The organism is Pedococcus sp. P2_A3, from assembly GCF_056405035.1.
Map to the genome: position 1 here is coordinate 1 of NZ_JBFUCW010000031.1, position 40550 is coordinate 40550.

The 40550-nt window shown below is 72.1% G+C and carries 35 protein-coding genes, 2 tRNA genes and 1 riboswitch; of the genes, 16 read left to right on the forward strand and 21 right to left on the reverse strand.

From position 1 onward, the window contains the following. Positions 1–157: 157 nt before the first annotated feature. Positions 158–228: transfer RNA gene (locus AC1DX8_RS19190), tRNA-Gly, on the reverse strand. Positions 229–313: 85 nt separating this feature from the next. Here AC1DX8_RS19190 and AC1DX8_RS19195 point away from each other — a divergent pair. Continuing rightward, a tRNA-Pro gene (locus AC1DX8_RS19195) sits at positions 314–387 on the forward strand. 187 nt (positions 388–574) lie between these two features. Here the strand turns inward: AC1DX8_RS19195 and AC1DX8_RS19200 are convergent. Beyond that, complete coding sequence (locus tag AC1DX8_RS19200) at positions 575–2023, reverse strand: dihydrolipoyl dehydrogenase family protein (protein ID WP_477631584.1); 1449 nt, start codon at positions 2021–2023, stop codon at positions 575–577. A gap of 288 nt (positions 2024–2311) precedes the next feature. On the opposite strand from AC1DX8_RS19200, the gene tig reads away from it, so the two are divergent. Together tig and AC1DX8_RS19210 are read left to right on the forward strand one after the other, a co-directional pair. Next, a complete protein-coding gene (tig, locus tag AC1DX8_RS19205; RefSeq protein ID WP_477631585.1) occupies positions 2312–3685 on the forward strand; it encodes a trigger factor in 1374 nt (457 codons plus the stop codon). Between the two features lie 121 nt (positions 3686–3806). Continuing rightward, on the forward strand, positions 3807–4307 hold the full coding sequence (locus AC1DX8_RS19210) for a hypothetical protein (RefSeq protein ID WP_477631553.1): 501 nt from the start codon (positions 3807–3809) through the stop codon (positions 4305–4307). On the opposite strand, the gene AC1DX8_RS19215 is transcribed toward AC1DX8_RS19210, so the two are convergent. Then, a complete protein-coding gene (locus AC1DX8_RS19215; protein WP_477631554.1) occupies positions 4288–5412 on the reverse strand; it encodes a LacI family DNA-binding transcriptional regulator in 1125 nt (374 codons plus the stop codon). The two genes, AC1DX8_RS19210 and AC1DX8_RS19215, sit on opposite strands and share 20 nt — an antisense overlap. Positions 5413–5497: 85 nt before the next feature. Here AC1DX8_RS19215 and AC1DX8_RS19220 point away from each other — a divergent pair, with 85 nt between their 5' ends. The 3 genes from AC1DX8_RS19220 (at position 5498) to AC1DX8_RS19230 (ending at position 8187) form a co-directional block, all read left to right on the forward strand. Next, positions 5498–6724: an MFS transporter gene (locus AC1DX8_RS19220; RefSeq protein ID WP_477631555.1), complete on the forward strand. Its 1227-nt coding sequence runs from the start codon at positions 5498–5500 to the stop codon at positions 6722–6724. Positions 6725–6862: 138 nt separating this feature from the next. Then, complete coding sequence (locus tag AC1DX8_RS19225) at positions 6863–7498, forward strand: ATP-dependent Clp protease proteolytic subunit (protein ID WP_477631556.1); 636 nt, start codon at positions 6863–6865, stop codon at positions 7496–7498. An 11-nt stretch (positions 7499–7509) separates the two neighbouring features. Beyond that, entirely contained in the window at positions 7510–8187 is a 678-nt protein-coding gene (locus AC1DX8_RS19230) for an ATP-dependent Clp protease proteolytic subunit (protein WP_056923603.1), read from the forward strand. Between the two features lie 116 nt (positions 8188–8303). On the opposite strand, the gene AC1DX8_RS19235 is transcribed toward AC1DX8_RS19230, so the two are convergent. Next, positions 8304–9419, reverse strand: coding sequence for a serine hydrolase domain-containing protein (locus AC1DX8_RS19235; protein WP_477631557.1), 1116 nt, complete (start codon positions 9417–9419; stop codon positions 8304–8306). 394 nt (positions 9420–9813) lie between these two features. Between AC1DX8_RS19235 and clpX the strand changes: the two genes are divergently transcribed. Then, the gene (gene clpX, locus AC1DX8_RS19240) at positions 9814–11088 is read left to right on the forward strand and encodes an ATP-dependent Clp protease ATP-binding subunit ClpX (RefSeq protein WP_477631558.1); all 1275 of its coding nucleotides are present in this window, start codon (positions 9814–9816) and stop codon (positions 11086–11088) included. 33 nt (positions 11089–11121) lie between these two features. On the opposite strand, the gene AC1DX8_RS19245 is transcribed toward clpX, so the two are convergent. From AC1DX8_RS19245 to AC1DX8_RS19265, 5 genes are read right to left on the reverse strand one after another with little or no spacing between them, the layout of a single operon-like run. Further along, the gene (locus AC1DX8_RS19245; RefSeq protein WP_477631559.1) at positions 11122–11643 is read right to left on the reverse strand and encodes a hypothetical protein; all 522 of its coding nucleotides are present in this window, start codon (positions 11641–11643) and stop codon (positions 11122–11124) included. Next, positions 11643–13022 (reverse strand): DUF58 domain-containing protein, encoded by a 1380-nt coding sequence (locus tag AC1DX8_RS19250; RefSeq protein WP_477631560.1) that lies wholly within the window; start codon positions 13020–13022, stop codon positions 11643–11645. Before AC1DX8_RS19250 ends, AC1DX8_RS19245 begins: the two co-directional genes overlap by 1 nt. Next, positions 13019–14002, reverse strand: a complete 984-nt coding sequence (locus AC1DX8_RS19255) for an AAA family ATPase (protein ID WP_477631586.1) — start codon at positions 14000–14002, stop codon at positions 13019–13021. Before AC1DX8_RS19255 ends, AC1DX8_RS19250 begins: the two co-directional genes overlap by 4 nt. A gap of 2 nt (positions 14003–14004) precedes the next feature. Beyond that, positions 14005–14544, reverse strand: coding sequence for a hypothetical protein (locus AC1DX8_RS19260; RefSeq protein ID WP_477631561.1), 540 nt, complete (start codon positions 14542–14544; stop codon positions 14005–14007). Next, on the reverse strand, positions 14541–15254 hold the full coding sequence (locus tag AC1DX8_RS19265) for a DUF4129 domain-containing protein (protein WP_477631562.1): 714 nt from the start codon (positions 15252–15254) through the stop codon (positions 14541–14543). Before AC1DX8_RS19265 ends, AC1DX8_RS19260 begins: the two co-directional genes overlap by 4 nt. Before the next feature lie 166 nt (positions 15255–15420). Here AC1DX8_RS19265 and AC1DX8_RS19270 point away from each other — a divergent pair, with 166 nt between their 5' ends. From AC1DX8_RS19270 to AC1DX8_RS19280, 3 genes are read left to right on the forward strand one after another with little or no spacing between them, the layout of a single operon-like run. Next, positions 15421–16446, forward strand: coding sequence for a sigma-70 family RNA polymerase sigma factor (locus AC1DX8_RS19270; protein WP_477631563.1), 1026 nt, complete (start codon positions 15421–15423; stop codon positions 16444–16446). Continuing rightward, on the forward strand, positions 16443–17051 hold the full coding sequence (locus tag AC1DX8_RS19275; protein WP_477631564.1) for a TIGR03086 family metal-binding protein: 609 nt from the start codon (positions 16443–16445) through the stop codon (positions 17049–17051). Before AC1DX8_RS19270 ends, AC1DX8_RS19275 begins: the two co-directional genes overlap by 4 nt. A gap of 51 nt (positions 17052–17102) precedes the next feature. Further along, positions 17103–17804, forward strand: a complete 702-nt coding sequence (locus AC1DX8_RS19280) for a hypothetical protein (RefSeq protein WP_477631565.1) — start codon at positions 17103–17105, stop codon at positions 17802–17804. Here the strand turns inward: AC1DX8_RS19280 and valS are convergent. Beyond that, positions 17735–20356: a valine--tRNA ligase gene (valS, locus tag AC1DX8_RS19285; RefSeq protein ID WP_477631566.1), complete on the reverse strand. Its 2622-nt coding sequence runs from the start codon at positions 20354–20356 to the stop codon at positions 17735–17737. The two genes, AC1DX8_RS19280 and valS, sit on opposite strands and share 70 nt — an antisense overlap. A gap of 93 nt (positions 20357–20449) precedes the next feature. Between valS and AC1DX8_RS19290 the strand changes: the two genes are divergently transcribed. Continuing rightward, complete coding sequence (locus tag AC1DX8_RS19290; protein WP_477631567.1) at positions 20450–21193, forward strand: lysophospholipid acyltransferase family protein; 744 nt, start codon at positions 20450–20452, stop codon at positions 21191–21193. A gap of 105 nt (positions 21194–21298) precedes the next feature. Here AC1DX8_RS19290 and AC1DX8_RS19295 read toward each other — a convergent pair whose 3' ends face one another. The 8 genes from AC1DX8_RS19295 to AC1DX8_RS19330 form a co-directional block, all read right to left on the reverse strand. Continuing rightward, positions 21299–22936, reverse strand: a complete 1638-nt coding sequence (locus AC1DX8_RS19295; protein WP_477631568.1) for an RNA polymerase sigma factor — start codon at positions 22934–22936, stop codon at positions 21299–21301. A gap of 125 nt (positions 22937–23061) precedes the next feature. Beyond that, positions 23062–23598, reverse strand: coding sequence for an NUDIX hydrolase family protein (locus AC1DX8_RS19300; protein WP_477631569.1), 537 nt, complete (start codon positions 23596–23598; stop codon positions 23062–23064). 130 nt (positions 23599–23728) lie between these two features. Next, positions 23729–25084, reverse strand: coding sequence for an FAD-binding oxidoreductase (locus AC1DX8_RS19305; RefSeq protein WP_477631570.1), 1356 nt, complete (start codon positions 25082–25084; stop codon positions 23729–23731). Further along, the gene (locus AC1DX8_RS19310) at positions 25081–25908 is read right to left on the reverse strand and encodes an ECF transporter S component (protein ID WP_477631571.1); all 828 of its coding nucleotides are present in this window, start codon (positions 25906–25908) and stop codon (positions 25081–25083) included. The genes AC1DX8_RS19305 and AC1DX8_RS19310 overlap by 4 nt, the downstream gene beginning before the upstream one ends. Next, positions 25908–27587: an ABC transporter ATP-binding protein gene (locus AC1DX8_RS19315; protein ID WP_477631572.1), complete on the reverse strand. Its 1680-nt coding sequence runs from the start codon at positions 27585–27587 to the stop codon at positions 25908–25910. The genes AC1DX8_RS19310 and AC1DX8_RS19315 overlap by 1 nt, the downstream gene beginning before the upstream one ends. Further along, complete coding sequence (locus AC1DX8_RS19320; protein WP_477631573.1) at positions 27584–28675, reverse strand: energy-coupling factor transporter transmembrane component T; 1092 nt, start codon at positions 28673–28675, stop codon at positions 27584–27586. Before AC1DX8_RS19320 ends, AC1DX8_RS19315 begins: the two co-directional genes overlap by 4 nt. A 9-nt stretch (positions 28676–28684) precedes the next feature. Then, a complete protein-coding gene (locus AC1DX8_RS19325; protein ID WP_477631574.1) occupies positions 28685–29551 on the reverse strand; it encodes a hypothetical protein in 867 nt (288 codons plus the stop codon). Further along, a complete protein-coding gene (locus tag AC1DX8_RS19330) occupies positions 29551–31224 on the reverse strand; it encodes a prenyltransferase/squalene oxidase repeat-containing protein (protein ID WP_477631575.1) in 1674 nt (557 codons plus the stop codon). The genes AC1DX8_RS19325 and AC1DX8_RS19330 overlap by 1 nt, the downstream gene beginning before the upstream one ends. 104 nt (positions 31225–31328) lie before the next feature. Beyond that, positions 31329–31454, reverse strand: a riboswitch (cobalamin riboswitch). A gap of 365 nt (positions 31455–31819) precedes the next feature. Here AC1DX8_RS19330 and ileS point away from each other — a divergent pair. Continuing rightward, complete coding sequence (ileS, locus tag AC1DX8_RS19335; protein ID WP_477631576.1) at positions 31820–35158, forward strand: isoleucine--tRNA ligase; 3339 nt, start codon at positions 31820–31822, stop codon at positions 35156–35158. A 127-nt stretch (positions 35159–35285) separates the two neighbouring features. Beyond that, entirely contained in the window at positions 35286–36671 is a 1386-nt protein-coding gene (locus tag AC1DX8_RS19340; protein ID WP_477631577.1) for a bifunctional folylpolyglutamate synthase/dihydrofolate synthase, read from the forward strand. A 113-nt stretch (positions 36672–36784) separates the two neighbouring features. Here the strand turns inward: AC1DX8_RS19340 and AC1DX8_RS19345 are convergent, their stop codons facing one another. Then, positions 36785–36916 carry a hypothetical protein gene (locus tag AC1DX8_RS19345; RefSeq protein WP_477631578.1) on the reverse strand — a complete coding sequence of 44 codons (132 nt, stop codon included), beginning with the start codon at positions 36914–36916 and terminating at the stop codon, positions 36785–36787. A 194-nt stretch (positions 36917–37110) separates the two neighbouring features. On the opposite strand from AC1DX8_RS19345, the gene AC1DX8_RS19350 reads away from it, so the two are divergent. Further along, a complete protein-coding gene (locus tag AC1DX8_RS19350; RefSeq protein WP_477631579.1) occupies positions 37111–37524 on the forward strand; it encodes a DUF4233 domain-containing protein in 414 nt (137 codons plus the stop codon). On the opposite strand, the gene AC1DX8_RS19355 is transcribed toward AC1DX8_RS19350, so the two are convergent. Beyond that, positions 37493–38116 carry a DUF998 domain-containing protein gene (locus tag AC1DX8_RS19355; protein ID WP_477631580.1) on the reverse strand — a complete coding sequence of 208 codons (624 nt, stop codon included), beginning with the start codon at positions 38114–38116 and terminating at the stop codon, positions 37493–37495. The two genes, AC1DX8_RS19350 and AC1DX8_RS19355, sit on opposite strands and share 32 nt — an antisense overlap. Positions 38117–38158: 42 nt before the next feature. Here AC1DX8_RS19355 and ndk point away from each other — a divergent pair, with 42 nt between their 5' ends. Further along, complete coding sequence (gene ndk / locus AC1DX8_RS19360) at positions 38159–38587, forward strand: nucleoside-diphosphate kinase (protein ID WP_477631581.1); 429 nt, start codon at positions 38159–38161, stop codon at positions 38585–38587. Positions 38588–38605: 18 nt separating this feature from the next. On the opposite strand, the gene AC1DX8_RS19365 is transcribed toward ndk, so the two are convergent. Next, positions 38606–39127 (reverse strand): MarR family winged helix-turn-helix transcriptional regulator, encoded by a 522-nt coding sequence (locus AC1DX8_RS19365; RefSeq protein WP_477631582.1) that lies wholly within the window; start codon positions 39125–39127, stop codon positions 38606–38608. 68 nt (positions 39128–39195) lie between these two features. On the opposite strand from AC1DX8_RS19365, the gene AC1DX8_RS19370 reads away from it, so the two are divergent. After that, complete coding sequence (locus tag AC1DX8_RS19370; RefSeq protein ID WP_477631583.1) at positions 39196–40455, forward strand: MFS transporter; 1260 nt, start codon at positions 39196–39198, stop codon at positions 40453–40455. Positions 40456–40550: the final 95 nt, after the last annotated feature.

The window sequence follows — 40550 nt, forward strand, 5'->3', positions numbered from 1 at the left end:
GTCTCTGAGGTGGCCCGCTGCCCGAGCCGGAACCGCACACGCCAGGACCGCGCGCCGTCGGTGGCGACGTACTCCTTGGGCGTTGGCATGTGCTCAGCGTAGCGCGGTTGTGTACGTGTTGTGTATATGCCTCTCGGGAAGCGTGCGATTCGTGCGGAGCGGGTGACGAGAATCGAACTCGCGTAGCTAGTTTGGAAGACTAGGGCTCTACCATTGAGCTACACCCGCGGAGACCGGCCGCCGTGAGGGCGTCAGGTCCGAGGCGTTAGCCTAATGCCCGCGATCGCGTGGCCAGAAATCGGCTCGCCTTCGACGGGGTATGGCGCAGGTTGGTAGCGCGTCCGCTTTGGGAGCGGAAGGTCGCCGGTTCAAATCCGGCTACCCCGACAGAGAGCCGAGCTTGCGAGGCTCGTGGCGGGGACGACGGATGCCGGGAGCCGGAGCGTGCGCGCCGAGGAACGAGGCGGGACCGTGACGGCGGCGCCGGCTACCCCGACAGAGAGCCGAGCTTGCGAGGCTCGTGGCGGGGACGACGGATGCCGACGGATGCCGGGAGGCGTCCGTCGCCGTGAGCTCAGACGCCGTACTCCTCCAGCAGGCGCAACCAGATCTCGCTCATCGTGGGGTAGGACGGGACGGCGTGCCACAGCGTCGTCAGCGGCACCTTGCCGACGATGGCCACGGTGGCTGCGTGGACCAGCTCGGCGACGTCCTGGCCGACGAAGGTGGCGCCCACGACCACCCCGGCATCCTCGTCGACGACGATGCGGGCCTGCCCCAGGTATCCCTCCGCCTGCAGTCCCGCCCCTGCCGCGGAGTCCATCGGCAGGTCGATGACCCGCACCGTGAGGCCGCGCTCGCGGGCCTCGGCCTCGGTGAGCCCGGCCGCCGCGACCTCGGGGTCGGTGAAGACGACCTGCGGTGACCCGATCCCGACCGCCCACGGGACCGTCGTCCGGGGGTCCGGCTCGCGACCCGCAGCGCGGGCGCCGATCAGGTCCCCGACCGCGCGGGCCTGGTACTTGCCCATGTGCGTGAGCAGGGCCCGGCCGTTGACGTCGCCGACGGCATACAGCCAGGGCTGCTCGCCCGTGAGGCCCTCGACCTCCATGCGGTCGGTGACCCTGACGTAGCCGTTGTCGTCGAGCTCTCCGCCGACCTCCTGCACCCCGAGGTCGCGGGTGGCCGGGGTGCGACCGACGGCCACGAGGAGCTCGTCAGCGGTGACGCTGCCGCCGTCAGAGAGCTGCACGGTCACCTCGCCCGTGGGTCCCAACCGGCTGACGGACTCGGCCCGGGTGCCCAGCCGCAGGTCGACACCGTCGCGCTCCAGCGCCTCGGCGACCGCCGTCGCGGCGAACTCCTCGTGGCGTCCGAGGAGCCCGTCGGTCAGCTCGATGATCGTGACCGTCGACCCGAGGGCCGCGTACACCTGGGCCAGCTCACAGGCCACCACGCCGCCCCCCAGGACCGCCAGCCGGTCGGGGATCCGTCGGCTCGTCGTCGCCTCACGGTTGGTCCAGGGTTTCGCCTCGCGCAGCCCGGGGATCGGCGGCACGGAGGCCTCGGTGCCCGTGGCCAGGACCACGGCCTGCCGCGCGCGGTAGGGCGTCCCGTCCACCTCGACCGCCAGCTCACCGGTCAGGCGGGCCTCGCCGCGCAGCAGCGTGATGCCCACGTGGTCGAGCCAGCTGACCTGACCGCCGTCGTCGAGGGTGTTGCTGGTGCCCACCCGGTTGATCCAGGCGTCGCGGCGAGCGAGCACCCCCTGGGGGTCGATGCGCGCCCCCTCGGAGCCCTGCACGCGCTGGGAGGCACGGGTGGCGTGGATCGGTCGCAGCAGCGCCTTGCTCGGCGAGCAGGCGTAGAAGCTGCACTCGCCACCCACGAGGTGCTTCTCGACGATCGCGACCGTGAGACCGGTCTGGTGCGCCCGGTCGGCTGCGTTCTCGCCGACCGGTCCGGCGCCGATGACGATGACGTCCCACTCCGGGGGCAGGCTGGGCTGGCTCTCCTCAGGCATGACCTCAACGTAGACGGCGAGTGCGGGGAGTGCTCGGCGGCCGGTGCGCACGGAGGTCAGGGGCGCTGCGGCGACCGAGGTGGCGGCGTGCTCGCGCGGCATACTCCTGAGGCTGGTGTGCCGCCGGTTCGGAGCGCGGGCGCGCAGCGGCTACCATGAGGTTTTGGCCCGGTCGCCGCCTGTCACAGCCGGCGCAGCGGGCCTTCGCATTGCCCCGCCGCGAGGTGGCTCGCAGTGCCCCGCACCACCCGCACGTCCCACGCCCCCACGACCTTGGAGTATCCCGCAGTGAAGAGTGCCGTCGAGACCCTCAACCCGACCCGGGTCAAGCTGACCGTCGAGGTGCCGTTCGAGGAGCTCAAGCCGAGCCTCGACGCCGCCTACGCCACCATCGGGTCTCAGATCCAGGTGCCCGGCTTCCGCAAGGGCAAGGTCCCTTCGCGGATCATCGACCAGCGGGTCGGCCGCGGCGCGGTCCTCCAGGAGGCCGTCAACGAGGCGCTTCCGCAGTTCTACGGCCAGGCCGTCGAGGAGAACAAGGTGCGCCCGATCGGGCAGCCCGAGGTCGACGTGACCGAGGTGCCGGCCGAGGAGGGCCAGGACCTCAAGTTCACCGTCGAGGTCGACGTGCGTCCCGAGGTCGACCTGCCCGAGGACTTCAGCGGCATCACCGTCGAGGTTGACGAGGCGAAGGCGTCCCACGAGGACGTCGAGGCGCGGCTCATCGCCCTGCAGGAGCGGTTCGGCACCCTCAAGGGCGTCGAGCGCACCGTCGAGAACGGTGACTTCGTCTCCATCGACCTCAAGGCCAGCATCGGCGACGAGGAGATCGACTCCGTCACGGGCGTCTCCTACGAGGTGGGTTCCGGGAACATGCTCGACGGGCTCGACGAGGCCCTCACCGGCATGGCGGCCGACGAGACCAAGTCGTTCACCGCGCCGCTGGCCGGTGGCGACCGCGAGGGTGAGGACGCCGAGGTCGTCGTGACCGTGCAGTCGGTCAAGGTGCGCGAGCTGCCCGCGCTGGACGACGACTTCGCCCAGCTGGCGTCGGAGTTCGACACGCTCAAGGAGCTGCGCGAGGACGTCACCAAGCAGGCCGACCAGGCCGCGAAGTTCGAGCAGGGTGTCCAGGCCCGCGACAAGGTCCTCGAGCACCTGCTCGAGACCATCGAGATCCCCGTGCCGGACGGCGTGGTCGAGGCCGAGGTGCACCAGCACCTCGAGGGCGAGAACCGCCTCGACGACGACGAGCACCGTGCCGAGGTCGACGCCAACACCCGCAAGGCCCTCAAGGCGCAGTTCCTCCTCGACGCGATCGCCGAGAAGACCGAGGTCAAGGTCGAGCAGCCCGAGCTGATCGAGTACCTCGTGATGTCCGCGCAGCAGTACGGCATGGACCCCAACCAGTTCGCCCAGGCGATCGACCAGCAGGGACAGGTCCCGGCGATGGTCGCGGAGGTGGCCCGTCGCAAGGCGCTGGCCGCCGTCCTCGAGCAGGCCAAGGTCGTCGACACCGCCGGCCAGACCGTCGACCTCAACGAGGTCACCGCCACGGACGTCGCGTCGCAGCTCTTCGAGGGTGGGTCGGAGCACGACCACGAGGGTCACGACCACGCTGACCACGAGGGCCACGACCACGAGGGTCACGAGCACGCCTGACCGCCCTGACGGCGAACGCCGTCAACCAGCGCCAAACCGTAGGTCGCGCCTCCATCCGGGGGCGCGACCTACGACATTTGGGTGAACCACTCTCACCCCGCTGCGCCCGACCATGAGGTCCATGGACGTCACCTCTTTCCACAAGCTTCGGCTCGCGGTGCAGGAGAATGCCAGCCCGGCGGACTCCGACCTGGCCACCCACCTGCGGCACTCGCTGCAGGCTGCCCTGTCCGGGAGTCGGCTGTTCGCGGAGGTCGAGCTCGGCCACACCGACGACCGTGACCAGTTGGTCATCGGGGTCTGCCGCTGTGCGGACGGGGTGCTCCCCTGGGAGGCCGGGATGGGCCTGGAGCGGCTGTGGCAGACCGTCGCGGCCGACTCGCCCTGGGAGGCCCACACGGTGTCCTGCACCGACAGCCTGATGGACTTCGAGGGTGCGCTGACCGTGGACGACAAGGGCCGCTACCTCACCGTGCACGTCGTGGCCGAGCCCTCGGAGGCGATGAAGGCAGCGCAGGCGGCCCAGGCCGCCGAGGCCGAGCGGGCCGCCGAGCTCGCGGCCCAGGAAGCGGCCGCGCAGGCCGTGGCGCCGGTGCCGGGCGTCAGCGTCCTGCGGTCCTGACCGAACGCCCTGCGTGGGCGGCCCCGCCCACCGCGGCGGTGGTCGTGCCCACCCGCAGGTCCGTGCGCTGCACGGCGTCGTCGGGGCGCTCGCCGTCGAGCAGGCGGCGCAGCATCTCGCCCATCAGGCGCCCCTTCGCCCCGCCGTGCTGGTCGATGGTGGTCAGCGTGCCCGCGAACCACGGCAGCTCCACGCCGTCGAACCCGGTGACGCTCAGGTCGTCCGGCACGCGCAGCCCCAGCTCCTCGGCGGCCCGGACCACCCCCATGGCGAGCAGGTCCGACTGCGCCACGATCGCTGTGGGTCGCTGTTCGGCGGGCACGTCGAGCAGCAGGCGGGCCGCGATGGCCCCCTGCTCCACGTCGGGGATCGAGGTCTGCACGAGGCAGGAGGCTGCGCCGCGCGCCGCGTCGCCGAAGACGTCGAGGTAGCCCAGCGCCCGGTCACGGGTGTCGGCGAACTCTGCCGCGGCGAGGTCGTCGAGGCTGGCGCGCCCGGTCACGGAGTCGTGCCGCAGGGGCATCATCACGTGCGCCACCCGCTGGTGGCCCAGCGACTCCAGGTGCCTGCCCAGCTCGACGGTGGCACCGCGGTTGTCGAGCGCGAGGTGCGTGATGCGAGGGTCCGCGGGGGAGCCGTCCCCGAGCATCGGTATGCCGCGGGCGGCCAGGTGGTCGACGGCCGGGTTCGTGTCGGGCCCGCAGAGCGAGAAGACCACGGCGTCGAGCGCGGTGGCGGACAGCTGGGTGATCGCGCGTTCCGGGGTGCCCGCCGGCTGGGCGATGAGCAGCATCCCGGCGGGGATCTCGTCGAGCACCTGCGAGAGCCCGTCGAGCACGCTGACGGCGAACGGGTCGCGGAAGGCGTGCAGCAGGCGTCCCTCGACGATGACGCCGACCACGCCGGAGCGCCCCTGCCGCAGCGAGGACGCGAGGGGGTCGGGGCCGGCATACCCGAGCTGCTCGGCGGCGGCACGGACGCGGGCGACGGTCTCCGGGGCCACCGGTCCCTTGCCGCTGAAGGCGAGTGAGGCCGTCGACGTGGAGACCCCGGCCGCCTGCGCGACGGCGCGCAGGGTGGGGCGAGGTTGACGAGGACGGCTCATGGGCGACACACTATCGAATCGATTCGACCGAATCGATTCGATCTGCCAGATCCCGCTCCGCAGACCCCATCCCGAGAGAGCCGTAGTGAGCCAGTCCGCCGCCCCCGCAACCACCCTCGACACCGCCCGCGCGGTCCAGGCCCGCAACGCCGTCTTCGTCGTCTTCGCGCTCGCCGGGATCGCGTTCGCGACCTTCGCCTCGCGCATCGCCGACAGCAAGGTGCAGCTCGGCCTGAGTGCCGGCGAGCTGGGGCTGACGCTGTTCGCCGCGTCCGCGGGGTCGCTGACGGCGCTGCCATCCGCCGGACGGATCGCCGAGCGGTTGGGAGCGACCCGGACCATCCACCTCGGCATGGGGTTCGGGTTCGCGGGGCTCGTGGTCATCGCGGCCGCCGTCGACCTGTTCGAGTCGCGCTGGGTCATGGCCGTGGGCCTCTACCTGCTGGGCATGGGGGTGGGCGTCTGGGACGTCGCGATGAACCTCGAGGGGGCGGCCGTCGAGCGGTTGCTCGGCAAGACGGTCATGCCGCACTTCCACGCCGCCTTCTCCGGCGGCACCGTGCTCAGTGCCCTCGTCGGAGCCGGGATGTCGTGGGCATCCGTGCCGCTGCTGGTCCACTTCTCGGTCGCCATCGTGGTCTCCGCCGCCCTGGGCGTGTGGGCCCTGCGCTCCTTCCTGCCCCGTGACGTCGAGGTCACCCAGACCGAGGAGCAGGAGGCCGCCGCGGCGGCCGGCACCCGGCCCCGGTCTGCGTGGTTGGAGCCGCGGACCCTGATGATCGGGCTGGTCGTGCTCGCCGCCGCCTTCACCGAGGGCACGGCCAACGACTGGATCTCGGTCGGCTTCGTCGAGGGTCACGGGGTGCCCGCCTGGGCCGGGGTGCTGGCTTTCGCCGCGTTCCTCTCCTTCATGACGCTGGGCCGTCTGGTCGGCACCAGGCTGCTCGACGCCCACGGCCGGGTCCCGGTCCTGCGGGTCACCTTCGCGATGGCGGCCGTCGGGTCGCTGATGGTGATCTTCGGCCCGGCCTGGCTGGCCTACCTGGGGACGGCCGTCTGGGGGGTCGGCGCCTCGCTCGGCTTCCCCGTCGGCATGAGCGCGTCGGCCGACGACCCCGCCCGCGCCGCTGCCCGCATGTCGGTCGTCGCGACCATCGGGTACACCGCCTTCATCGCGGGACCGCCACTGCTGGGCTTCCTCGGCGACCACTTCACCGTGCTGCGCGCGCTCATGGCGGTCACCGTGATGGTGGCGCTGGCGATGCTGGTCATCCCCGCCACCCGGGAGCTGCCCGGCCGCTCCGCCGACTGACGCCCCACACCACCTCGCCCTGTGTGCCGCCGCCTTGAGTCCTGTGYGCTCAGGGCGAACACGGAGGGAAACGGGGACTTCTGCCCACCATGACCGCGTTAGGGTCACTGACAGGCAAGGACCTCAAGTGATGGAGACATGGTGAACGAGATTGTCGGCGCGGGCGAGGGCCCGCAGGGTGGTCTGGACGACCACATCTACAACCGTCTGCTCAAGGAGCGGATCATCTTCCTCGGCTCCGACGTGCGCGACGACAACGCGAACGCCATCTGCGCCCAGCTGCTGCTGTTGGCTGCCGAGGACCCGAGCAAGGACATCTGGCTCTACATCAACAGCCCCGGCGGGTCGATCTCGGCCGGCATGGCGATCTACGACACGATGAAGTGGATCCCCAACGACGTCGCGACCGTGGCGATGGGCATGGCCGCCTCGATGGGCCAGTTMCTGCTCTCCGCGGGCACGAAGGGCAAGCGCTACGCCACGCCCCACGCCCGCGTGATGATGCACCAGCCCTCGGGTGGCATCGGCGGGACGGCCTCGGACATCAAGATCCAGGCCGAGCAGATGCTCTACGTGAAGAAGCAGATGGCCGAGCTGATCGCCGAGCACACGGGCCAGAGCAAGGAACAGATCGAGAAGGACTCTGACCGCGACCGCTGGTTCAGCGCCGAGGAGGCCAAGGAGTACGGCTTCGTCGACCACGTGTTCAGCAGCGCCGCCCAGGCCGGTGGCCGCAGCGGCAGCGACGACAACCCGGTCACCGGGGACAAGTGAGGGATCGACACATGAACGCGAACATCAACCCCTCGATGCACTCGGCCGGCCGTGGTGGCCTGCAGGTGCCGGGGCCGTCCAGCCGCTACATCCTGCCGCAGTTCGAGGAGCGCACCTCCTACGGCATGAAGCGGCTCGACCCCTACACCAAGCTCTTCGAGGACCGCATCATCTTCCTCGGCGTGCAGGTCGACGACGCGTCCGCTGACGACGTCATCGCCCAGCTGATCGTGCTCGAGTCCCAGGACCCCGACCGCGACATCCTGATGTACATCAACAGCCCCGGTGGCTCGTTCACCGCGATGGCCGCGATCTACGACACGATGCAGTACATCAAGCCCGACGTGCAGACCTTCGTCATCGGTCAGGCCGCCTCGGCTGCCGCGGTGCTGCTGTCGGCCGGCGCCAAGGGCAAGCGGTTCGCGCTCCCCAACGCGCGCATCCTCATCCACCAGCCCGCGCTGGTCGGTGGCGACTACGGCCAGGCGTCCGACATCGAGATCCAGGCCAACGAGGTGCTGCGCATGCGCACGTGGCTCGAGGAGACCTGGGCCGAGCACTCGGGTCGCACCCCCGAGCAGGTCCGCAACGACATCGAGCGCGACAAGATCCTCTCCGCGGCCGAGGCCGTCGAGTACGGCCTCATCGACGAGGTCCTGCTCTCGCGCAAGGGCACCCTGGCGGACTGACCCGCCCCGGGGCGTCGTCCCCGACACCGCACCACCCGGTATGCCGCCCGCTCACCAGAGCGGGCGGCATACCTTCGTCATGGGAGGTGTCTCTCCCGTCGTGTCGTCGCGGCGGCTCAGGCGCAGAGGGCGAAGGTGACGAGCGACTGGAGGTCGTCGTTGGCGCGGGAGTTCGCGGTCACCGCGACCACCCGGCCGGTCTCCGGCACGGCGAACGCGCCGGAGGCGAAGTGGTCGTTGCTGCCGAAGTGGCCGATGGCGGTCCCGCACGGCACCGGGTAGAGCACCAGCCCGAGCCCGTAGCCACCGTCGACCATGGTGGAGCGCTTGGTCGTCATCGTGGCGAGGGTGGCTCTCGCAACCAGCCTGCCGCGCGTCAGCGCCGTGAGGAACCGACCGAGGTCGCGGGCGGTGGAGACCACCCCGGCCGCCGCGGAAGGGTGGAYCGGCGCCGAGGGTGGTGCCTGGAGGGCGCCGATGGCAGTGGGCGCGCCTCCCAACGTCGACTGGGTCATGCCGGCTGGCCGGAAGATGGCCGTGGCGAGTACCTGTGCGAGGGGTCGGCGCGTGACTCGCTCGAGCACGACTCCGAGGGCCGCGAAGTTGGTGTTCACCTCAGCGAACTCGGTGCCGGGCTCGAACTGCAGCGGCACCCCCTTGACCAGGGCGACGAGGTCGCGCGAGGCCGTCGTGCCGGGACCCTTGAACCCGTCGGCGTCGCCGTAGTCGGCCAACCCGCTCCGCATCGCCAGCAGGTCCTCCACCGTGATCCCCGTCCTCGGTGGCACCGCGTCGCCAAGCCATTTCTCCACCGGGTCGTCGAGGGTGAGCTTGCCCTGCTCGACCAGCTGCATCACGGCGGTGGCCACGATCGGCTTCGTGGCGCTGGCGACCATCAGGCGGTCGCGGGGTGTCATCGGTCGCTTGGGGTCCACGACGGCAGTCCCGAAGGCGAGCGACGCCTCGTGGGTGCCCTGACCCACGTACACCTGGAGCCCGGGGTTCTGGGTCGCCGCCTCGGCCTTCGCCGTGATCGCCGCGACGACGGCGCTGAACCCCCGAGGGGTGACCGGGCTCGTGGGTGCCGCGGCCGCGGGCCCGACCGTGCTCCCGGCCACCGTGCGTGTCCCGGAGCTCGCCGGGCTGCGCGTCGAGCCTTCCGAGCACCCGGTGCCGAGGAGTACCAAGGCCCCGACGACGGTCCACGCCGAGATGCGTCCCATGGTCCTCATGGCCACAGCGTGACTGTCGGTGACGACCACGCCATCGGGGAAAGCCCGTATGCGCTCCACCGGCGGGAGGGACTGCCGGGCCGCGGCTCCCGGGTCGGACCGGGCCCTTGGTCCCGCTGGTCGGCGGACTGGCGCTGGCTGTCGTGCTCGGAGGGGCCCTGGTCGTGGTGGTCCTGCGCGGTCGCCGACGGCTCTGACGAGCGCCTCGGGCCGGGGCCCCGGCGTGTTGTCCGCCCTCAGCGGACAAGCGCGACGAACGGACGACTCGACCGTTTCAATGGAGCGTAGGCGGTCTCCTGCGCTGTAGCGTCGGGGCGTTGCCGGTCCGAGGTGGACCGCACACCGTCGGGCAGATTCGTCAGACAGGTTCGTCAGACAGACCGGAGGACGTCGCGTGGCACGCATGGGAGAGAGCGGCGACCTGCTGAAGTGCTCGTTCTGCGGAAAGAGCCAGAAGCAGGTCAAGAAGCTCATCGCGGGCCCCGGGGTCTACATCTGCGACGAGTGCATCGACCTGTGCAACGAGATCATCGAGGAGGAGCTGGCCGAGTCCTCCGAGCTGGGCCTCGACGAGCTGCCCAAGCCCCGGGAGATCTTCGACTTCCTCCAGAACTACGTGATCGGGCAGGACGTCGCCAAGCGCGCGCTCGCCGTCGCGGTCTACAACCACTACAAGCGGATCCAGGCCGGCGAGACGGTCGGCAAGAAGGACGCCGAGTCGGTCGACATCGCGAAGTCCAACATCCTGCTGATCGGCCCGACCGGTTGTGGCAAGACCTACCTCGCGCAGACGCTGGCCCGCATGCTCAACGTCCCGTTCGCGATCGCCGACGCCACGGCCCTGACCGAGGCCGGCTACGTCGGCGAGGACGTCGAGAACATCCTCCTCAAGCTGATCCAGGCCGCTGACTACGACGTCAAGAAGGCCGAGACGGGCATCATCTACATCGACGAGGTCGACAAGATCGCCCGCAAGTCCGAGAACCCCAGCATCACCCGCGACGTGTCGGGTGAGGGTGTGCAGCAGGCGCTCCTGAAGATCCTCGAGGGCACCACCGCCTCGGTGCCGCCCCAGGGTGGTCGCAAGCACCCGCACCAGGAGTTCATCCAGATCGACACGACGAACGTGCTGTTCATCGTGGGTGGTGCGTTCGCCGGCCTCGAGAAGCTCATCGAGTCGCGCAACGGCAAGAAGGGCCTGGGCTTCGGCTCCGAGCTCCACACGCCGAAGGACCTGGCCGACTCCATCCACGAGGTCATGCCCGAGGACCTCATGAAGTTCGGGCTCATCCCCGAGTTCATCGGCCGCCTGCCCGTCATCACCACGGTCAGCCCACTCGACCAGGCGTCGCTCGTGACGATCCTGTCCCAGCCGCGCAACGCCCTGGTGAAGCAGTACAAGAAGATGTTCGAGATCGACAACGTCGAGCTCGAGTTCACCGACGACGCCCTCGAGGCCATCGCCGACCAAGCCCTCACCCGGGGCACCGGCGCCCGCGGCCTGCGCGCGATCATGGAGGAGGTGCTCATGCCGGTGATGTTCGACGTCCCCAGCGACGAGGGCATCTCCCGCGTGGTCGTCACCCGCGAGGTCGTCCTCGACAACGTGCTGCCGACCATCGTCCGGCGTGACGAGGAGCCCAAGCGCACGCGCAAGCGCTCCGCCTGAGAGTGCGTTCGCCCGGGAGGTAGAGCTGGTGCGTCAGGGTCGCGCGTGCTCCTCGCGGCCGAGCAGCCAGGCGGCGAAGGCGAGCAGCGCCAGGGCCGCGATCGCGGCATACGTCAGGGAGACCTGGCCGCCGGCGCTCTCGCGGCCGGCGAGGAAGGCGACCGCCCAGACCGGCACCGTGGCGGCAGCCACGAGGGTGCCGCGGCGCGCCCACCGACGGAGGCTGACCACCGGGATGGGTGCCGGGCCGGGCAGGCTGGCGGCCAGGCTCGCGCACAGGTGCAGGACGAGGCCGCACCAGGCGGCACYGAGCAGGGCGACCCACGCGCCGGTCGTGGTGGGTACGGGGACGGCGGCGGCCCAGTGCAGCGCCTGGGCCGCGAGCAGCACCGTCACCAGACCGGAGTCGGGCTCGACGGTGGCGTAGGCCGTGAGCGCCACGATGCCCACAGCCATCACCACGATGGGGTGCGGCGACCACACGAGGGTGAGGACGAGGAAGGTCAGGGAGGCCAGGCCGAGCAGGCCCCGCAGCACCAGCTGGGAGCGCGACATCAGCGACTCACCACCCGTGGTGCGCGGGACCGGCGACCGAGGTCGCGCAGCACGAGGTCGAGCGTGCCCGGCCCGGCCCAGGGGACGATCGGCACGCCGGCGTCGCGGGCCCTGGTCATCTCGTGGTGCCGTTCGAGCCGCCGCAACCGCCAGGCCAGGCGCGTCTCGGTGGGGTGGTCCCCGGCGGTCGACGCCAGCTGCGCCAGCGACTCCGCGGGGATGTCGGGGGCCGCGAGGCCGGGGGGCAGGGTGTCGACGGTGACGACGGAGATGCCGCGCCGGGCGAGGGCGACCCCGTGGGCCAGCACCTCGGGGGAGATGGCAGGGGTGAGGATGATCGCAAGGCTGCCGGCCGAGACGTGGTGGCGCAGCTGCGCGCGGAGTCGCTTCTCGTCGCTGACGGTGCCGTCGGCCACCGTGACCCGCGCCAGGACGTCGAGCAGACGGCGCAGGTGGTTGCTCCCCGCAGCCGCCGTGACGTGGGGGGTGTCGCGGGAGCCGAGGACCAGCAACCCGACGCGGTCGCCGCCACGCAGGTAGTGCTCCGCGATCGCACCAGCTGCCCGGACCGCGTTGTCGAGGCTGCTGCTCGACCCCTCGATGCCGGTGCTCTGCCCGATGTCGTGCATGGCGTCGACGAGCAGGAGGATCTCGCTGTCCTGGTCGGCGTGCGTGGCCGTGACGTGCAGCTCCCCGGTCCGGACCGACACGGGCCAGTGGACCCGCCGGAGCCGGTCGCCGAACCGGAACGGTCGGATCTGGTCGAGCTCGCCGCCGGACCCCTGGTGGTGGGATCGGTTCTGCCCGACCAGGCCGTCGGGGTGGGGCACGGGCACCCGCGCCGAGAAGGTGTCGGGCAGCGGGACCGTGGGGATGGCGGGCAGGGACACCGGGTGCGGCTCCCAGCGGTAGGCGCCGAAGGGTCCGCTCACGGCGAGGATCGCCGGCCCGAGCGGTCGTCGACCCCATCGGGTGCTGCGGCAGACCACCTCGAGCGACCGGGGCTGGTCGTCCGCGGCGGCGAACGCCAACGCCGTGGTGCGGTGCCCGGGGGAGAACTCGGTGTGCGGGGTCGGCAGCAGCGCGAGTCCCACCTCCTCGATCCCCGGACCGGGTGAGACGGTCGCGACCCACCGGGTCGCCTGGCCCTCGCGCAACAGCGGGTGGGCCAGCCGGGCGACGACGGTGGGGGTGGCCTTCGCTCGGGTCGCCGTGGCCCACAGCCCGATCACCAGGAGCGGTGCGCCGATCACCACCGCATCGGGCCGACGCAGCAGCACCCCCACAGCGGCCAGCACCAGGCCGAGGAAGAGCGCCCGGACGTGGGCCGGGGTCACGCGCCAGCGCGCCTCCGGCCGGTGCCCGGGAGTGCCGGTCACGGACGCTCGAAACCGGTCCGGGGCCCGGCTGCCGTGGCCGACGGGGTCGGCACCGAGGAGAGCACGCTGTCGACGACGCTGGCCGCCGAGACGTCGTTCATCCACAGCTCGGGACGCACGGTGACGCGGTGGTCGAGGGCGGCGTGCGCCACCGCCTTGACGTCCTCGGGGGTGACGTAGTCGCGGCCGCGCAGCACGGCATACGCGCGGGAGGTGAGGAGCAGCGCGAGGGAGGCGCGGGGGGAAGCGCCCATGAGCAGGTTCTGGTGGGTGCGCGTGGCGCCCACGAGGCGCACGCAGTACTGGCCCACGCCCGCGTCGACGGTGACCGTCTCCACGGCCTGCTGCATCTCGATGAGTCCCGCGCCGTCGGTGACGCTGGCGACCACCTGGGCCTCCTGCTGGCGCTCCATGCGGCGCTGGAGGACCTCCCACTCGTCGGCGGCGCTGGGGTAGCCGAAGCTCACCCGCAGCAGGAACCGGTCGAGCTGCGCCTCCGGCAGCGGGTAGGTGCCTTCGTACTCGACGGGGTTCGCGGTGGCCAGCACGTGGAACGGCTTGGGCAGCGCGAACGTCTCGCCCTCGACGGTCACCTGCCCCTCCTGCATCGCCTCGAGCAGGGCGGACTGCGTCTTGGGAGGCGTCCGGTTGATCTCGTCGGCCAGCAGCAGCCCGGTGAACAGCGGGCCCTTGCGGAAGCTGAACTCGTGGCTGCGCTGGTCGTAGAGGAAGGAGCCGGTCAGGTCGCTGGGGAGCAGGTCGGGCGTGAACTGGGCCCGTGCGAAGTCCAGCCCGAGCGCCTGCGCGAACGACCGGGCGGCCAGCGTCTTGCCCAGGCCGGGGAAGTCCTCCATGAGCACGTGCCCGCCCGCGAGGATGCCCGACAGCACGATCTCCAGGCTCTGGCGCTTGCCGACGACGGCGCGTTCGACCTCGGTGAGGATGGCGGTCGCACGGGCGGCGACCTCGTCGAGGGTCAGGGTCACGAGAGCTCCTCCAGAGTGGTGGTGAACGCCGCGAGCTGGGCGGCGGTGAGGCGGGTGGTCGGGGGTGCGGCGAGGTATGCCGCGAGGTCGCGGCCCAGCACGGCCTCAGGGTCGGGCAGCGTGCCGTCGGCGCGACTGTCGGGGTGGTTGCGCAGGCGTTCGCTGGCGAGGCTGCTGATCGTGGCGTGGATCCGGGCAGCCGGCGCACTGCCCGTCGCAGTGCCCGTCGTCGGGCCCGTCGTCGTGCCCGACGTCGTCGCCTCCCGCACGTCGCCGGCGAGTCGGCTGATGCGGGAGTCGACGCCGCGGGCGGCGGCGACGTCGGTGAAGGTGTTGTCCCAGTCGGTCGACTGGCGCGACTGCCAGAGCCACTGCGCCAGGTTCGCCAGGGCCGCGACGACGGCCGCCGAGGCGAGCAACATGCCCACGTTGCCCAACGCGGACACCGAGACCGCGAGGGCGCCGACGGCCACGGTGACGGCGAGGACGACGAGGAACAGCTGGGTGGGCGCGAGGCCGGCAAGACGGCGGATCACCGGCTGACGGTCCTCTCCTGGGCGAGGCGCGCCATGGTGCGCCTGAGGTCGGCCTGCACCTGCACGAGGGCCTCGCGGGCGGTGGTGCGCTGGTCCTCGCCGATCGGGTGGGTGGAGAACCGGGCCTCACGGTAGAGCGCCGCGAGCGTGTCGAGCGGCTGGCGGTCCACGCGGTGCGAGCGCAGGACGGCCGTGACGAGCTCGGCGGCGGTGCGGGAGTCGTCGTCGCGGACGCCTGCCGCGCGGCAGGCGTCCTCCAGCGCCACCCAGGCGGCGATCACGGCGTTGGCCGGCGTGCCCCGCGACAGCTGGCGCTCTCCCTCGATCGCCGCTTCGAGGAGTACCTCGGGGACGACGTCGATGGCGGCCACCTGGTCCTCGATGACCTCGCGCGTGCGCCAGCGGTCGAGCAGGGCCCTGCTGATCGCGACGAGCACGATGACGACCACGACGACGAGCACGAGCTTCAGGGCCAGCTCGACGAGGGAGACCAGCCACGGGTCGCTGTGTCGGACGTCCGCGCCGGTGAGGCCGTTGCCCCTCCTCGGCGGGGCGGTGACGGCGCCGAAGTCCTTGCCCGGCGTGCCCGACTCCTTGCCGGAGAAGTCCTGGCGGGCGAAGACACCGACCGGTCCGGCGGCAGACACCCAGGCGCCGAGCAGCAGCGTCGCCGCCGCCCCCAGGCCCACTGCCACCCCACGCTGGTTCACGAGGACCGACCTTAGCAACGGCACTGTGGGTCGCCAGGGAAACCGGGTCGATCGCCGACACTTCGTGCCGCACCGATGAGTTTTCCGGGGTCCCCGGGTCTGTCCCTGTGAAGGCGAGGTGTGCCTAGGGTGGACGAGGGACGGTCGGATGACGGAGGAGACAGTCATGACGGAGTTGCGGGCGATGACCGAAGTGCGCGAGCGGGCGGTCGTGGACGACTTCCCGGAGGCCACGGACGGCTTCCGGCGTGAGCTGACGGCGCACTGCTATCGCATGACCGGGTCGATCCACGACGCCGAGGACCTCGTCCAGGAGACCTACCTGCGGGCCTGGCGGGCGTATGCCGCGTTCGAGGGCCGCTCGTCGGTGCGGACCTGGCTCTACCGGATCGCCACCAACGTCTGCCTCACCGCGCTCGAGGGCAAGGACCGCCGTCCCCTCCCGGCCGGGTTGGGTGCGCCGTCCAGCGATGCGGCCGACCGGCTCGTCGAGTCGACGGAGGTGTCGTGGCTCGAGCCGGCCCCGGACCCGCTGGTCGCCGGGGACGCGAGTGACCCCGCGACGATCGTCGCCGAGCGCGAGAGCATCCGGCTGGCGTTCGTCGCGGCCCTGCAGCACCTGCCTGCCCGCCAGCGGGCCGTGCTGATCCTGCGTGACGTGCTGCGCTGGAGGGCCTCCGAGGTGGCCGAGGCGCTGGAGACGAGCGAGGCCGCGGTCAACAGCGCCCTGCAGCGCGCGCACGCCCAGATCGCGAAGGCGAACGTCAGCCGGGACGAGGCCCCGGCTGAGCTGGACGCCGCGCAGAAGGACCTGCTCGACCGCTACGTCAAGGCGTTCTGGGACAAGGACGTCGACGCCATCGTCGCCATGCTGACCCGGGAAGCCGTCTGGGAGATGCCGCCGTTCACCGGGTGGTACGCGGGCGCGGAGAACATCGGCCGCCTGATCGGCACCCAGTGTCCCGGCGAGCGGCACGACATGCCCATGGTGGCGACCAGCGCCAACGGCCAGCCCGCCTTCGGCCTCTACATGCGCCAACCCGACGGCACGTTCACGCCGTTCCACCTCCAGGTGCTCACCCTCGACGCCTCGGGCGCCGTCAGTCACGTGGCCGCCTTCTTCGACCTCACCCTCTTCGAGACGTTCGGCCTGCCTGCCTCCCTCCCGGCCGACCACGCCGGCCCGACGTGAGGCAGCCGGTGGGCAGCGCGGCCGGCCACAGCCCACCTCCGCGGGCCGTCGAGCTGCTCGAGCGGGCCATCGGCTACACCCGGTCGACCCTGCTCCTCGTGACCGAGGCCGACCTGGGACGCCGGACCCCGTGCGCCGGGTGGGTGGTGCACGACCTGCTCACCCACATGGACGACTCGCTGGAGGCCATGGCCGTGGCGGCGCAGGCCACCGCGCTCAGCCTCGTGCCCTCCGTCCCGCCCGGCGGGGGCGGCGACCTGCTCGACAGCATCTGCCACCGGGCGCGCGGGCTGCTCGCCCACTGGCACCCGGTGGCGGGCCTGTCGGACGACCCCGTGGGGCTCGGCGACGTCAGCCTCCCGAGGGAGCTCCTCGGTGCGGTGGGGGCGCTGGAGATCGTCCTGCACGGGTGGGACGTCGCGGAGGCGATCGGGCACCCGCGGTCGATCCCGCCCGGCCTGGCGATGGACCTCTGGCCGGTGGCCCGGGACCACATCACCGATGCCGACCGGCCGTTTCGGTTCGGTCCGCCGGTCGAGGTGTCGGACTGGGCGACCCCTGCCACCCGCCTGCTCGCCCAGGCCGGCCGGTCGACGCGCTGGTGACCGCGCGCGCCGACGGTGGAAGTTTGCCGCGCCACCCGCGAGGATGAGGCCATGTCCTCGGGGTTCCGGTTGCGCAGCGGTGACGTCGGACCCGTCCAGCAGTCGCCGGTGACGTGCGGCTCGGCCTGCCTCACGGTGGCCAGGATGCTGGTCAACCCGGTCTTCGCGCGTTGGATCACCTCCGGTGAGGGTCCGCGTGCCGACGCACCCCCCGGCGCCACCGAGCAGGAGCGCTTCGCGGCATACGAACGGGTCGTGATGGCGCGCACGAACCGGCTGTTCGCCGGCGGTGGGCGGCTCAACGTCCCGTGGCCCCGGTCGCTGGGTACCCCACCCTGGGGGGCCCGCAAGGAGCTCGAGTTCGGGGCGTCGCGGCGGGGGACCGAGTACGAGCTGCGGGTGGTGCGACAGCTCACCCGCAGCGCCTTGCGCGACGCGCACGCGCGCCTCGTCGACGTCGTGGCCGACGGTGAGCCGGCCCTGCTCTACATCGGCAACGGCCTGCTTCCCCGCCATGTCACGCTGGTGCTGCCCGGTGACGGCGACCGCGTGCTCGACGTCTACGACCCAGCGACCGGCCAGGTGACGATGCTCGACCAGGGCCGCTTCGCCAGCCGTGAGCTGCGGATCGCCGGCTGGGACGTGCCGTGGATCACGGTGCAGCCCAACGGAACCCGCAGGGTTCAGGCGTTCGGCTTCGCCACCGGGATCAGCTCCGCGTCGCGCACCTCGGGCGTCTCCGCCTCGGCGTAGTCGACCGTCCCGGTGATCCGGCCGGCGGCCCGCAGGTCGGTCTCGGCAGTGCGCACGCGGTCGGTCCAGTCGGCCGGCCCGGCCAGCAGGATGGACGCCACCTCGGCGCGCATCCCGACCTTCGCCTCCGACTTGGCCTTGCGCACGCCGGCCAGCGCCTCGCCCACGGCCACCAGCAGCTCGACGTCACCGCCCGCCCCGGCTGCCGTGTCAGCCGTCGTCGGCCAGGGCGCACGGTGCACCGAGCCCTCGTGCCACCAGGACCAGACCTCTTCGGTGACGTAGGGGAGCATCGGCGCGAAGAGACGCAGCATCACGTCGAGGGCGATGCGCAGCGCGGCACGGGCAGACCCGGCCTCGGCGTCGCCCTGCCCGCCGTAGGCCCGGTCCTTGACGAGCTCGAGGTAGTCGTCGCAGAACGTCCAGAAGAAGGTCTCGGTGACCTCGAGCGCCCGCGTGTGGTCCCACGCCTCGAAGCCCGCGGTGGCCTTGGCCACGACGTCACCGAGCTGGGCGAGCATGGCCCGGTCGAGCGGGTTGGTGACGGCAGCGGCCAGCTCACCGTCCACCTCGCCGAAGCTCAGCGCGAACTTCGTCGCGTTGAGGATCTTGATCGCCAGGCGACGGCCGACCTTCATCTGCCCGGTGTCGTAGGCAGCATCGGCGCCGAGGCGACCGCTGGCCGCCCAGTAGCGGACGGCGTCGGTGCTGTGCTCCTTCACCACGTCCTCCGGCGTGACGACGTTGCCCTTGGACTTGCTCATCTTCTTGCGGTCGGGGTCGAGGATCCACCCGGACAGGGCGGCGTTGCGCCACGGGACCGAGCCGAACTCGAAGTGCGACCGCACGACGGTGGAGAACAACCAGGTGCGGATGATGTCGTGCGCCTGCGGGCGGACGTCCATCGGGAAGACGCCGGCGAACAGCTCCGGGTCGTCGCGCCAGCGCCCGGCGATCTGCGGGGTCAGCGATGAGGTGGCCCAGGTGTCCATGACATCGGGGTCGCCGACGAAGCCGCCGGCCTGCCCACGCTGCGACTCGTCGTAGCCCTCGGGGGCCTGGGCGGCCGGGTCGACGGGCAGCTGGTTCTCCGACGGCACGAGCTGCTTGTCCCAGACCGGGTCGCCGTTGTCGTCGAGGGGGTACCAGACGGGCACCGGGACGCCGAAGAAGCGCTGGCGGGAGACCAGCCAGTCGCCGTTGAGCCCGCTCACCCAGTTCTCGTAGCGGGCCCGCATGAAGGCGGGGTGGAAGTCGACCTGCCGCCCGCGCTCGATCATCTCGGCGTTGAGGTCGGCGTCGCGTCCGCCGTTGCGGATGTACCACTGCCGGGAGGTCACGATCTCGAGGGGCTTCTCGCCGCGCTCGTAGAAGTTCGCCTTGCGCTGGGTCGCCTTGGGCTCACCGTCGAGGTCGCCCGACTCACGCAGTGCCGCGACGATGGCCTCGCGGGCGCTGAACGTCGTCTTGCCCGCGACCTGCTCGGCGAAGAGCTGCTCGCCCGGGCTGCCGGCCAGCCACTCGGGCGTCTCGGCCTGGATCCGGCCCGACCGGGTGATGACCGACCGGGTCGGCAGCTGCAGCTCACGCCACCACAGCACGTCGGTCAGGTCGCCGAAGGTGCAGCACATGGCGATGCCGGCGCCCTTGTCGGGCTCGGCGGCGGGGTGCGCCACCACGGGGATCTCGACCCCGAACAGGGGTGAGCGGACCGTGGTGCCGAACAACGCGGCATACCGCTCGTCGTCGGGGTGGGCGATCAGCGCCACCGCCGACGGGATGAGCTCGGGTCGGGTGGTCTCGATGTGGATCGGGCCGTCGGCCCCGTGGAAGGCGACCCGGTGGTAGGCGCCGGGGTAGTCTCGCGCCTCCAGCTCGGCCTGCGCGACCGCGGTCTGGAAGGTGACGTCCCAGAGGCCGGGAGCCTCGGACTGGTACGCCTCACCGCGGGCGAGGTTGCGCAGGAAGGCCTGCTGCGCGGTGGCCCGGGAGTGGTCGTCGATCGTGCGGTAGCTGATGTCCCAGTCGAGGCTGAAACCCATGCGGCGGAACAGCGACTCGAAGGCCTTCTCGTCCTCGACGGTCAGCTCGTCGCACAGCTCGATGAAGTTCTGGCGCGAGATCGGCAACGTGTCGGCGGCCTTGAGGCTCTTGGCATCGCCGCGGTGCGGCGGCTCGAACCCCTCGACGTAGGGCAGCGACGCATCACCCCGGACGCCGTAGTAGTTCTGCACGCGCTTCTCGGTCGGCAGGCCGTTGTCGTCCCAGCCGATGGGGTAGAAGACCTCGAGGCCCTGCATCCGCTTGTAGCGGGCCATGCAGTCGGTGTGCGTGTAGGAGAACACGTGGCCCATGTGCAGCGACCCCGACGCGGTCGGCGGGGGAGTGTCGATCGAGAAGACCGACTCCCGCCCCCGGGCGAGGGCCGTGGCGCGGTCGAAGGTGTAGGTGCCCTGCTCCCGCCATACCTGCGCCCACTTGTCCTCGAGCCCTTCGATGGAGGGCTTGTCGGGGATCGTGGCGGCGCCGGACGTGGTGGGTGCATCGGTCATGGCGTGAATCTTCCCATCCCCTCACCGGTGGTGACCAACGGGTTGCAGGTATGCCGGGGGCTCGCGGCGGGCCCGTGCCCCTAGGGTTGGGACATGGAACCCGTCTACACCCCCGTCATCGGGTTCGCCCGCGCGTTGTTCGCCGCCCAGGGCCTCAAGATCACGCTCACCGGCACCGAGCACGTGCCGCGCTACGGCGGGGCGGTGATGGCGATCAACCACACCGGCTACTTCGACTTCACCTACGCCGGGCTCGTGGGCGTGCAGGTCGGGCGCTACGTGCGGTTCATGGCGAAGAAGTCGATCTGGTCCAACCCGGTGGCCGGCCCGCTGATGAGGGGCATGCACCACATCCCGGTCGACCGGGAGGCCGGGCAGGGGTCGTTCGACTCCGCCAAGAAGGCGCTGCGCTCGGGGGAGATCGTGGGGGTGTTCCCGGAGGCCACGATCTCGCGGTCGTTCGAGCTCAAGGGGTTCAAGTCCGGCACCGTGCGGCTCGCCCAGGAGGCGGGGGTGCCGATCCTGCCGACCACGATCTGGGGGTCGCAGCGGATCTGGACCAAGGGACAGCCGCGGAAGATGGGGCGGCACGGCATCCCGCTGCTCATCACCGTCGGCGCCCCCATCGTCGTGGACCCGCAGGAGAACGCGGTCGAGGCCACCCGCAGGGTGCGGGCCGCCATGGAGGCGCAGCTGCACGCCGACCAGGAGCGTTACCCGAGCTGGCCGGCCGCGGAGCGGCACCTGCTCCCGGTCCGGCTCGGCGGCACGGCCCCCACGGTGGAGGAGGCCGAGGCCATGGACCTCGCCGACCGTCGTCGTCGCCGCGCGGGCTGACCGCAGCGATCTCGGGTCGCGACGGGTGGTCGCGGCTACCCACTCAGGGGTGAGCTGGGGCCAGGGGTGAGCTGGGGCCAGGGGTGAGCTGGGGCCGTCGCTGTGTCAGGCGCGGTGCTTGCCGTGGTAGGCGGCAGCGGCCTTGGCGTGGGCCCTGGCCTGTGCCTTGGCGTGGGCCTTGGCCTGTGCCTTGGCGTGGGCCTTGGCCTGTGCCTTGGCGTGGGCTGCGGCCTTGACGTGGGCTGTGGTCTGCGCCGCGGTCTGCACGGTGGCGTGCGGGCGGTGGGGGTTGCGGAAGTGCTTGACCGGGTTCTTCACCTGGTGACCGGTCGCGTGACCCCGTCCGTTGCCGTTGCCGTTGCTGTTGCCCGGTCCGTTGCCGTTGCCCGGTCCAGTGCCCGGGGGCCGGCCGCTCCCGCTGCCGACGCCGCCGGTGCCGTTGCCGTTGCCCGTGCCCTCGCCCTCGCCGGCGGGGACCGTCGGGTGCCCGGGCCGAGACGGGGTGGGGGTGGGAGTCGGGTCGGTGGGGGTGGGCGTGGGGGTCGGGGTCGGGGTGGGAGTCGGGGTCGGGGTGTCGACGGGCGTGGTCGGGGTCGAGGGCGTCGACGGGTCGGTCGTGTCGAAGGACACCAGCACGATCTGCACCTGGGGCTGTCGGGCGGGCTGGCTCACCGGCTCGCCGCTGCCGCCTTGGTCGGTGCCCGAGTCAGGCGGCGTGGCCGGGTTGGTCGGCGTCGGCGTCGGGGGCGTGGTGGGGGTGGGCCCGGGCGTGCGTCCGGTCGACGGTGTGGGCGCGGGCGTCCCCGGGCTGGGTGGTCCCTCGGCCGTGACGAGGGGAGGGGTGTCCCGACCGCCCAGGATCCCGTGGAGGGCCACGCTGAGCAGGCCGCTCATCGCCGCGGCCGTGCCGACCCCGCCGAGCGCCAGCAGCCACGCGGCGGCACCCGCGCCCACCCGCACGGAGCGACTGGGGGTGCCGAGGGTCGTGCGGGCAGCGTTGGCCGGGGCGGACGACTGCAGGCTGTGGATGTCGACGACCGACGCGGCCGGCAGCGCAGCGGTGGACGGGCTCGCCGGAGGGTTCGGTGCCGGACTGGCCGCCGGGGACAGCACGGCGGGGGTCGCCGCGGGGGAGAGCCCGGCGGCGGAGACGAACGGCAGGGGCGCCGTCGAGGCGAACAGCGCGGCGGCGAACGGCAGGTCGGCGAGCTCAGAGGGCGTGCCCGGCACCCGCAGGGCGTCCATCAGGTCCTCGAGCGATGGGGTGAGGTGGTGCTGGCCGCGGAGCACGAGGGCCAGGACCGCGCTCGGCTCCAGACCGGTCAGCCGGGACACGGCTTCGCGTCCGAGGTTGCCGACCACGCCCATGGCCAGGACCTCGGCCTCGGCGAAAGGGCAGGCGCGCAGCGCGGCGACCGCCTGGTCGAGTGGGTCGGCGGCCATTCCAGCGGCCCCAGGGGCCGCGCTGGCGGGGGCCAGTGCGGCGCCGCCGGCGCCGGACAGGACGGCCGTGCGGGCAGCACCGATGACCAGCTCGAGCCAGGCGTCCTCGTCCGGGGGGCAGACCTGGAGCTGGGGCAGCACCGCCGTCCAGGTGGTGCGCGCCAGCTCCGCGTGGTCGCCGTCGGCCGTCACCCGCAGGTAGCGCAGCAGCACAGGGTTGGTGGCCTCGTACAGGCGTGCGAAATCGTCCGCGACGCCCCCTTGGGCGCCGAAGAGGTATGTGGCGATTTCCCCCGGCACGTACCCAGTTTCGTCCTCTTGCGTGGAGGTGCGCCTCATCCGTTCGGTCGAAGTTGCCGCGTTCGGGTGGCGCGAAGCGGGATCATCGCACTCATCTGTCGGGTGCGACTCCGGCGCCGAGGCGCTCAGAGAGGGTGTCCGAGGTGGGCCATCGCCTGGCGGAGCAGCACTCCGTGGCCGCCGTCCATGTCCTCCAGGAGCGACGGTGCCACGGCCTCGTCGGGGGTGAGCCAGGCGAGGTCGAGGGCGTCCTGCTGGGGTTGGCAGTCACCGGCGACCGGCACCACGAAGGCCAGCGAGACGGCGTGCTGACGCGGGTCGTGGAAGGGAGTCACGCCCGGGGTGGGGAAGTACTCGGCCACGGTGAACGGCTGGGGGCTTGCGGGGATCTGTGGCAGGGCCATCGGGCCGAGGTCCTTCTCGATGTGCCGGATCAGGGCGTCGCGCACGCGCTCGTGGTAGAGCACGCGGCCCGACACCAGCTCGCGGTTGATCGCCCCGTCGGAGGCCCGTAGCAGCAGGCCCACCGCGGTCACGGCCCCGCGCTCGTCCACCCGCACCGGCACGGCGTCCACGTAGAGGATGGGGAGCCGCTCGCGGGCCGCGTCGAGCTCCTCGCGGGTCAACCAGGACTCACTGCGGTCGAGTTCGAGGTGGCTCATGCCGTCGTTTCTACCAGTCACTCCCGGGCCTCAGCTTGATCGGGGCTACCGGGAAGGGTCGGCTGGACCCCGAAACGGTTTCGGGGTGCAGCCGACAGGACTCCCTGGACCCGATCACGGTGTGACTCCTTCAGGACCAGTAGACGCGGCCGGGGTTGAGGATGCCTCGTGGGTCGAACAGCGCCTTGACGGCCCGTTGTCGGTCGAGCTCGCGCTCTCCGAGCTCCTGGGCGAGCCATGGCGCCTTGAGGGTGCCCACGCCGTGCTCCCCGGTGATCGTGCCGCCCATCTCGAGCGCCGCCGTGACCACCTCGCCGAAGGCCTGGTGAGCCCGCTGCCGGCTCACCGGGTCGGCCGGGTCGAAGAAGATGCTCGGGTGCAGGTTGCCGTCACCCGCGTGGCCGGCCATCACGATCTCCAGACCCAGCCGGGCGGCGACGCGCTGTCCGGTGCGGATCAGGTCGGTGAGGCGGCCGACCGGCACGCAGACGTCCTCGAGGTAGCGGGGTCCCTTGGCCTCCAGGGCGGGGCTGAGTGCCCGTCGGCCCGCGAGGAGGAGGTCGGCCTCGGCCGGGTCGTCGGCCACGGCCACGTCCACGGCGCCTGCGGCAGCCAGCACCGCGGCATACCGCTGAACGTCCTCGGCGGTGTGGTCCGGCCGGTCGGACTGGACGAGCAGGACCGCCTCGCAGTCCTGCGGGAAGCCGTAGTCGGCCAGGGCCTGGACCGCCGCGACCGCGGCGCGGTCGAGCAGCTCCACGAGCGACGGCACGTGGCGCTCGCGACGCAACGCGACGATGGCGACCGAGGCGGCGTCGAGCGAGTCGAAGGTGGCCAGCACCGTGAGGGCGGGGTCGGGGGCGGGCACCAGCCGGGCGACGACCTCGGTGACCACCCCCAGCGTCCCCTCCGACCCGACGAACAGGCCGGTGAGGTCGAGGCCGGCCACCCCCTTGGCGGTGCGGTGACCCGTGCGCACCACCTCGCCACCGGGCAGCACGACCTGGAGGGCGCGCACGTAGTCGGCGGTGACGCCGTACTTCACGCAGCAGAGCCCTCCCGCGTTGGTGGCGACGTTGCCGCCGACGGTGCAGAACGCGGAGCTGGCGGGGTCGGGTGGGTAGAAGAGCCCCTCGGCAGCCGCGGCGTCCTTGAGGGCCTTGGTGACCACGCCCGGCCCGACCACGGCCAACCGCTCGAGCGGGTCGATCGCGGAGATCCTGTCGAGCCCCTCGGTGTTGAGGACCACTCCTCCCTCGATCGCCACCGAGCTCCCGGTGAGGCTGCTGCGCGCGCCCTGGGGCACGACGGGCGTGCGGGTCGCGTGGGCCCACCGCAGCACCTCGACGACGTCGTCGAGGTCCCGCGCCCGCACGACCTCGAAGCTGCTCGGGGCGACCGCCCCGACCGACTCGTCGACGGCATAGGTCGCCTTGACGTCGGGGTCGGTCACGGTCTGGATGCGCAGCGAGGGGGACGCGCTCATCCGGGCAGCGTATGCCGCGCCGCCGGCTCGTCGCCGAACTCCACCTCCGCGTCGAACGCTGCCCGCCGCGAGGCCCGGCGCAGCGTGCCCAGGACGGCGCGACCGGTCACCGCGATGAGGACGACGTTGGTGACCGCGCGCCCGAGGTCCCACCAGACCGATGTGGCCAGCGAGAAGAGCCCGAACCGGCGCAGATTCTCCCACGGCGCCGCGCCGGCCACGAACGACAGGTCGCTCTCGAGCCCGCTGGCGAACGGCCAGAAGGAGAAGTTGAGCGCGACGCCGTAGAGAACGCCGGCCAGCGCGCCGTAGCCGGCGAGGAGCACCAGCTCCCAGCGTGGGGGCACCCTCGGCAGCAGCCCCGCGCCGAGGCCGACCCAGGCAGCACCGAGCATCTGGTAGGGCAGCCACGGGCCGACCCCGCCGGTGACCAGCGCCGAGGCGAACAAGGTGGTCGAGCCGAGCACGAACCCGAACGCGGGTCCGAAGACCCGCCCGCCCAGCACGAGCAGGAAGAAGACCGTCTCGAGCCCCGCCGTCCCGGCCCCGAGCGGGCGCAGCGCCGCGCCGACGGCCGAGAGGACGCCGAGCATCGCCACGGCCTTGACGTCGAGGCCGCCCTCGCTGATCTCGAACAGCACCACGGCCATCAGCAGCGGCAGCAGCAGCGCGAAGACCAGGGGCGCGTCGGCGTTGTGGCCGAGCCGCGAGCCGGCCGTGGCGAACAACGGCCAGAGGAAGGCGAGCAGCCCGGCCCCGGACACCAGGACGAGGGCAGCCGTGGAGCGCGGGCGCAGCGCGATGGCGCGGGTCTGGGGTGCCATCAGCCGGCCACCCCTGTCGAAGCACGCACCTGGTCGAGGCGCATCAGCCGTGCCGGGGCGAGGACCTTGGCCACCTGGGGCGCGAAGGCCGGGGAGTCGCAGAGGATGTCGACCGCCGCGCCGTCCGCGACCACCGTGCCCTCCGCCAGCACCACGACCCGGTCGGCCACCGTGGCGGCGAACTCGACGTCGTGGGTCGCCACCGCGAGCGCGGTCCCGCTGGCGGCGAGGCCGCGCAACACTGCGGCGAGCGCGGCCTTGCCGGGGTAGTCCAGTCCCCGCGTGGGTTCGTCGAGCAGCAGCACGCCCGGCGACGCCGAGAGCTGGATGGCGAGCACGAGCGCGAGCTGTTGCCCCTCCGACAGGTCGCGGGGATGGTGCTCCTCCGGTATGCCGGGTGCGAGCCTCGCGAGGGTGGCGACGGTCGTGCCGGGGGTCGCGCCGGACTCGTGGTCGGCCTGGTGGCACTCGGCGTGGACCGAGTCGAGGTACAGCAGGTCCGGCGCGCTCTGGGGGACCAGGCCGACGTGGCCCCGCCGGGTGCGAGGTGCCTCGGCCGCGGGGTCGACGCGGTCCCCGGTGGCCGTCACGACGGTGACCGTGCCGCCACTTCGTGTGCCGCTGCCGTGCAGGGCCCAGAGCAGTGAGGACTTCCCCGACCCGTTGCGGCCCATGAGGACGGCGACCTCACCGTCGCGCAGGGTCAGGTCCACCGAGCGCACCGCCGCCACGGAGCCGTGGGTGACCGAGACCTCGGTGGCCACGAGGCGACCGCTGCCCCGAGCGGAGCCGCGCGTGGTCGGGAGCCCGGGTGCGGCGAGGGTGCTGTCGGCGAGCTCGGCTCGCAGGGCGGTGGCTGCCCGACGGGCGTCCCGCACCGTCAGGGGCAGGGGGTCCCAGCCCGCCCAGCGACCGAGGTGGACCACCGGTGGTGCGAGGGCGGCGGTGGCCATGACATCGCGGGGAGCGCCGTGGGTGACGGTGCCGTCGTCGTGCACCTCGACCACCCGGTCGGCCGCGCCGATGATCCGCTCCAGCCGGTGCTCGGACAGCAGGACGGTCAGGCCCAGGTCGTGGACCAGCCGGGTGAGGGTCGCGAGGACCTCCTCGGCGCCGGTCGGGTCGAGGGCGGAGGTGGGTTCGTCCAGCACGAGGAGCCGAGGGCTGGCGGTGAGCACCGAACCGATCGCGACCCGCTGCTGCTCGCCGCCGGACAGGTCACGCAGCGGTGCGTCGCGCAGGTCGGCGATCCCGAGGAGGTCGAGCACCTCCTCGACCCGGCGCCGCATGGCTGGGGGGTCGAGTGCCAGCTGTTCGAGGGTGTAGGCCAGCTCCTCCTCCACGGTGTCCGTGACGAACCCGGCCAGCGGGTCCTGCCGCACCACCCCGACCACAGCGGCGAGGTCCCGTGGCCGGTGCGTGCGTGTGTCGTGGCCGAAGACCGAGACCCGACCCGAGAGGTGGCCGCCGGTGAAGTGGGGGACGGTGCCGTTGACCGCGCCGAGCAGCGTCGACTTGCCCGAGCCGGTCCGACCCGTGACGACGACGAGCTCGCCCTCCTCGACGGCGAACGACGCCGAGCGGATCGCCGGCCGGGGGCTGCCGGCATACCGGATGGAGACGTCGGCGAAGACGACGGGGGCGTGGGGGTCGGGCAGCACGGAGGCGGTGGCGGTCATCGGTCACCACCGCCACGAGTGGCCGGTGGGGCGGGGGCGACCCAGGCCGGCAGGGCCGCGGCCAGGATGCCGACGACGGCGAGCATCGGCAGCGCCGGCGCGGCCAACGGCTCGACGGGAAGGACGAGCGTGCCCGGTGCGCGAGTCGTCTGCACCACCACCAGCACGGCGGCCACCACGCCGGAGGCGGCGACCAGCCACTCGGGCAGGGCCCACGGGTCGGGCCGGTAGACGCTGCGCTGCACGCTGCGCCCACCGACCCGCATGCCGATCGCCGACAGGCCCAGGCCGAGGACGAGCATGGGGAGGCCGACGACGGCGGGAGCGGTGCTGTCGAGGAGCCCGTACATCCCGATCCCGGCTCCCAGCAGCCCGGTCAGGGTCAGCGCGGCGGTGAGCCGGCGGGTGGGCGCTGACTGCTCGGTGCGGCGACCGTAGCCGCGGGAGTCCATCGCGGAGGCCAGTGCGAGCGACCGGTCGAGGGTGTCGTGCAGCACCGGCAGGGCCACCCGGCCCACCGACCGGATCCCGGCGCCACCCTCGCCGCGCAGCACCCGGGCCCGCCGCACCCGCTGGACGCTCTCCGCCAGCTGCGGCGCGACGGTGACCGAGATGACCACCGCCGTGCCGATCTCGTGCAGCGCACTCGGGAGGGCCCGCAGGAGGCGCTTGGGGTTGGCCAGGGCGTTGGCTGCACCGATGCAGGCGATGAGGCTGGCCAAGCGCAGTCCTTCGACCGCGGCCGCGAGCAGGCCTTCGAGGTAGAGGGGACCGAGCAGCGTGATGCCCGGCAGCGCCACGCTCGGCAGCGAGTAGAGCCTCGTGCTGCCGAACTTGTAGCCCACCACCACGTGCAGGAGCAACCGCACCACGATGATGAACGCCCCGAGCCCGAGGTAGAGCCGGAACGCCCGCGCCCACGGCGAGCTGCCGCGTCGGGCTGCGACCACGAGGCTGGCGACGGTCACGGCGAGCAGAAGCAGGAGGGGGTTGGTCATGCGCGAGCAGGCCACCGCCAGCCCGATCGCCCACACCCACCAGGCGACCGGGTGGAGGTGACGGGACAGCGGTGGTCCTGCGGTGCGCACGGGCCTCCCTCAGCCGGTGGCTCGGCGGCGGATCGCGAGGTATGCCGCCCCGGCGCCGACCAGCCCGACCAGGCCCAGCCCGGCCAGCAGCGTGGTGGGCGAGCCGGAGTCGGTGGACTCCGGCTGGGCAGCGGCGGCGCTGCCACCGGCACTCGTGGCGTCGCCCGCCGGCGTCGTCCCGCTGGTGGCACCGTCCGTCGGCGACGGGGCGGTCGTGCTGCCCAGCGCCGTGGTCGACGGCGCTGCGGCGGGCCTGGTCACCGACGAACCCGCAGCCGAGCTGGTTCCGGCGACGGATGTCGACCCCGCCGAGGTGCTCGAGCTGGGGGGGCGCGCAGGGGTGGTCCCGACGGGCTTGGGCGTCGGCTTGGGCGCCGGCGGCCGGCTCGACGAGGACGACGGGCTCGGCGTGGGCGTGGGAGCCGGCGCGGAGGCGCCTGGAGGCGGGCTGCTGGGTGCCCCACCGGAGCCGAAGGCGAACCCGATGACACTGCCCGGCGCTGGGTTGTAGTCCGCCACGCCAGCGCTGCTGTAGGTCCATGACCCGCCGCGAGAGGCGTGGAAGAAGGCCCAGTAGGCACTCGCTGGCGGCATGCGCTGGCAGGTCTGGTTGGACGGGACGCCGTTGATCTTGCAGACGACGCCGTCGCCGTACATCGGGACGTAGTTCACTCCCGCGACGGCTTGGAGGGCGCCGCCGGCGGTGGAGGGGTCGCCCGGCGAGCAGAGGGTCGTGCTGCTCGACCCGTAGTCGATGACCACCGTGACGCCGGTGCTTCCCGAGCACGCCGCGGCCTGGGCGGCCCCGCCCGGGAGGGCGAGGCCACCGGCCAGGACGAGGCCAGCGGCGGCGACGAGGCGCGCGAGTCGCCGCATCAGGCGTGCACGCCCTTGCGCCGGGCCAGCACCATCGCGCCGACTCCGGCGAGCAGGAGCAGGGTGCCGAGCAGCGACGTCGCGGCCACGTCGGCCCCGGTGCGGGCGAGTGCTCCGGGCACGGCTGAGGCGGCGCCGGCGGGGTCACCCGAGCCGGCCGCAGGAGCGGCCGTCGTGGTCGACGTCGCCGGACGGCTCGTGGTCGTCGTGGTGGTCGTCGTGGTCACCGGCGGCGCGGGGCAGGCCGTGGCCGCGGGAGCGTCCTGCACGCCAGGGGCGGCGACCTCGACCAGCGACCCGCCGGCCAGGGCCAGGGTCGACTGGGGGGTGGCCCGCAGCTCGCGGTTCACGGCCGCGTCGAATGCGGTCTGCTCGGTGGGCGTGGTCGGCGTGGTCTCGAGCGTCGTGCGGTCGGCGGTGGTGAACGCGATGCCACCACTCGACGCCGCTGGCGCGGTCGGGCCGACCTGCAGGGTCACCAGGAACGCGCTGGCGGAATCGGCCGGTACGGTGCGCCCGCCGGCGTAGAAGGCCTGGGCGGCCACGGCGGTGGTGTTGGCGTTGGTCGTGCCGTCGGAGCTGCTGAAGGCGCCGGAGGGCGCCTGCAGGGCCTCGAGGCGATCCAGCGCCCGGCCGAGCGCGGCGCTGGCCCGGGCGGGCAAGGTGTTCGCCCCGGTGCCGCAGAGCAGCGCGAGACCGGAGGCGACCAGCGCCTGCGCGGCGAAGGCCGTGGCGTCGGGGTCGCTGGTGCAGCCCGCGCCCTCGAGCGCGCCGCGGAACCCGCCGTCCGCGCACTGCTGGGCGAGCAGGAAGGCCACCGAGTCGGTGGAGAGCGGTTCACCGGCGCGCGCCAGGGCGATCAGGGCCAGCGACTGGCCGATCGTGTTGGAGTAGTCGCACGGGGGGAAGCCGCAGTCGACCGGCAGGTCGGAGAAGCGTCCCGGCTCCACGGCGCCCTCGGCGTCACGGAGGCCCGCGATGAGGTCGAGGCCACCCACGTCGTGCGGGTTGGCCCCGTGGGCCACCGCGGCCAGCAGGGCCTTCGCGGTGGGCCCGGCGTACTGGGAGGCGAAGTCGGTGCCGAGGTAGCTCCCGATGTTCGTGTCGAGGTACCCGTAGCTGGCGTCGGCCTGGGCGGCCTGGGTGCCGACGGCGTCGAGCGCGAGGATCGCGTCGATGGTGTTGCCGCCGTCGAAGAAGGTCGAGCCCGGGTAGACGTAGTGGTCGCCATCGGCGGCCAGCGTGCTGGCGATGAAGGCGGCGGCGCTGCCGGACTCCGGGACGGCGGCGAGAGCGGCGGCGGCAGCCGCGGCCTTGGCCATCACCCTGGCGGCGGCTGACGGGGCGGACGCGCTGCTCGTGGTGGACGACTCGGCCGACGGCAGGCCGGTGGTCGGGCCCGCGGTCGGCGTGGTCGTGGTGGAGGTGGACGTGGTGGACGTGGTGGACGTCGACGTCGTGGACGGATCGGTGGACGTCGTGCCGGTCGACGTCGGGCTCGACGTGCTGGTGCTGGAGGTGGTGGTGCTCGTGCCCGTCCCGGTGGGGCTGGTGGTCGTGACGGGGGTGGGTTCGGTCGTGCCGGCGAACGCCGCGCCGGGGACGACCAGGGTGGCTGCCAGGGCCAGGGCGAGCGCAGTCGCCGGACGGGCCCTGCGAAGGGTGCGGTGCATGGTGCCTCTTCACTGCGAACGGTGTCGCGACGGGTGCACCGGCACCAGAACGTGAAAGACCCCCGGCGTCGCTGGAAGCGACATCGGGGGGCGGCCTCGGACCAGGTGTCCGGGCTCCGCCCCGCGTACCTCGACGGAAATGGAGCCGCTTCGCGATCCAGGTGTTCCGGCTTGCCGCGTTTCAGGCGGCCTACGGTTGCGGGTCAGCGCCGGCATCTGACCGGCTTCCCCTGGTGTCGCGTCGTGGTGTCGCCCTAGGACGACGTCGCTCAGGGTACACCGCGATCAGGGGTCGTCCCGCCGTGCGCACGTGCCGTTCGTCACGACTGGCTAGACTGTGCTGCACAGGCGTCGAACCGGCCATCACCGGGGAGCCTCCGGAAGAACGGCAGGGCGCCGCGCGGCATACGCGGGGCACCCGGCTCACTAGAACCGGACGGGTGGGTCCGTCACAACCTTGGGCAAGAGCGGTCGTATGCCGCGTGCGTGAGCACGCGGGGCGCGGCAAGCGAGGTGGCACCGCGGTGCCGTCGGGAAACCCCGGCGACGTCGTCCTCGTGTGAAGACACGAGTTGATGTGAGGACCGCCGACACCATGACCTACCCCAAGGTCTCCCGCGACACCGAGCCCGCTGGCGTGCCCGCCTCGCCCCGCTTCCCCGAGATCGAGGAGCGCATCCTCAGGTACTGGGACGAGGACGGCACCTTCGTCGCGTCGGTGGAGAACCGCTCGGCCGGCACGAACGGTGACAACGAGTTCGTCTTCTACGACGGCCCGCCGTTCGCCAACGGCCTGCCCCACTACGGCCACCTGCTGACCGGCTACGTCAAGGACCTCATCCCGCGCTACCAGACGATGCGTGGTCGCCGGGTCGAGCGCCGGTTCGGCTGGGACACCCATGGTCTCCCTGCAGAGCTCGAGGCGATGGCGCAGCTGGGCATCAAGACCAAGGACGAGATCCTCGAGATCGGCATCGAGGAGTTCAACGCGAAGTGCCGCCAGTCGGTGCTGAAGTACACGGGGGAGTGGCGGGAGTACGTCACCCGCCAGGCCCGGTGGGTCGACTTCGACCACGACTACAAGACGCTCAACCCCGACTACATGGAGTCGGTCATCTGGGCGTTCAAGTCGCTGCACGACAAGGGCCTGATCTACGAGGGCTTCCGCGTGCTGCCCTACTGCTGGAACGACCAGACGCCGCTGTCGAACCACGAGCTGCGCATGGACGACGACGTCTACCAGATGCGCCAGGACCCGGCCGTGACCGTCGGTGTGCGACTGTCCACCGGGGAGCTGGCGCTGGTCTGGACGACCACGCCCTGGACGCTGCCCTCGAACCTCGCGGTGATGGTCCACCCCGACATCGACTACGTCGTCGTGGAGTCGTCCGTGCCGACCGGCAGCACCGAGCGCTACGTCATCGGCGCGGAGCGTCTCCCGAGCTACGCGCGTGACCTGTTCGGCGACCCCAAGGCCGACGTCGAGTCGTTCGTCGTCGAGCGGCTGAAGGGCCGCGACCTGCTCGGTCGCTCCTACACCCCGCCGTTCAGCTACTACCAGGGCCACGAGAACGCCCACCGCGTCGTCGAGGCCGACTTCGTCACGACCAGCGACGGCACCGGCCTGGTCCACAGCGCCGGGGCCTTCGGTGAGGACGACAAGGTCGTCACCGACCGCGAGGGCATCGAACCGGTCATGCCGGTCGGTCCGGACGGCTGCTTCACGTTCCCGGTGGCGGAGTACGAGGGCATGCTCGTCTTCGACGCCAACCTGCCGATCATCGACCACCTCAAGGCCGCGACGCGCGGCGAGGCCGACCACGGCGCGGTCACCGACGGCACCGTCCTGGTGCGTCGCGAGACCTACGACCACTCCTACCCGCACTGCTGGCGGTGCCGGCAGCCGTTGATCTACAAGGCGGTCTCGAGCTGGTTCGTCGAGGTCACCAAGTTCAAGGACCGCATGCTCGAGCTCAACGAGCAGATCGACTGGACCCCCGACCACATCAAGAACGGCCAGTTCGGCAAGTGGCTCGACAACGCCCGCGACTGGTCGATCACCCGCAACCGCTTCTGGGGCAGCCCGGTGCCGGTGTGGCGCTCCGACGACCCGCAGTACCCGCGGATCGACGTCTATGGCTCGTTCGAGGAGCTCGAGCGCGACTTCGGGCGGCTGCCCCGCAACTCCGACGGCGAGGTCGACCTCCACCGTCCCTTCGTCGACGACCTCACCCGGCCCAACCCCGACGACCCGTCGGGACGGTCGACGATGCGTCGCGTCGAGGACGTCCTCGACGTGTGGTTCGACTCCGGCTCGATGAGCTATGCCCAGGTGCACTACCCGTTCGAGAACGCCGAGTGGTTCGAGCACCACTTCCCGGCCGACTTCATCGTCGAGTACATCGGGCAGACCCGCGGCTGGTTCTACATGCTCCACATCCTCTCGACGTCGTTGTTCGACCGGCCTGCGTTCAGCTCGGTCATCTGCCACGGCATCGTGCTCGGGTCCGACGGCCAGAAGATGTCGAAGTCGCTGCGCAACTACCCCGACGTCCGCGAGGTCTTCGACCGTGACGGGGCCGACGCCATGCGCTGGTTCCTCATGGGCAGCCCGATCCTGCGCGGCGGCAACCTCATCGTCACCGAGCAGGGCATCCGCGACGGCGTGCGTCAGGTGATCATCCCGCTGTGGAACACCTGGTACTTCTTCTCGTTGTACGCCAACGCCTTTGGCGGCGGTGGTGCTGACGGTGGCGCTGGCGGCAACGGCGTCGGGGGGTACGAGGCCAAGTGGTCGACGGCGTCCACGGACCCGCTCGACCGCTACCTGCTGGCCAAGCTGAGGCAGTTCGTCGAGACGATGACCACCCAGCTCGACGGGTACGAGGTCGCGTCGGCCTGCGAGACGACGCGCGGCTTCCTCGACGTGCTCACGAACTGGTACGTGCGCCGTTCGCGCGAGCGGTTCTGGGACACCGGCGCCTCGACAGGCGGCTCGGCCCGTGCTGCCGGTCAGGCGTTCGACACCCTCTACACCGCCCTGGAGGTGCTGTGCCGCGTGACCGCGCCGCTGCTCCCGCTGGTGACCGAGGAGATCTGGCGTGGCCTGACCGGCGGTCGCTCCGTGCACCTCACGGACTGGCCCGAGGCGTCCGACCTGCCTGCGGACGACGCCCTCGTGGCCGCGATGGACCGGGTGCGGGACGTCTGCTCGGTGGCATCCTCGCTGCGCAAGGCCGACGGCCTGCGCACGCGCCTGCCACTCGGTGACCTCACCGTGGTCGTGGCCGACGCCGCCGCGCTGGAGCCCTACGCCCCGATCATCGCCGACGAGGTCAACGTCAAGCAGGTCACGCTCATCGACGAGAGCGACCCGGCTGCGGCCGCCTTCGCGGTCGACCAGCGGCTGACCGTGCACGCCCGCGCGGCCGGCCCGCGACTGGGCCGCGACGTGCAGAAGGTCATCCAGGCCTCGAAGTCCGGCGACTGGTCGGTGGACGAGGATGGCACCGTGCAGGCCGGCGGGATGGTGCTGCACGAGGGGGAGTTCACCCTCGAGCAGGCCTTCCTCGGCGAGAAGGACGAGCGGCACAGTCGCGCGCTCCTGCCCAACGGTGGCGGAGTGGTGGTCCTGGACACCTTGGTCACGGCGGAGCTCGCCCAGGAAGGGCTGGCGCGCGACATCGTGCGTGCCGTCCAGCAGGCCCGGCGCGACGGCGGGCTCGAGGTGTCCGACCGGATCTCGTTGACCGTCACCGGGTCCCAGGCGGTGTGGGAGGCGACGGTGGCGCACCAGAGCCTCATCGTCGAGGAGACCCTGGCCAGCCAGTTCGGGTCGGCCCCACAGCTCGATGCCCTGCCGGAGCGGGCCGACGTCGTCAGCGCCACCGTCGGCGACGGCGAGGCGGTCCGCATCAAGGTGATGAAGCTCTGAGCTGAACTGACCTGAGCTGAGCTGGGCTGACCTGGCCTGTGATGAACCGGCTGGCGAAGCGGGCGGTGGTCCTGCGGGACTGCCGCCCGTTTCGCGTCCGGGGCGGGCGCTGCGGGAGGATGGCCCCATGCCCGCTCCCGATGCCGCCCAGCGCGAGGCCGCGCACAACCTCGAGGTCATGAAACGGCTCCGTGAGGTCGAGCAGGCGATCGACGCCCGTGCGCCCGAGACCGACATCGAGCCGTCGCTCGACCAGATCACCGCGGTGATGGACCTGCTCGGTGACCCGCAGCGCACATATCCCGTCATCCACCTCACCGGCACCAACGGCAAGACGTCGACGACGCGGATCATCGACTCGCTGCTGCGCGAGATGGGGCTGAAGACGGGCCGGTTCACCTCGCCCCACCTGCACTCGATGCGCGAGCGGATCGCCTTCTCGGGGGTGCCCATCAGCCCGGAGAAGTTCATCGCCGCCTACGACGAGGTGCTGCCGTTCGTCGAGATCGTGGACGCCCAGTCGGCCGAAGCCGGACGACCGCCGATGAACTACTTCCAGATGCTGGTGGCCATCGCGTATGCCGCGTTCGCCGACGCGCCCGTCGACGTCGCCATCGTGGAGGTCGGGTTGGGCGGCGCGTGGGACGCGACCAACGTCGCCGACGGCCAGGTCGCGGTGGTCACGCCGGTCAGCCTGGACCACACCCGCATGCTCGGTGACACCGTGGAGGCGATCGCTGACGAGAAGTCRGGGATCATCAAGGCCGACGCGGTCGCGGTCATCGGGGTGCAGGAGCCCGAGGTCACGGAGATCATGGCCGAGCGAGCGGAGGCTGTGGGCGCACGAATCGCCTTGGAGGGAAACGACTTCGGTCTTCTCACCCGTGAGGTTGCCGTGGGTGGCCAGCAGATCTCGGTGCGTGGCCTGGGCGGCGACTACGAGGACCTCCTGCTGCCGCTGCACGGCGCCCACCAGGCCCACAACACCGTCCTCGCCATTGCGGCTGTGGAGGCCTTCCTCGGGGGCGGCGAGCAGCGCCTCGACCCAGACATCGTGCGGGCCGGCATCGCCGCCGTCGCGTCTCCCGGCCGGCTCGAGATCGTGCGCCGCTCGCCCACGGTCCTCGTCGACGCGGCGCACAACCCGGCCGGCGCGCTGGCGCTGCGGGCCGCGCTGGAGGACTCGTTCAACTTCGCCCGGATCATCGGCGTGATTGCCATCCTCAAGGACAAGGACGCCACCGAGATGCTCGAGATCCTCGAGCCCGTGCTCGACCACGTCGTCGTCTCCCGCACCACCTCGCCGCGCGCGATGCGACCCGACGAGCTCGGTGAGCTGGCGGTCGAGATCTTCGGAGAGGACCGCGTCACCGTGGTGCAGGACCTGCCGGACGCCCTCGACACCGCCGCCGGGCTCGCCGACGAGGGTGGCGTCGGCGGGGGCGTGCTCGCCACCGGGTCGGTGACGACGGCCGCCGAGGTGCGCATGCTGCTGGGCGCCACGGAGGTCTGACCCCCGCCGTTCGCACCTCTGTCGGGTGACCCGCTAAAGGTGGGCTTCACCCCGAAACCGTTCCGTGGTGAAGCCCGCCTTTGCCGGGTGAGGCGAGGTACCGACCGGGTCGGCTACTTCTTGCCGAGCTGCCCGATGTCGAGGTGGGTCTTCGCGTCGGCCTTCGCGTGCTTCTCGGCGCGCTTCTCCTTGATGGACTTGCCCGCCTTCTTGGCCAGGTGTTGTCGGGGTGACTTGTCGGCCATGGCTGTGCTCCCAGCGCTAGGAAGCCTGAATGACTCCGTGGTGTGACAGTACGCCCGTTCCAGCGCGCGCACGGCGCGGAAAGGCACACGGCATACCCTTGGGCCATGTTCGGGAAGCTGTTGGTGCTCGTCATCGTGGTAGCCGTCGCGTTCTGGCTGGTCACGCGGTTCCGTGACAACGGCCGGGGTGGTCGATGAAGGGGATCGTCGTCTACGGCTCGCTCGGCAAGTTCACCTGGCGGATGCTCGCCACCGTGCTGGGCAGCCAGGGAGTCGTCGTGTTCCTCGGTGCCCTGGTCGCGCGGGGGATCGCCAGCGCCGAGGGCGACGACCGCAGCCACGCCTGGCTCTGGACCGGGGTCGGGCTCGCCGTGCTCTGCTTCCTCGCCGCAGGGCTGATGCGTCGCCCGTGGGGCGTGACGCTGGGGTGGCTCATCCAGGTGCTCACCTTCGCGAGCGCCGTGGTGGTGCCGGCCATGGTCGTCGTCGGCGTCATCTTCCTCGCACTGTGGGTGGGCTCGCTCGTCCTGTGCCGCCGGGTGGAGGACCAGGTCGCGGCGCGTCAGGCGGCGGAGGTCACCGCACAGCCGGACGCCGCGACGCAGTAGCGAGGGCGACGAGCGGCAACCAGAGCTTGGCCGGCCAGACCGCCGCGCGCTCGGCGAGACCGACCCACTCGTCGTGGCCCAACAGTGCCGCGAAGCAGGCCACGCCGACCAGGGCGACCGTCGCGAGGCTGAGCCCCGCCCGGCGCGCGGCTCCCGGGCCGAACAAGCGGGTGTGGAGGAGGAGGGCAACCGGTTGCGTCACGAACACCGGCAGGGCCACCAGGGCGTGCGCCGTCGGGTGCCTGTCGACCGGCAGGAGGCCGACGCCCACGGACGCGACCCCGGCCACCACCCAGAGCCAGCCGACGACGATCCGCAGGGCGCCGTGGCCGCGGGCGCGGAGGAGGGGGAGAGTCCCGCCGGCCTGCAGGAGACCGAACACGACGAACACCACGTTCATGAGCACCGGTGCCGAGGAGCACCCGGCGTCACCCGGGTCGCAGGCCGTGCCGAGGGCGCTGATCGTGTCGTCGCGCAGTGAGTAGTCGACCCCGGCGAAGGCGGCCAGACCCAGCTCGGCGACGAGGTAGGCAGGCTGGGCCAGCCACGCGGCATACGCGAAGGTCTCGCTGGTCCGTTCCGCCCGTCGCACACGGTGACGCTAGCCCCTGCACGGCTCGGTAGGCTGACCGCCGTGACGACTCAGACCGAACGTTCCCTTGTCCTCGTCAAGCCCGACGGCTTCGCCCGGGGCCTCTCCGGCGAGGTGCTGCGCCGCATCGAGGCGAAGGGCTACACCCTCGCCGCGCTCGCGGTGACCACCCCGACCCGCGAGCAGCTGGCCGAGCACTACGCCGAGCACGAGGGCAAGCCCTTCTACGAGCCGCTGGTCGAGTTCATGTCCAGCGGCCCCGTGACGGCGATCGTCATCGAGGGCAACCGCTGCATCGAGGGCTTCCGAGCCCTGGCCGGTGCCACCGACCCCACGGCCGCGCTGCCGGGCACCATCCGCGGCGACCTCGGGCGGGACTGGGGCAAGAAGGTGCAGGAGAACATCGTCCACGGGTCCGACTCCCCGGAGTCGGCCGCGCGCGAGATCGCGATCTGGTTCCCGAACCTGTAGGCACGGCGAGACTGACGGCTATGGCGTCTCGAGGTCGTCGAGACTGCTGATCACCACTTCGAGGAGCGCGGCCAGCTGGTCGCGCTCCTTGCGTGTCAGGCCCGCGAGGACGTCGGACTCGACGACGTTCGCCTCGCGCACCGCGGCACCGAACAGCTCCCAGCCCTGGTCGGTGAGCTCGACGAGCACGCGGGTGCGGTTGTCGGGGTCGGGGGAGCGGCGCACGAGGCCGCGTTCGGTCATCTTGTCGAGCCGGTGCGTCATCGACGACGCGGCCACGTTGCTGGCGTCAGCGAGGCGGCTGGGGGTCATGGGGTCGCCGTCCGCCGTCGCGAGCTGGGCCACGACCGACCACTCGCCGTGGGACAGGTCGAGGTCGGCGAGCTGGCGGGTGTACCACTGCTCGAGCTTGCGGCTCATCGAGTTCACCGCCGTGATGACCCGCTGCACCGACTCGTCGCCACCAGCGGCGACGTAGGTCGCGACGGCTTCCTGGTACTGCTCCTTCGCGCTCTGGGCGCGCTTTCCGCGGGGAGGCATGGCTGCATCTTCGCATGCTAAGATTTCGACGTCGAAATATTCGGACTCGAAGAACTGTTGATCCCCTCATGCGCGCCCGCCTCCTGATCCTCGCCTCCGCCGTGGCCATGCTCGGCTGGGGCACCGTGCTGCCCTACCAGTACGCCTACGCCGCCACCACGCGCGGCTGGGGCGCCCTCGTGGCGGCGGCAGCCTCGAGCCTGTTCTCGGTGGGCGCGCTGCTCGCCGCGCCGGTCGGCGGGCGGCTCGCCGACCGCATCTCACCCGTGACCGTCGCCGTGGCCGCCAAGGTCGTGGCCGCGGCCGGGGCCGCCTCGCTGATCTGGGCGAACGGTCCCGTCTCCTTCCTCGTCGGCATGTTCGTCTTCGGCCTCGGCATCACGGCGGCGGGTCCGGCCCAGTCCGTGCTCGTGCTGCGCTGGGTGGGCGGGGCGGACCGCCGCAAGGTCTTCGCCTGGCAGTTCACCGGGCAGGCCCTCGGCATGGCCGTCGGCGCGTTCGCCGCCGGCTACGTCGTCGACCTCGACCGTGCGTCCGGCATGTGGCCGGCCTTCGCGGCCGCCGCCGCCGGCTTCCTCGTCTCCGGTGGCCTCCTCGTCGCGGCCGGTGCCCGCCGCTGGGGTATGCCGGTCGGCTCGCTCGACGAGCCCGGCCTCACCTCCCAGGGCGTCGGGTCCACCAGCCCCCGCGAGGCCCTCCGCGCGATCTGGGCGATCCCGGCGCTGCGCTGGACCGCCCTGATCACGGTGACCCTGGCGCTGGGCTTCTATGCCCAGTTCGAGTCGGGTCTGCCGGCCTACGCCCTCACCGTCCTGCACGTGGAGGAGACCACCATCGGCCTCGCTGCGGCGGTCAACTGCGTCGTCATCATCGCCCTGCAGATGCTCGTCGTCCGGCTGACGGCCCGGCGCAGTGGCGCGACCCTGCTCATGGGGGTGGGCCTGATCTGGACGCTGTCCTGGCTGGTCCTGGCCGCAGCCTCGCTCACTCCGGAGCTGTCGGCCGCCCTCTTCGTCACGACCTTCGGCATCTTCGCGGTCGGCGAGACGATGTACGCGCCGGTGCTCAACCCGCTCACCGCGAGCCTGGCCCCGTCCGGGCTGGTCGGCACCACCCTCGGCACGTTCACCGCGCTGCAGACCGGGTTCTCGGCCGTGGGTCCGCTGGTCGCCGGGGTCATCCTCGGGGCCGGTCTCGGCAGCCTGTTCATCGGCCTGCACGTGGCGATCAGCCTGCTGGCCGTGTACGCCGCCTGGCGTCTGCGGGCTGCGATGCGCCGCCCGCAGGTGGAGGCCCAGCCGGCCCGGGAGGCCGCCCTCGCCGCCTGACCGCGCGGCTTGGGCACGCGGCCTGGGCACGCGGCATACCTCCCACCGCCACTCGCAAAACGGCCGTTGCTCGGCAACACGGGGTCTATAGCCCC

Bases quoted from the DNA above. Each gene is read 5' to 3' on its own strand.
- AC1DX8_RS19350 (WP_477631579.1), top strand. From the start codon at position 37,111: ATGAAGGGGATCGTCGTCTACGGCTCGCTCGGCAAGTTCACCTGGCGG.
- valS (WP_477631566.1), bottom strand. From the start codon at position 20,356: ATGACCGATGCACCCACCACGTCCGGCGCCGCCACGATCCCCGACAAG.
- AC1DX8_RS19290 (WP_477631567.1), top strand. From the start codon at position 20,450: ATGGAACCCGTCTACACCCCCGTCATCGGGTTCGCCCGCGCGTTGTTC.
- AC1DX8_RS19200 (WP_477631584.1), bottom strand. From the start codon at position 2,023: ATGCCTGAGGAGAGCCAGCCCAGCCTGCCCCCGGAGTGGGACGTCATC.
- AC1DX8_RS19325 (WP_477631574.1), bottom strand. From the start codon at position 29,551: ATGCGGCGACTCGCGCGCCTCGTCGCCGCCGCTGGCCTCGTCCTGGCC.
- AC1DX8_RS19310 (WP_477631571.1), bottom strand. From the start codon at position 25,908: ATGGCACCCCAGACCCGCGCCATCGCGCTGCGCCCGCGCTCCACGGCT.
- AC1DX8_RS19270 (WP_477631563.1), top strand. From the start codon at position 15,421: ATGACGGAGTTGCGGGCGATGACCGAAGTGCGCGAGCGGGCGGTCGTG.
- AC1DX8_RS19330 (WP_477631575.1), bottom strand. From the start codon at position 31,224: ATGCACCGCACCCTTCGCAGGGCCCGTCCGGCGACTGCGCTCGCCCTG.
- AC1DX8_RS19230 (WP_056923603.1), top strand. From the start codon at position 7,510: ATGAACGCGAACATCAACCCCTCGATGCACTCGGCCGGCCGTGGTGGC.
- AC1DX8_RS19345 (WP_477631578.1), bottom strand. From the start codon at position 36,916: ATGGCCGACAAGTCACCCCGACAACACCTGGCCAAGAAGGCGGGCAAG.
- AC1DX8_RS19370 (WP_477631583.1), top strand. From the start codon at position 39,196: ATGCGCGCCCGCCTCCTGATCCTCGCCTCCGCCGTGGCCATGCTCGGC.
- AC1DX8_RS19210 (WP_477631553.1), top strand. From the start codon at position 3,807: ATGGACGTCACCTCTTTCCACAAGCTTCGGCTCGCGGTGCAGGAGAAT.
- AC1DX8_RS19280 (WP_477631565.1), top strand. From the start codon at position 17,103: ATGTCCTCGGGGTTCCGGTTGCGCAGCGGTGACGTCGGACCCGTCCAG.
- AC1DX8_RS19365 (WP_477631582.1), bottom strand. From the start codon at position 39,127: ATGCCTCCCCGCGGAAAGCGCGCCCAGAGCGCGAAGGAGCAGTACCAG.
- ileS (WP_477631576.1), top strand. From the start codon at position 31,820: ATGACCTACCCCAAGGTCTCCCGCGACACCGAGCCCGCTGGCGTGCCC.
- AC1DX8_RS19315 (WP_477631572.1), bottom strand. From the start codon at position 27,587: ATGACCGCCACCGCCTCCGTGCTGCCCGACCCCCACGCCCCCGTCGTC.
- AC1DX8_RS19215 (WP_477631554.1), bottom strand. From the start codon at position 5,412: ATGAGCCGTCCTCGTCAACCTCGCCCCACCCTGCGCGCCGTCGCGCAG.
- AC1DX8_RS19305 (WP_477631570.1), bottom strand. From the start codon at position 25,084: ATGAGCGCGTCCCCCTCGCTGCGCATCCAGACCGTGACCGACCCCGAC.
- AC1DX8_RS19300 (WP_477631569.1), bottom strand. From the start codon at position 23,598: ATGAGCCACCTCGAACTCGACCGCAGTGAGTCCTGGTTGACCCGCGAG.